The 57,671-nt window shown below is 31.5% G+C and carries 48 protein-coding genes (1 of these 48 running past the window's edge); 33 read left to right on the top strand and 15 right to left on the bottom strand.

Features of this window, described 5'->3' with window-relative positions:
- From ACIQ06_RS06970 to ACIQ06_RS06935, 8 genes are all read left to right on the top strand, one after another.
- Positions 1-353: the final stretch of a DUF6770 family protein gene (locus ACIQ06_RS06970; protein WP_396144843.1), read on the top strand. It extends 1,162 nt beyond the left edge of the window; only the last 353 of its 1,515 coding nucleotides appear in the window; the start codon falls outside the window, past its left edge; the stop codon is at positions 351-353.
- Positions 354-760: 407 nt separating this feature from the next.
- Positions 761-1,537 (top strand): DUF3108 domain-containing protein, encoded by a 777-nt coding sequence (locus ACIQ06_RS06965; RefSeq protein ID WP_396144841.1) that lies wholly within the window; start codon positions 761-763, stop codon positions 1,535-1,537.
- Positions 1,534-2,460 carry a tryptophan 2,3-dioxygenase family protein gene (locus ACIQ06_RS06960; protein WP_396144839.1) on the top strand — a complete coding sequence of 309 codons (927 nt, stop codon included), beginning with the start codon at positions 1,534-1,536 and terminating at the stop codon, positions 2,458-2,460. The genes ACIQ06_RS06965 and ACIQ06_RS06960 overlap by 4 nt, the downstream gene beginning before the upstream one ends.
- 15 nt (positions 2,461-2,475) lie before the next feature.
- Positions 2,476-3,699, top strand: a complete 1,224-nt coding sequence (locus ACIQ06_RS06955) for a M23 family metallopeptidase (protein ID WP_396144837.1) — start codon at positions 2,476-2,478, stop codon at positions 3,697-3,699.
- Between the two features lie 123 nt (positions 3,700-3,822).
- Entirely contained in the window at positions 3,823-5,466 is a 1,644-nt protein-coding gene (gene pgi, locus ACIQ06_RS06950; RefSeq protein ID WP_396144835.1) for a glucose-6-phosphate isomerase, read from the top strand.
- Positions 5,467-5,684: 218 nt separating this feature from the next.
- A complete protein-coding gene (locus ACIQ06_RS06945; protein ID WP_396144832.1) occupies positions 5,685-8,426 on the top strand; it encodes a TonB-dependent receptor in 2,742 nt (913 codons plus the stop codon).
- Positions 8,427-8,530: 104 nt separating this feature from the next.
- Positions 8,531-8,962 carry a hypothetical protein gene (locus tag ACIQ06_RS06940; RefSeq protein ID WP_345095396.1) on the top strand — a complete coding sequence of 144 codons (432 nt, stop codon included), beginning with the start codon at positions 8,531-8,533 and terminating at the stop codon, positions 8,960-8,962.
- A 103-nt stretch (positions 8,963-9,065) separates the two neighbouring features.
- The gene (locus ACIQ06_RS06935) at positions 9,066-9,557 is read left to right on the top strand and encodes a septal ring lytic transglycosylase RlpA family protein (protein WP_396144830.1); all 492 of its coding nucleotides are present in this window, start codon (positions 9,066-9,068) and stop codon (positions 9,555-9,557) included.
- Between the two features lies 1 nt (position 9,558).
- Here ACIQ06_RS06935 and ACIQ06_RS06930 read toward each other — a convergent pair whose 3' ends face one another.
- Positions 9,559-10,026 (bottom strand): CYTH domain-containing protein, encoded by a 468-nt coding sequence (locus ACIQ06_RS06930; RefSeq protein ID WP_396144828.1) that lies wholly within the window; start codon positions 10,024-10,026, stop codon positions 9,559-9,561.
- 83 nt (positions 10,027-10,109) lie between these two features.
- Here ACIQ06_RS06930 and dinB point away from each other — a divergent pair, with 83 nt between their 5' ends.
- Both dinB and ACIQ06_RS06920 read left to right on the top strand, forming a co-directional pair.
- Positions 10,110-11,192 carry a DNA polymerase IV gene (gene dinB / locus ACIQ06_RS06925; RefSeq protein WP_396144826.1) on the top strand — a complete coding sequence of 361 codons (1,083 nt, stop codon included), beginning with the start codon at positions 10,110-10,112 and terminating at the stop codon, positions 11,190-11,192.
- An 83-nt stretch (positions 11,193-11,275) separates the two neighbouring features.
- Positions 11,276-11,791 (top strand): PAS domain-containing protein, encoded by a 516-nt coding sequence (locus ACIQ06_RS06920; protein ID WP_396144824.1) that lies wholly within the window; start codon positions 11,276-11,278, stop codon positions 11,789-11,791.
- A 68-nt stretch (positions 11,792-11,859) separates the two neighbouring features.
- Here ACIQ06_RS06920 and ACIQ06_RS06915 read toward each other — a convergent pair whose 3' ends face one another.
- The 6 genes from ACIQ06_RS06915 to ACIQ06_RS06890 form a co-directional block, all read right to left on the bottom strand.
- The gene (locus tag ACIQ06_RS06915) at positions 11,860-12,615 is read right to left on the bottom strand and encodes a Bax inhibitor-1/YccA family protein (protein WP_396144822.1); all 756 of its coding nucleotides are present in this window, start codon (positions 12,613-12,615) and stop codon (positions 11,860-11,862) included.
- A gap of 111 nt (positions 12,616-12,726) precedes the next feature.
- Positions 12,727-14,157, bottom strand: coding sequence for a pyruvate kinase (pyk, locus tag ACIQ06_RS06910; protein ID WP_396144820.1), 1,431 nt, complete (start codon positions 14,155-14,157; stop codon positions 12,727-12,729).
- 3 nt (positions 14,158-14,160) lie between these two features.
- On the bottom strand, positions 14,161-14,649 hold the full coding sequence (locus ACIQ06_RS06905) for an IPExxxVDY family protein (protein ID WP_344815694.1): 489 nt from the start codon (positions 14,647-14,649) through the stop codon (positions 14,161-14,163).
- Positions 14,650-14,763: 114 nt separating this feature from the next.
- Positions 14,764-15,507, bottom strand: a complete 744-nt coding sequence (rnc, locus tag ACIQ06_RS06900; protein WP_396144818.1) for a ribonuclease III — start codon at positions 15,505-15,507, stop codon at positions 14,764-14,766.
- A gap of 7 nt (positions 15,508-15,514) precedes the next feature.
- Positions 15,515-16,768 carry a beta-ketoacyl-ACP synthase II gene (gene fabF, locus ACIQ06_RS06895; RefSeq protein ID WP_396144816.1) on the bottom strand — a complete coding sequence of 418 codons (1,254 nt, stop codon included), beginning with the start codon at positions 16,766-16,768 and terminating at the stop codon, positions 15,515-15,517.
- A 176-nt stretch (positions 16,769-16,944) separates the two neighbouring features.
- Positions 16,945-17,181, bottom strand: a complete 237-nt coding sequence (locus tag ACIQ06_RS06890; RefSeq protein ID WP_007137004.1) for an acyl carrier protein — start codon at positions 17,179-17,181, stop codon at positions 16,945-16,947.
- A 175-nt stretch (positions 17,182-17,356) separates the two neighbouring features.
- Here ACIQ06_RS06890 and ACIQ06_RS06885 point away from each other — a divergent pair, with 175 nt between their 5' ends.
- The 5 genes from ACIQ06_RS06885 (at position 17,357) to ACIQ06_RS06865 (ending at position 23,241) form a co-directional block, all read left to right on the top strand.
- Positions 17,357-17,920 carry a phosphoribosylglycinamide formyltransferase gene (locus ACIQ06_RS06885; protein ID WP_396144813.1) on the top strand — a complete coding sequence of 188 codons (564 nt, stop codon included), beginning with the start codon at positions 17,357-17,359 and terminating at the stop codon, positions 17,918-17,920.
- A 43-nt stretch (positions 17,921-17,963) separates the two neighbouring features.
- Positions 17,964-18,443 (top strand): ribonuclease HI, encoded by a 480-nt coding sequence (gene rnhA, locus ACIQ06_RS06880; protein ID WP_396144810.1) that lies wholly within the window; start codon positions 17,964-17,966, stop codon positions 18,441-18,443.
- Between the two features lie 55 nt (positions 18,444-18,498).
- Positions 18,499-20,226 (top strand): hypothetical protein, encoded by a 1,728-nt coding sequence (locus ACIQ06_RS06875; protein WP_396144808.1) that lies wholly within the window; start codon positions 18,499-18,501, stop codon positions 20,224-20,226.
- A 122-nt stretch (positions 20,227-20,348) separates the two neighbouring features.
- Positions 20,349-21,272, top strand: coding sequence for a PfkB family carbohydrate kinase (locus tag ACIQ06_RS06870; RefSeq protein WP_396144806.1), 924 nt, complete (start codon positions 20,349-20,351; stop codon positions 21,270-21,272).
- A 70-nt stretch (positions 21,273-21,342) separates the two neighbouring features.
- Entirely contained in the window at positions 21,343-23,241 is a 1,899-nt protein-coding gene (locus tag ACIQ06_RS06865) for an amidophosphoribosyltransferase (protein WP_396144804.1), read from the top strand.
- Between the two features lie 415 nt (positions 23,242-23,656).
- Here ACIQ06_RS06865 and ACIQ06_RS06860 read toward each other — a convergent pair whose 3' ends face one another.
- Positions 23,657-24,262, bottom strand: coding sequence for a superoxide dismutase (locus ACIQ06_RS06860; RefSeq protein WP_396144802.1), 606 nt, complete (start codon positions 24,260-24,262; stop codon positions 23,657-23,659).
- Positions 24,263-24,377: 115 nt separating this feature from the next.
- Here ACIQ06_RS06860 and ACIQ06_RS06855 point away from each other — a divergent pair, with 115 nt between their 5' ends.
- From ACIQ06_RS06855 to ACIQ06_RS06835, 5 genes are all read left to right on the top strand, one after another.
- A complete protein-coding gene (locus tag ACIQ06_RS06855) occupies positions 24,378-24,911 on the top strand; it encodes a GNAT family N-acetyltransferase (RefSeq protein WP_396144800.1) in 534 nt (177 codons plus the stop codon).
- 52 nt (positions 24,912-24,963) lie between these two features.
- A complete protein-coding gene (locus ACIQ06_RS06850) occupies positions 24,964-28,113 on the top strand; it encodes a UvrD-helicase domain-containing protein (RefSeq protein ID WP_396144798.1) in 3,150 nt (1,049 codons plus the stop codon).
- A gap of 35 nt (positions 28,114-28,148) precedes the next feature.
- A complete protein-coding gene (kbl, locus tag ACIQ06_RS06845; protein ID WP_396144796.1) occupies positions 28,149-29,339 on the top strand; it encodes a glycine C-acetyltransferase in 1,191 nt (396 codons plus the stop codon).
- Positions 29,340-29,470: 131 nt separating this feature from the next.
- Positions 29,471-30,886 carry an OmpA family protein gene (locus tag ACIQ06_RS06840; RefSeq protein ID WP_396144794.1) on the top strand — a complete coding sequence of 472 codons (1,416 nt, stop codon included), beginning with the start codon at positions 29,471-29,473 and terminating at the stop codon, positions 30,884-30,886.
- Between the two features lie 63 nt (positions 30,887-30,949).
- Complete coding sequence (locus ACIQ06_RS06835) at positions 30,950-33,706, top strand: PD-(D/E)XK nuclease family protein (RefSeq protein ID WP_396144792.1); 2,757 nt, start codon at positions 30,950-30,952, stop codon at positions 33,704-33,706.
- Between the two features lie 51 nt (positions 33,707-33,757).
- Here the strand turns inward: ACIQ06_RS06835 and ACIQ06_RS06830 are convergent, their stop codons facing one another.
- The 3 genes from ACIQ06_RS06830 to ACIQ06_RS06820 form a co-directional block, all read right to left on the bottom strand.
- Positions 33,758-34,540 (bottom strand): alpha/beta fold hydrolase, encoded by a 783-nt coding sequence (locus tag ACIQ06_RS06830; RefSeq protein WP_396144790.1) that lies wholly within the window; start codon positions 34,538-34,540, stop codon positions 33,758-33,760.
- Positions 34,541-34,737: 197 nt separating this feature from the next.
- The gene (locus ACIQ06_RS06825; protein WP_396144788.1) at positions 34,738-36,030 is read right to left on the bottom strand and encodes an aminopeptidase P family protein; all 1,293 of its coding nucleotides are present in this window, start codon (positions 36,028-36,030) and stop codon (positions 34,738-34,740) included.
- A gap of 180 nt (positions 36,031-36,210) precedes the next feature.
- Positions 36,211-36,807 (bottom strand): Crp/Fnr family transcriptional regulator, encoded by a 597-nt coding sequence (locus tag ACIQ06_RS06820; RefSeq protein ID WP_396144786.1) that lies wholly within the window; start codon positions 36,805-36,807, stop codon positions 36,211-36,213.
- Between the two features lie 77 nt (positions 36,808-36,884).
- Between ACIQ06_RS06820 and ACIQ06_RS06815 the strand changes: the two genes are divergently transcribed.
- The 8 genes from ACIQ06_RS06815 to ACIQ06_RS06780 all read left to right on the top strand — a co-directional run bounded on the left by ACIQ06_RS06815 (position 36,885) and on the right by ACIQ06_RS06780 (position 47,175).
- Positions 36,885-37,736: a ChaN family lipoprotein gene (locus tag ACIQ06_RS06815; protein ID WP_396144784.1), complete on the top strand. Its 852-nt coding sequence runs from the start codon at positions 36,885-36,887 to the stop codon at positions 37,734-37,736.
- A gap of 79 nt (positions 37,737-37,815) precedes the next feature.
- On the top strand, positions 37,816-38,694 hold the full coding sequence (locus tag ACIQ06_RS06810) for a hypothetical protein (protein WP_396144783.1): 879 nt from the start codon (positions 37,816-37,818) through the stop codon (positions 38,692-38,694).
- Positions 38,695-38,855: 161 nt separating this feature from the next.
- Positions 38,856-39,713 (top strand): succinate dehydrogenase cytochrome b subunit, encoded by an 858-nt coding sequence (locus tag ACIQ06_RS06805; protein ID WP_396144781.1) that lies wholly within the window; start codon positions 38,856-38,858, stop codon positions 39,711-39,713.
- 19 nt (positions 39,714-39,732) lie between these two features.
- Positions 39,733-41,742 carry a fumarate reductase/succinate dehydrogenase flavoprotein subunit gene (locus tag ACIQ06_RS06800; RefSeq protein WP_396144779.1) on the top strand — a complete coding sequence of 670 codons (2,010 nt, stop codon included), beginning with the start codon at positions 39,733-39,735 and terminating at the stop codon, positions 41,740-41,742.
- A 7-nt stretch (positions 41,743-41,749) separates the two neighbouring features.
- Positions 41,750-42,511 (top strand): succinate dehydrogenase/fumarate reductase iron-sulfur subunit, encoded by a 762-nt coding sequence (locus ACIQ06_RS06795; protein WP_344815669.1) that lies wholly within the window; start codon positions 41,750-41,752, stop codon positions 42,509-42,511.
- 111 nt (positions 42,512-42,622) lie between these two features.
- Positions 42,623-43,462: an endonuclease/exonuclease/phosphatase family protein gene (locus ACIQ06_RS06790; RefSeq protein WP_396144776.1), complete on the top strand. Its 840-nt coding sequence runs from the start codon at positions 42,623-42,625 to the stop codon at positions 43,460-43,462.
- A 39-nt stretch (positions 43,463-43,501) separates the two neighbouring features.
- Entirely contained in the window at positions 43,502-46,327 is a 2,826-nt protein-coding gene (locus ACIQ06_RS06785; RefSeq protein WP_396144774.1) for a GH92 family glycosyl hydrolase, read from the top strand.
- An 83-nt stretch (positions 46,328-46,410) separates the two neighbouring features.
- Positions 46,411-47,175, top strand: a complete 765-nt coding sequence (locus ACIQ06_RS06780) for a nitrilase family protein (protein WP_396144772.1) — start codon at positions 46,411-46,413, stop codon at positions 47,173-47,175.
- A 62-nt stretch (positions 47,176-47,237) separates the two neighbouring features.
- Here the strand turns inward: ACIQ06_RS06780 and ACIQ06_RS06775 are convergent, their stop codons facing one another.
- A complete protein-coding gene (locus ACIQ06_RS06775; RefSeq protein ID WP_396144770.1) occupies positions 47,238-48,836 on the bottom strand; it encodes an Ig-like domain-containing protein in 1,599 nt (532 codons plus the stop codon).
- Positions 48,837-48,918: 82 nt separating this feature from the next.
- Positions 48,919-49,599: a ComF family protein gene (locus ACIQ06_RS06770; RefSeq protein WP_396144768.1), complete on the bottom strand. Its 681-nt coding sequence runs from the start codon at positions 49,597-49,599 to the stop codon at positions 48,919-48,921.
- Positions 49,600-49,695: 96 nt separating this feature from the next.
- Between ACIQ06_RS06770 and ACIQ06_RS06765 the strand changes: the two genes are divergently transcribed.
- Positions 49,696-51,240: a glycine--tRNA ligase gene (locus ACIQ06_RS06765; protein WP_396144766.1), complete on the top strand. Its 1,545-nt coding sequence runs from the start codon at positions 49,696-49,698 to the stop codon at positions 51,238-51,240.
- A gap of 77 nt (positions 51,241-51,317) precedes the next feature.
- Here the strand turns inward: ACIQ06_RS06765 and ACIQ06_RS06760 are convergent, their stop codons facing one another.
- On the bottom strand, positions 51,318-51,866 hold the full coding sequence (locus ACIQ06_RS06760) for a hypothetical protein (protein WP_396144764.1): 549 nt from the start codon (positions 51,864-51,866) through the stop codon (positions 51,318-51,320).
- A gap of 60 nt (positions 51,867-51,926) precedes the next feature.
- Positions 51,927-52,244, bottom strand: coding sequence for an ArsR/SmtB family transcription factor (locus ACIQ06_RS06755; RefSeq protein ID WP_396144762.1), 318 nt, complete (start codon positions 52,242-52,244; stop codon positions 51,927-51,929).
- 768 nt (positions 52,245-53,012) lie between these two features.
- Between ACIQ06_RS06755 and ACIQ06_RS06750 the strand changes: the two genes are divergently transcribed.
- The 4 genes from ACIQ06_RS06750 (at position 53,013) to ACIQ06_RS06735 (ending at position 57,530) form a co-directional block, all read left to right on the top strand.
- A complete protein-coding gene (locus ACIQ06_RS06750; protein WP_396144760.1) occupies positions 53,013-54,035 on the top strand; it encodes a LytR/AlgR family response regulator transcription factor in 1,023 nt (340 codons plus the stop codon).
- Between the two features lie 389 nt (positions 54,036-54,424).
- Positions 54,425-54,721, top strand: coding sequence for a hypothetical protein (locus ACIQ06_RS06745; protein WP_396144757.1), 297 nt, complete (start codon positions 54,425-54,427; stop codon positions 54,719-54,721).
- Positions 54,722-54,822: 101 nt separating this feature from the next.
- Positions 54,823-56,859, top strand: a complete 2,037-nt coding sequence (locus ACIQ06_RS06740; protein WP_396144755.1) for a tetratricopeptide repeat protein — start codon at positions 54,823-54,825, stop codon at positions 56,857-56,859.
- Positions 56,860-56,861: 2 nt separating this feature from the next.
- Positions 56,862-57,530 carry a response regulator gene (locus ACIQ06_RS06735; RefSeq protein WP_396144753.1) on the top strand — a complete coding sequence of 223 codons (669 nt, stop codon included), beginning with the start codon at positions 56,862-56,864 and terminating at the stop codon, positions 57,528-57,530.
- Positions 57,531-57,671 lie beyond the last annotated feature (141 nt).

Below are 57,671 nucleotides of genomic sequence, written 5' to 3'. Positions count from 1 at the left end.
AAGTTTTAACAGCTGAAAAATTCAGGAATAAGTTTCCCGGAACCGCAGCTCATTCAAGAATGATTAAGGAGTTTGGTGCATTTGATTACATGGATTTTCAAGATTTAGATGATAATGAATTTTTATTTTATTTTAGTGATAATGAAAAAAAATCAAAAAATAGAAATCAAAACACAAAATTTGGTATTGTGTCATACAGCAATGAAGAGTTTGTTAAAAAACAGATAAATTTAAAAACAGATATTAGCACAATATTAGCTTTTCCAGCTAAAAAAGGATTCATGATGTTAATTGAGTTTTTTGATTCTAAAAACAAATCTTCTCAAATTAGATTAGAAAAAGTTAATTTATAAATTCATATATTAATCCAATGAATACCACAACAGGATTTGGAGCAGGTAACTTCAAAGCTCTTTTTGAGTCAATAGAAAGAGAACAAGCTTTAAGAGGAACTCTATAAAAGTTAAAAATTATTAAACAATCATCAAATTACAACGTTATAGTAGTGTTGTTTTTGTCAAATAAATGTTAAAGTTTGTTTTTCATTGAGAATAATTCAAAAACAGTCTTATCTTTGTACTCACAAAACGAAAAGGAGTGGTTTCCTTACTAGTTTTATATAAGTTTTTCATAATTTATAGTTTTTTGGTTGGTTAATAGCATAAAAACTCCGTCAATATTTGACGGAGTTTTTTTGTTTTAATACATTTGGAACAGAAATTGTATTACAGTTATAAAATCAATTAAAAAGTATTTTAAAATGAAAAAGATAATTATACTTGCACTTCTTTTTTTAACTGTGAGTTTTGATTCTCAAAGGCCATCAGCATTTGATGTAGGAGAATGGTTTAAATTTAGAATTCATTATGGATTAGTGACTGCAGGTTACGCTACACTTGAAGTAAAAGAAGCTACAAAAAATAACAAGAAAGTTTTTCATGCAATTGGTCGTGGATATACAACAGGTATGTCAAAATGGTTTTTTAAAGTAGACGATAACTATGAGTCTTATTTTGATAAAGTTACAGGAAAACCCTACCATTATGTAAGAAAAATTGATGAGGGAGGTTATACAAAAAACCAAGAAGGCTTTTTTAATCAAGATAAAAATACTATCTTAGTAAAAGATTATAAAAACGATACTAACAAAACATTTACTACTCCAGAAAATGTTCAAGATATAGTATCTACCTTTTATTATCTTAGAAATCATCCAAATGTTGATAAGTTAAAAGTGGGTGAATCTATAGCAATCGACATGTTTTTTGACGATGAAACAACAAAATTTAAGTTAAAATTCATAGGCAGAGAGGATTTAGATACTAAATTTGGAGTGGTTCCTTGTATGATATTTAGACCATTGGTTCAATCAGGAAGAGTTTTTAAAGAACAAGAAAGTTTAACTGTTTGGATATCAGATGATGACAATAAACTTCCTTTAAGAATTAAAGCCAGTCTAGCTGTTGGTTCTCTTAAAGCGGATTTAGAATCTTTTAAAGGATTAGCAAATCCATTTACAATAAAAGTAAAAAAATGAACACAGAAACAACTCATTTAATTGAGGAATTAGAAAAAAAATTTGATGCAATAAATCAAAAAACAGATACCCATCTAGAAGGTTTACTTTGGTCAAAACCAATTACTTATTGGGATTATATTCAAACAGATGCTTTATTAAATCTACAAACTCAAAGAACCATTTTGCCAGACGAAATGGTTTTTATTATGTATCATCAAGTCAATGAGTTATTGTTCAAAATGATTCTTTGGGAAATAAGACAAGTTTGTCATTGCGAAAAACTTGAAACAAAATTTTTTGCCGAAAGACTTACTAGAATAAGCAGATATTTCGATATGTTAACGACTTCATTTGACATTATGGGAGATGGAATGGAAATTGAACAATACATGAAATTCAGAAACACTTTAACACCGGCAAGTGGTTTTCAATCAGCTCAATATAGATTAATTGAATTTTCCTCAACCGATTTAATTAATTTAATAGATTATCGTTTTAGAGCAACAATTGATAGAAACACACCATATTCTCATGCATTTGAACACTTATATTGGCAAGCTGCTGGAAAAGATTATCATACAGGTGAAAAGTCATATTTAATTCTAGAATTTGAACGAAAATATAAAGACGAGTTTCTGCGTTATATGGAAGAATATAACACGATAAATATTTGGCAAAAATTCAAAGAGTTACCAGAAAATGATCAAAGAAACCCAGATTTGGTTGCAGCTATGCGTCATTATGACAAAACTGTAAACATTACTTGGGTAATGGGACATTTGAATGCGGCCAAAAAATATATTGAAAGTGGGCATGGTTCAGGAGAAGCAACTGGAGGTAGTGATTGGAAAAAATACATGCATCCAAAATACCAAAGAAGAATTTTCTTCCCAGAACTTTGGAGTGAAAGTGAATTGAAAAATTGGGGAGAAGATTGTTAAAATAAAAGACTCATATTGAGAAAAATAGCGTTATTTTTAATTATTTTATTTTCATTATATTCTTGTAAAAATACACAAGAAGAATTTGTTATTGAAGATAGTGAACCCTATAAACCAATAGTTGATTACGGATTTCATTTTGATCAATTTAATGTTCATTTCGACACCATTGATAGACAAGATACTTTTGAGAAAATTTTAAAAAAGCAAAATCTTAACGGAAAAAAAGCTTCCGAAATTTTAAAAATTGTCAAAGATTCATTTCCAACTACAGTAGGATACAAAAGACCTTATGTATGTTTACGCTCAAAAGATAAATATAACAAACTTCAATATTTAATTTATCAACCCAATAGAATAGATTATTATTTAGTTGATTTGACAGATTCTGTTGTTGGGTTTAAAAAATCTAGACCTTTAACTTTTAAAGTAAGAACTGTCGCAGGAGAATTGACAGGACCACTCACAAAAACTTTAAGAGATTTAAAAATTGACCCAACATTATCTGGAAAACTTACCAAAGTTTTTGCGTGGTCTATTGACTTTTTCAAATCTAAAAAAGGAGATAAATTTGCTCTAAGTTTTACAGAAAGATATATAAATGACACTATTTATGATGGTGTAGATAGTTTAAGAGCAGCATTTTTTGAATATAAAGGAGAGAAAATTTATGCCTTTCCATTTATTCAAGAAAGAGGCGGAAAAGTTGATTATTATAATGATCAAGGAAAAGCCTTAAAGAACTTTTTCCTAAAAGCACCATTAAAATTCGTTCACATTACTTCAAAGTTTTCTAAAAACAGATTCCATCCTGTTCAGTTAAAATGGAAACCTCATAAAGGAACCGATTATGCTGCACCAACAGGAACGCCAATTATGACAACAGCTGCTGGAGTTGTAGAACAAGCAGGATATACTGCTGGTAATGGTAATTTTGTAAAAGTAAAACACGACAAAATTTATGCAACTCAATATTTACACATGTCAAGAATTCTTGTAAGAAGAGGACAACGAGTAAAACAAGGAGAAGTAATAGGTAAAGTTGGTAGCACAGGCTTGGCATCTGGACCTCACGTATGTTATCGTTTCTGGAAAAATGGTGTTCAAGTGGATGCATTGAAACTAAAACTTCCAAATTCACAACCAATGGAAAGTAGAAATCTTCCAAGATTCAAAGAACAAATAAGACCACTCAAGAGAGCTTTGGATAGTGTTGCAGAAATAAAGTTTAATAAATAAATTTTTTAACAAACTCTTTTTATCAACTACAACGTTTGCATAGCTCTTTATGTGAACAAATTTATTTTCATATAACTTTATCTATAATGTTTTATTTAATTTTGTATCTCAAAATTAATTATTATGTCTTTACTAAACATTAATCCTACTCATACAAACTCTTGGAAACAACTTGAAAAACATTTTTCTAAAATGGAAAATAATTCCATAAAAGAGATGTTTCAAAATGATGAGAAAAGAGCTGAAAAATTTCACATTCAATGGAATGATTTTCTTGTTGATTATTCAAAAAACAACATCAATCAAGAAACAATAGATTTGTTATTGAACTTAGCTGATGATGTTAATCTAAAGGATGCTATTTCAAAATATTTTGCAGGTGATTTAATTAATCAAACAGAAAATAGAGCTGTTTTGCACACAGCATTGAGAGCTCCAGAAAATGAGGTGATTCTTGTTGATGGAAAAAATGTTATCCCAGAAGTTTTTGAAGTAAAAAATAAAATCAAAAACTTTACTAATCAAATTGTTACTGGAGAGAGAAAAGGGTATACAGGAAAACCATTTACAGATATTGTAAATATAGGAATAGGTGGCTCAGATTTAGGACCAGCAATGGTTGTAGAAGCTTTACAATATTATAAAAATCATTTAAATGTGCATTTTGTTTCTAATGTAGATGGTGATCACGTAAATGAGATAATTAAAAAATTAAATCCAGAAACAACACTTTTTGTAATTGTTTCTAAAACTTTTACAACACAAGAAACATTAACCAATTCAGAAACGATTAGATCTTGGTTTTTAAAATCGGCTAAGCAAGAAGATGTTGCTAAACACTTCGTAGCAGTTTCAACAAATATCCAAAAAGTAACAGAATTTGGAATTGATTCTAACAACATTTTTCCAATGTGGGATTGGGTTGGCGGACGTTTTTCACTATGGAGCGCAGTAGGATTATCCATTTCTCTTGCAGTTGGATTTGATAATTTTGATAGTTTATTAAAAGGAGCTAATAAAATGGATAACCATTTCAGAAACGAATCTTTTGATAAAAATATCCCAGTAGTTTTGGCTCTACTTAGTATTTGGTACAATAACTTTTTTGGCGCTGAAAGCGAAGCATTAATTCCATATACACAATATTTACAAAAACTAGCTCCATACCTGCAACAAGGGATTATGGAAAGTAATGGTAAAAGTATTGGGAGAGATGGTAAACCAGTAAATTATCAAACCGGCACTATTATTTGGGGTGAACCAGGAACCAACTCACAACACGCCTTTTTTCAATTAATTCACCAAGGAACAAAATTAATTCCAACTGATTTTATTGGTTATGTTAAATCTTTATATGGTGATAATGATCATCATGACAAGTTGATGTCTAATTTCTTTGCTCAAACCGAAGCTTTGTTAAATGGAAAAACACCAGAACAAGTAAAAGCTGAATTTGATAAACAAGGAGTTTCAGATGAAAAAGCTGAATTTCTTTTGCCATTCAAAGTTTTTTTGGGTAATAAACCTACCAATACTATTTTAATTCAAAAATTAACACCAGAATCATTAGGTTCATTAATAGCATTATACGAACACAAAATATTTGTTCAAGGAGTTATTTGGAATATTTTTAGTTATGATCAATGGGGAGTTGAACTTGGAAAGCAGTTGGCTAATTCAATTTTAGAGGAAATAAATTCTAAAAAAGTTAACAATCACGATAATTCAACTTCTTTTTTACTCAAATATTTCCTTGATGATAAGTAAAATAAAACAACAAGAATCTCAATTTAAACCTTAATATGTAAAAATATTGAGGTTTTTTTATTTATAATCATAAAAAATTATTTTTTTCATAATTTTTTTGACCAAAAATAAAATTGGCTAAGAAAAACGCAATAAAAAACACTTTGTTAACATTAGCTTAACATATGTAAAGTAATAAAGTTACAATTTTGCACCAATAATTTAAAAACCAAAACAACATGAAAAAAGTTACAACTAATTTATTTTCAGTAATGTTTCTTTTGATGGCAACAGTAATGTTTTCTCAAGGAAAAATTAAAGGAACAATATTAGACAGTGAATTAAATTCAGGATTACCTGGTGTAAATGTGGTAGTTAAAGGTTCTTCAACAGGAGCTTCAACAGACATTGATGGTAAATTTACATTAAATACTACTGCTTCATCTGGGCAAGTAGTTATTTCTTACATCGGTTACAAAACACAAACAGTTAATTTCACAGTTAAAAATGGAGAAACTGTTGATTTAGGATCAATAAAATTAGCTTCTGATGCAAGTCAATTGGAAGAAGTAGTTCTTATTGGAAAAGGGATTATAGATTTAGCTAAAGATAGAAATACACCTATTGCAGTTTCTACAATAAAAGCATCTGAAATTCAGGCAAAAGTTGGTACAATGGACATTACCCAAATGATGGTAAACACTCCTTCAGTATATGTTGCTGGTCAAGCAGGTGGTTTTGGTGATTCAAGAATTAGTGTTCGTGGTTTTCAACAAGATAATACAGCATTTTTATTAAATGGTCAGCCAATTAATGGAATGGAAGACGGAAAAATGTATTGGTCAAATTGGTCTGGAATGGCTGATATTGCTAATGCAATTCAAATACAAAGAGGTTTAGGTTCTTCTAAATTAGCAATATCTTCAGTAGGTGGAACAGTAAATTTTATTACTAAAGCTACTGATTTGAAAGAAGGTGGATTTTCTTCAGTTGGAATTGCAAATGATGATTATTTAAAAACTACACTTGCTTATAATACCGGAATCAGCAAAAAAGGTTGGGGTGCAAGTTTTATGTTGTCTCATTGGCAAGGTGATGGATATAATGACGGAACGAGAGGTGAAGGACAAAACTATTTCATCTCCGTTGGTTACAAAGCAAACGACAAGCATAACTTTAACTTTTTGATTACTGGTGCGCCTCAAGCTCATGACCAAAACTTCTCTAAAAGAATTTCAGATTATTTAGGATTCGGAAGAAAATATAATAACAACTATGGTTATTTAAATGGTCAATATGTTTCAGAAAGAACTAATTTTTACCACAAACCAGTAGCTAACTTCAACTGGGATTATAAAATTTCTGATAAAATGGATCTATCAACAGTTGTTTACGCATCTTGGGGTAGAGGTGGTGGAACTGGAAACTATGGTAGAGGTAAAAAAAGTATAACGCAACTTAATCCATATACTGGAGCAAATCAATCTACTTATATAGATTTTAATACTATATACAATAACAATAGTATTGATGCTGATGGATTAGGAGACCCAAACTCTTCATCAAATTACGTTATAAGAGCTTCTATGAATAATCATAATTGGTATGGAGTAGTTTCTAATTTAAAAACAAAAATAAACGAAAATTTATCTTTAAATTTAGGTTTAGATTTAAGAACTTACAACGGAACTCACTACAGACAAGTTGCAGATTATTTAGGATTAAAAGGATGGAGAGAATCAAGACCATTAAGAGGAGATAACGATCAACCAACAACTAATGTAGTTTTCAATACAGTAACTGAATACTATCCAGCTGAACCATGGACTGCTTCAGTAAATAATATCGGAGAATCTCAAAGAATTGATTACGATTACAGTGAAACTATTTCTTACGGTGGTATTTTCGGACAATTAGAATATACTAAAAATAATTTATCTGCTTTCTTCCAAGGATCTATTTCTAATCAATCTCACCAAAGATTTGATAGATATGATTATTTACCAGAATTTAAAGATTCAGACAAAGTAAACAACATGGGTTACAATGTTAAAGCGGGTGGAAGTTATAAAATTGGTTCAAATCACTCTGTTTATGTTAATGCAGGATACTATAACCGTCAACCATACCATGATAACATTTATTTGAACTTTACAAATGAAGTAAATCCATTAACTTCAAATGAAAAAATTCTTGGTCTTGAAGCAGGTTATAACTACAAATCAAAAAGATTAAATGTTAGCGTAAATGCATATAGAACTTCATGGGAAGATAGAGTTGTTTCTTCATCAAGAACAATTACAGCTCCTGCAGGTCAAACAATTGGAACAACATTTTTACCTTTTGGTGAATTAGTTTATACTTCAAACCAAGGTGTTAAACAATTACACACAGGAGTTGAATTAGACTTTACATACAAACCAGTTGATAAACTTGATTTAAGAGGTTTTGCTTCTATTGGAAATTGGGAGTATAATGGTAAATCAACAACTAGACAAACTGATGACAACCAAAATTTATTATTAGAAACTTTAGTTGATGTTGACGGTGGAAAAGTTGGTGATGCAGCTCAAACTACATGGGGATTAGGAGCTAAATATGAAATTTTCACAAGATTTTCTATCGATGCAGATTGGAGAAATTATGACGATTTATATTCTAATGTTGGTGCGGTTAAAGAAAATTTATTGTTACCTTCTTATGACTTAGTTGACGCAGGAATTTCTTATAAAATGTTAGTAGGTAGCAATAAAAAGGATTCTGTTGTTTTCAGAGTGAACGTTAATAATATTTTTGATGAAATATACTTATCTGAATTAAGTAGCAATGTTAAGGCAACTGATAGAATTAGCCCTACAAGTACAACAGACTTTTCTACTTACGAATCTAAAGGAAGATTATATAAAGGTGTTGCTGATGCAAATCAAGGATACTTTGGTTTTGGTAGAACTTGGAATGTTTCTTTACGTTACAACTTCTAGTTAAACAAGTTTAAAATTAATATTAAAAAACGGCATTCTTAATCAAGAGTGCCGTTTTTTTATTCTTTTTTTTCTATATTTGTTAAAACAAAAAATAAATTTTCATGTATAATTTCATTCAAAAATTTCATTCTGGTTGGGCATATTTAGCACTTTTATTATTAGTACTTGCAGTTGTTAATTCAGTTATTGGAATGACTTCTAAAAAAGAGTTTACTGCTAAAGACCGAAAAATTGCACTCTTTGCATTGATAGCAACTCATATACAATTGGTAGTTGGCTTAATTTTGTATTTTATTTCTGAAGTTGGAATGAAAGCATTTTCTACTGAAGGAGCAATGAAAATTCCAGAATTAAGATTAACGATGTTAGAACATCCATTAACCAATATTATTGCAATTACTTTAATTACTATTGGATGGTCAAAACACAAAAAAGGAGCTACAAATGAATCTAAATTCAAATCCATAACTTTATTTTATGGTTTAGGTTTGGTTTTAATTCTAATAAGAATTCCTTGGAAATTATGGTTATAAAATAAAAAGTAAGTCCTGAAAAGGACTTTTTTTAGCAATGTCAAATTACTACTACTTACAAATTGGTAATTTGGTATTATTTTTGGTTTAAAGTTTTACTATTATGAAAAAAAGCACACCAATACTTTTATTTTTTTTATGTTTCCTAATGTTCTTTTCAAGTTTATCTTTTAAAGCTCAAAACGGAAATTTAAGAGATATTAAAAAGCAGAAAACAGATTCGATAAAAAAAGATAATATTGTATCTGAAACTATTGAGGTTGATACTACAATTGTATATAAAGGTAAATTTAAACCTTATAAAAAGAAAGCTCATGCGTCTTACTATGCTGATAAATTTAATGGCAGAAAAACGGCAAGTGGGAAAAAATACGATAGTACAAAACTAACAGCAGCTCACAAAAAACTTCCTTTCGGAACCTTATTAAAAGTAACTAATGAGTTGAATGGGAAATCTGTAATAGTTGAAGTAACCGACAGAGGACCATTTGTAAGAGGAAGAGAAATTGATTTATCTAAAAGAGCTTTTATGAGTATTGTAAACAACAAAAGATCAGGATCGGTTATTGTAACAATTGAAATACTTCAAAAATAATCTACCAATTTTTAAAAGGATTTTGGCTTAAATAAGAGTTATAATATCTTTCGTCATTGGTCACTTCAGTTCCTAGCCATTTGGGTTTTAAAATTGTTTCGTTTTCGTTTTCTAATTCAATTTCAGCTAAAATTAATCCGTCGTTTTCTCCATGAAATACATCAATTTCTATGATGTGTTTTCCTGATTTTACCTCATATCGGGTTTTTTCAATTACACCTTTTTCGCACAATTTTAAAAGTGATTTTGCTTCTTCAGCAGCTATTTCTTTTTCCCATTCAAAACGAGAAACACCACTTTCACTTCCAATTCCCTTAATGGTAATAAAGCCCTTATTTCCTTTTATTCTGATTCTTACAGTACGTTCTGGGTTTGAACTTAAATACCCTTGAGCGATTTCGTTTTTTGAAGAATATTCGTTTAAAAAATCTAAAGAAGTAACTAAATATTTACGTTCTATTTCAATCATGTGAAGTAAAATTTTCTATAAAAATACAAAACTATAAGGTTTCGATTTCTAAAATCTGAAATAAAAACATCTAAATTTGTAGTATGTCAGAGGAAATTAAATATCGAAAAATAATTCACGTCGATATGGACGCTTTTTATGCTTCTGTTGAACAAATGGATAATCCTGAATTAAAAGGTAAACCACTAGCTGTTGGCGGAAGTGAAGTTAGAGGTGTCGTTTCTGCAGCAAGTTATGAAGCACGAAAATTTGGTGTAAGAAGTGCCATGAGCGGCATTCAAGCCAAGAGAAATTGTCCTGAATTGATTTTTGTCCGACCAAGATTTGACCGATATAAAGAGATTTCCAATAAAATAAGAAAGATTTTTCACGATTACACTGATTTGGTAGAACCACTTTCTTTAGACGAAGCCTATTTGGATGTTACTCAAAATAAAAAAGGAAATCCAAGTGCCACTTTAATTGCTCAAGAAATTAGAAAACGAATTTTTCAAGAAGTTGGATTAACAGCTTCGGCAGGAATTTCTGTAAATAAATTTGTTGCCAAAATTGCAAGTGATTACAACAAACCCAACGGACAAAAAACGGTAAATCCTGATGAAGTTGAAGATTTTTTAGAAAAATTAGACATCAAAAAGTTCTACGGAATCGGAAAAGTAACTACCGAAAAAATGTACCATCACGGAATTTTCACCGGTAAAGATTTGAAATCCAAAACCAAAGAATATTTAGAACAACATTTCGGAAAAAGTGGTGGGTTTTATTATAATATCGTTCGAGGAATTCATAATAGCGAAGTCAAACCGAATAGAGTTTCAAAGTCAGTTGCTGCTGAACACACATTTAATGAAAATCTGACTTCAGAAATCTTCATGCAAGAACGTTTAGAACGCATCGCGGCCGAATTAGAGAAACGATTAAAGAAATATAACATTTCTGGTAAAACAGTCACATTGAAGATTAAATACAGCGATTTTACCACGCAAACAAGAAGTAAAACGTTACCTTATTTTATTTCAGATAAAGGTTTGCTATTTGAAACGGCTAAAGAATTGCTTTATCAAGAACGAATGAAAGATTCGGTTCGATTACTCGGAATCTCACTGAATAATTTGAACACAGAAATAAAGAAAACAGTTGTAGTTCAGTTGCGATTTGAGTTTTAAAATCGTTCAACAAAAGTTAATCTTTGAAGGAAAGTGTTTGTTTTTAAAAAATCATTTTAGATTTGCCTCAAATTGATTAAAAAATGAAACTTTCAAATTACGAAAACGCCATCGCAAAACACTATAATAGTCTGTCTTTAAATAGCTTTCCGCTAACTTGTTGGGATTTCTATTCTAAAAGTTTTGACAAATTTAGACTTACGCTTTCTGATGCCAATTTGTTAAATAGAATTGTAAAAGATAACAAATGGAACACCACTTGGGATTACAAAGAAGAGCTAACAAGCGATACTGTGATTGTAGTTACTGATGCGCAATTGTCAATAGTTTTTGCTTCTAATAATATGGTGGAGATGAATGGTTACACTCCAAATGAAGTGATTGGAAATTCACCAAAAATGTTTCAAGGCAAACTTACAAACGAGAAAATATCTAAAGAAATTAGCGAAGCAGTTAAAGCGAAGAAACCTTTTGAAAAGGTTATTTTAAACTATTGCAAAGACGGAGCTTTGTACAAATGTCACATCAAAGGTTTTCCTGTTTTTGACACTAACGGCAAACTAATCAATTTCATAGCTTTTGAAAAGATAGCAGCTTAGATAATAAAAATAAACATAAAAAAAGCGTTCAAAAATCTTGAACGCTTTTTTTATAGATAAAATATAGATTAATCTCTACTAGATAATTTTGATAATAATCTCAAGAATTCAATATATAACCAAACTAAAGTTACCATTAATCCCATAGCGCCATACCATTCCATATATTTTGGCATTTTTTCTTGTGCGCCTTTTTCTATTTGATCAAAATCTAAAAATAGGTTTAAAGCTGCAATTATAATTACAAAAACACTGATTCCAATACTCATCATAGAATTTCCATAATGAACAGGTTGAAAACTAGTAAACATTGATAATAACCAAGATACTAAATAGTAAACAGCAATAGCCAACGTAGCAGCAATTACTATCGATTTGAATTTTTCATTAACTTTTACAATGTTGTATTTGTATAATGCAAAACAAACTAAAAATGTAACAAATGTTCCACCAACGGCTTGTATTACTAAACCTGGGTAACTTGCTTCAAAAAAAGCAGAAATTCCTCCAATAAATAATCCTTCAAATAAAGCATAAGCTGGTGCTAAATAAGTGGAAAGATGTGGTTTAAAAGATGAAATTAATACTAAAATCAAACCAACAATAGCGCCACCAATAGTTAAAACAATAGGATTATAACCATTGAAAGCTAAATTCCATGTGATAAAAGCTGTGGCAACTAATAACATTAATAAAATAAAACTTTTATTAATTGTTCCTGAAACCGTCATTGTTTCGTTGTAATCTATAACGCTTACGTTATCATTCGCCGCAGAAGTATTAGAGAATGTTTTTGTCTTAAAAAACGGGTTTTTTGATTCCATAATTAATTTAATTTAGTTGTTCAAATATACTTTTTCTTTTGAAATGTAAAAAGGATTATCAAAATATTTAACTATTTCAATAATCCTTTTGATTTATTTTTAAAATAAGATTTATTCTATCTCAGAAATTCTCAAGGTATTTACCATTCCTTTTTCAACAACTGGCATTGCAGCTAGATTGATTAGAATATCACCTTTTTTAACATATCCATTTTCTTTAGCAATGTGGTTAATGTCTTCTACGGTGTCGTCTGTACTTACAAACTTATCATAGAAAAATGCATTTACACCCCAAAGTAAGTTCAATTGTGTTAGAATTCTTCTGTTAGAAGTATAAACCAAAATATGAGCCGATGGACGCCAAGCCGAAATCTGAAAAGCTGTATAACCACTGTTTGTTAAAGTAGAAATTGCTTTTGCTTTAATTTCATTTGCCATATACGCTGCATGATAGCAAATAGATTTGGTAATAAAACGTTTCGTTCTAACTTGCGGTGCCGTTAGTGGTACTTGAATTAGCGGAGAATCTTCTACTGCTTCAATGATTTGTGTCATTTTTTCAATTACTTGTACTGGATAATTTCCAACAGAAGTTTCACCTGATAACATTACAGCATCTGCACCATCCATAACCGAGTTAGCAACGTCGTTAACTTCTGCTCTAGTTGGAGTTAAACTTGTAATCATCGTTTCCATCATTTGTGTTGCCACAATTACAGGAATACGAGCCGTTTTGGCTCTATGAATTAATTTCTTTTGAATCAAAGGAACTTCGTGTGCTGGAATTTCAACTCCCAAATCACCACGAGCCACCATTAAACCATCGCAGAATGCAACGATTTTATCAATATTTTCAACCGCTTCTGGCTTTTCAATTTTAGCTATAATTGGAATTTTATGATCAGAATTTTTAGCAATTAAATCTTGCAATTCTTCTAAATCGGCTGGAGTTCTTACAAACGATAAGGCAATCCAATCCACATCTTGTTCAATAGCAAAAAGTGCATCTTTAATATCTTTTTTAGTAAGTGCCGGAAGTGAAACTTTAGTGTTAGGAAGATTTACTCCTTTTTTAGATTTCAATGGTCCACCTTGTATAACTTTACATTTTACTTCGGTAGTTCCATTAGTTTCTAAAGCTTCAAACATTAATTTTCCATCATCCAAAAGAATCTTTTCACCTGGATTTACATCTCTTGGAAATTCAAGATAGTTCATGTAAACTCTGTCTTTTGTTCCTGGAACGTCTTCTGCTGTTTGAAATGTAATAATATCACCTGGATTTACAACAACATCTTCACTCATAACTCCTACACGAAGTTTTGGACCTTGCAAATCGGCAAGAATTCCTGTTGTGTAACCGTATTCGGCATTTAATTCTCTAATAATATCGATTCGTTCTTTAACATCAGTGTAATCGGCATGAGAAAAGTTAATTCTAAATACATTTACTCCGGCTTCAACCATGTCTCTAATGACTTCTTTTGAACTACAAGCTGGACCTAACGTGGCTACAATTTTAGTCTTTTTTCTTGTTGGCATTTTTTAAAAAATTAAATTATTTTTTGATTTTATATTTTCAGAATCGATAGCATAAACCATTTTTACACTTTCGATACTATTTATTTTTGAAACGATTGTATCAATTTCTATTTCCTTTTCTGCATTTTCTATTTTAAGAAAATAATCTACTTTTTTATATTCTGGCAATAAAAAAGCCGATGCAGAAAATTTATTTTTAAATCCGGAAAACAAATCTTGCTGATTACTATTTTCAACGATTTCAATTTCGTTTTTATTTTGAACCAAATCCCACTTGATGAATTTTTCTTTGTCTTCAAATGTGAACCTTGCAAAAGAAGTTTTTCCCTCTTTTACTTGAGATTCAATATCATTTTTATTTTTACTTAAAAAAATCTCAAGATTCAGATTTAAAAAATAAGCCAATCGATAATCTTCCAATGGTGTATGAATGGCGATAATAAAAAAATCGTCTTCTTCAAATTCCTCAATAGATAGTTTAAGATTACCCATTTTGTGCCAAAATAAGTTGTAAATATAGTGTTTATAGAAATTCAAAACACCAATGAAGTATTAGATTAACGTTATTTTATAAACGAAAACGTTATAGCTTTATGAGAATTTGCATTAAATTTTGTTAATTTTTTCTTGAAATGCAAAATAAGCACGTTTCGAAGCAATTTCTTCTGCTTTCTTTTTAGAAGTTGCTCTTGATTTAGCAATTACTTTATCATCAATACTCAATTTTACCCCAAAATAACGTTGACCATCGTTTCCATTATCGTCAAAAACATCAAAATTGAATTGCTTTTTCTCTTTTTGACACCATTCAATAACCAAACTTTTATAGCTTATTACTTTTCCTTCCAATCGAGCAATATCAACATAAGGAATAATAACTCTTTTCTGAATAAATTCTTCACAATCGGCATAACCTTTATCAAGAAAAATGGCTCCAACTAAAGCTTCAAATATATTGCCATGAATGTTTTCTCCAAAATGGGAAGAAGGAACTTTACTTTCAACATAATCAATGAGATGTAAATCGCGACCAAGCTCGTTCAAATGCTCACGACTCACAATTTTGGAACGCATTTTTGTTAAATAACCTTCGTCACCAAGCGGAGCTTCTTTGTATAAATGTGCTGCAATTACAGAACTTAACATGGAATCTCCAAGAAATTCCAAACGTTCATAATTTAAAGGATTTCCATTGGCATCCAATTTATTGGAAGAACGATGGGTAAATGCTTTTTCGTAGAATTTTATGTTAACTGGCTTGAAACCAACAATTTTTTCGATAGCAACAAAAAAATTCCCGCCTTCTGAAGGACGGGAATTTCGGGTAAATATTTTTTTAAGTAATCGCATGAAAACTTTATTCTTCTAATTTTTTAAATAACACACAAGCATTGTGTCCACCAAAGCCAAAAGTATTACTCATAGCCACTTTGATTTCTCTATTTTGTGGTTTGTTTAAAGTTAAATTCAACGATGGATCAATATTTTCGTCTACAACAGTATGATTAATAGTTGGAGGAACAATACTATGTTTCATTGCCAAAATAACGGCAATTGCTTCAATCGCACCTGCAGCTCCAAGTAAATGACCTGTCATTGATTTAGTTGAATTAATGTTGATGTTTTTAGCATGAGCACCAAAAACATGACTAATTGCTTTCAATTCGGCAACATCACCAAGTGGCGTTGAAGTTCCGTGTGTATTGATGTGATCAACCATTTCTGGAGTCATTCCTGCATCACGCAACGTATTTTCCATAACTGCAATTACACCAATTCCTTCTGGATGTGGAGCAGTTAAGTGATAAGCATCTGATGACATTCCGCCACCGCCAATTTCACAATAAATTTTTGCACCACGCGCTTTTGCATGTTCGTATTCTTCTAAAACAATGGCACCTGAACCTTCACCAAGAACAAAACCATCACGAGTAGCATCAAATGGACGCGAAGCCGTTTCTGGACTTTCATTTCTTGTAGATAAAGCATGCATTGAATTAAATCCTCCCATTCCTGCAATAGTTACAGCCGCTTCAGAACCTCCAGTGATAATTACATCACACATTCCTAAACGAATATAATTGAAAGCATCAATCATCGCATTAGCAGATGATGCACAAGCAGAAACCGTTGTATAATTTGGACCCATATAGCCATTTCTCATAGAAATATGAGCAGGAGCAATATCGGCAATCATTTTTGGTATGAAGAATGGATTAAATTTTGGAGTTCCATCGCCTTTGGCATAGTACATTACTTCTTCTTGAAAAGTTTCTAAACCACCAATTCCTGCACCCCAAATTACTCCAACTCTATGTTTGTTTACGTTGTCATGAGTAATTCCAGCATCTTTGATAGCTTCATCACTTGATGCAATAGCATAGTGAGAAAATTTATCTAATCGACGCGATTCTTTACGATCCATGTAATCTTCAATATTGAAGTTTTTTACTTCGCAAGCAAATTTTGTTTTATGCTTTTCAGTATCGTAATATGTTATTGGAGCAGCACCACTTTTTCCATTAATTAAACCATCCCAATATTCTTGGATGGAATTTCCAATAGGAGTTAATGCTCCAAGACCAGTTACAACAACACGCTTTAATTGCATATAATTTTTTTTAAATGTATTTTAAACAAATAATACCCTGTTTTCTTTATAATTTGAACTTAAAGAGACAAGGGTATTTCAATATAGTGTGATTGAAATTCAATCAAAAATAGTCTAATTTTTTTAAAAATAATAAAAACCCGCACACATTTATAGTGTACGGGTGTTTTATTTTATTATTTTTTTGCTTCTTCGATGTAAGAAATAGCTTGACCTACAGTAGCAATGTTTTCTGCTTGGTCGTCTGGAATTTGGATATCAAATTCTTTTTCGAACTCCATAATAAGCTCAACAGTGTCTAATGAATCAGCTCCTAAATCGTTTGTGAAGCTTGCTTCTGTTACAACTTCATTCTCGTCAACGCCTAATTTGTCTACGATAATCGCTTTAACTCTTGATGCAATGTCTGACATAATCTTTAATTTTAAAATTTAAATTGTTGGCAAAAATAAAAAACTTTATTTTAAATCCACCTTTTAGTTAATAAATGTGAATACGAAATTAATAAAATAATTTTACAAAGACCTCATTTATATTATTTATTATCATTTATTATTCTTTTTTTTGCGTAATAAAAATTACAGGTAAATGAGTAAAATAGTAATATTCGCTTCTGGATCGGGTTCTAACGCCGAGAATATCATATTACATTTCAATAAAAAAAATCTTGTGAACGTATTCGAAGTCTTCACTAACAATCCTAATGCCAAAGTGTTAGAAAGAGCAAAAAACTTAAACGTTCCTTCTCAAGTTTTCAATAGACAAGAGTTAAATGAAGGAATTGTTTTAGAAAAATTAAACAAAATTCAACCCGATTTAATTGTTCTTGCCGGATTTTTATGGAAATTTCCTGAACACATTATAAAAGCATATCCTAATAAAGTAATCAACATTCATCCAGCACTTTTACCTAATTACGGTGGAAAAGGAATGTACGGAATGAATGTACATCAAGTGGTTTTAGAAAACAAAGAAAAAGAAACCGGAATCACTATACATTATGTAAACGAACATTATGATGAAGGTGAATTCATTTTCCAAAAATCTGTAAATATTGAAGATTGCAAATCCGCAGAAGAAATAGCCGATAAAATCCACGTTCTAGAGCATCAATATTTTCCTGAAGTTATAGAGAGATTATTAGAAGTTTAATTAATCCAATAATCTAAGAAGTCTAATAATCCAACAATCTAAAATGCAACACGAAGTCCACATCTACACCGACGGCGCAGCCAAAGGAAATCCCGGAAACGGTGGTTATGGCGTTGTTATGGAACTTGTTGGCACATCACATATAAAAGAATTCTACGAAGGCTTTCGTTTAACAACCAATAATAGAATGGAACTTCTAGCCGTAATTGTAGGTTTAGAAAAACTAAAAAATCCAAATATGAAGGTTTTAGTGATTTCTGATTCTAAATATGTTGTGGATTCTGTTGAGAAAAAATGGGTTTTAGGTTGGGAAAAGAAAGGATTTGCCAACAGAAAAAACGCTGATTTATGGAAACGCTTTCTAAAAGTGTACAGAAAACACCAAGTAGATTTCAAATGGATTAAAGGACACAACAACCATCCACAAAACGAACGCTGTGACGAATTAGCCGTTTACGCATCAGGTTTACCCAATTTATCGATTGATGCTTTTTATGAAAATGAAGATGGGAAGTTGTTGTAATGTTGTACTTTTTTGATAATTTCTGCGTTAATTCAAAAAACCAACTTCTATAATTTTGAAAACCAAAATTCTTATCACTACTTTTTTGTTTACCTTTTGTTTATTTGCACAACAAAAGCCAAAGGAGTTAAAATTCTTCACTCAGAAAGACTTCAACGCTTATAAATTTGAAGAAAACAAATATGACTTAAGAACAAAAAACAGTTTTCTATATCTTAGAAAAGAAAACGACACTGCCTCCTATTATCTCGATCCTTCAGACTATAAAGGAATTATAAATTATGGCGTTGATTTTGCTTCTAGAGATAAAAGGACTTTTAATTTCTTTGAATATTATTATGTTTATTACACTGATGTGCAAATTGAAAAATGTACTTTTTCAATATCAGACAGTATTGCTGAAATTGAAGGACAAATTACTAGCGGATGGAATTCTTTGGACTTCAAAGGAAAACCTCCTGTTGATGCTGTAGAAATTTCAGTTGGAGAATTAAAGAAAAGCACCGCTATTATAAGCTTTGGAAACTTTAACATGGTTGATTTTAGAGTTACTTATCAAGGTATTGAAAGGAAAGAAAGTTTTGTTTTGGACACACTTAATTCGTTGGAGTTTCACAAAATAAATTTCAGAAAAAACTTTCCTAGCTCGACTCCGTTTAAAGTTCGTTTCAAAGTGGATAAAAACTCGGTTTTAAGTATTGGTAAATTGTCTTGCTTTACTCATTTTTATAATATTGGCGAGATGTTTTTTACTCAGAAAAAGAGAAAAGGAATAATCTCACCAAAAAAAGACAAAAATGCTCCGCGATTTGTTAAAATTATTGAAAATAATGTTCAAGTCAATGACCCTAAAAACCAAATCAAAAAAGAAGTTCCACTATATTATCAACTTACTGAAAAAGCCGAAACTTTTATTTTGACAAGACAATATGCCAAAGCAAAAGAAACTTATATGCTTTTAGCAAAAGAATATCCAACTCTTTTTGCGCGAGATATTCATAATGCAATTCGGGTAGCAGTTTTGTCGAGAGATATGAAAAACGCTTTTATTTGGGGCGAAGAACTTGCCAAAAAAGGAATTGAATTACCTTATTTCAATTCAAAAATATTTAATGGTCTGAAAAAAAATCTCGAGTGGAAAAGTTTCACTAAAAAATATGATTCCATTTGCAAATTGTCTCAAAGCAAATGGAACGTCAACTTGAAAAAACAAATCAACGATTTACTTAACGAAGACCAAGCAGATTATGGATTGGAAAACCGAAAAGAATCCGTTGTTCTCTTCGAAACAACTGAACGTATAACTGATAAATTAATCGACTTACTCAAAAAAGAAGGTTATCCATCAGAGGAAAAAATAGGTGTTTTTACTAAAAATGACACTATTCTTATCCAATCACCTGAGTTTGCTGTTACCATCAGACATGCGGTACAACAAAAACCAAAAGGGCTAAATGAACTTAATGAGTTATTGGATAAAAGTTATGAAGCATTAGAGTTTGATCTCAAAAGAAGTGTCACGCACCGAAGTTTTCAAGGAGCTTGTTTCCATATCTACAAAGGCAATCTTTACATTGACAAATCCTGTGATTATAACAGTGATATAATGGTTAAAAAAATGGTTTTTATGTTTAGTAACCCTAATGGTTTTATTATTGACAATGGCGATTATATTGTTTCTGAATATAACCCAGAAGATCCAAAAGAATGGGATGATTATTATGAAAATAGTTTCAGATTGATAGTAAAACTTACTGATGACTGGAAATTCTATGAAAAATAAACTATTTCAATTGGCGTAGAATTTAAATCCTAAATCCTAAATCCTTTTAAACTTTTAAACTATAAACTTTTAAACTTCTAAACTAAAGTTTATCTTTGCACCTTTAATTTGAAAACGTAAAAATGAACAAACTTTTAATAGTAGGAACGGTTGCTTTTGATGCTATCGAAACTCCTTTTGGAAAAACAGATAAAATTCTTGGTGGTGCTGCAACGTTTATCGGACTTTCAGCTTCGCATTTTAATGTAAAATCAGGAATCGTTTCGGTTGTTGGTGAAGATTTTCCACAAGAATATTTAGATTTATTGACCGCAAGAAACATCGATATCTCAGGAATTGAAATCGTAAAAGGCGGAAAAACCTTCTTTTGGAGCGGTCGTTACCACAACGATATGAACTCTAGAGATACTTTAGCAACAGAATTAAATGTTCTTGCCGATTTTAATCCAGTTGTTCCTCAAGATTTTAAAAATGCCGAAGTAGTAATGTTAGGAAACTTACATCCATTAGTTCAATCAGGTGTTTTAAATCAAATGACATCAACACCAAAATTAGTAGTTCTTGACACAATGAATTTTTGGATGGACTGTGCTTTGCCAGAATTATTAGACGTTATCAAACGCGTTGATGTAATTACAATCAATGATGAAGAAGCTCGTCAACTTTCAGGAGAATATTCTTTAGTGAAAGCTGCTGCTAAAATCCATACGATGGGACCAAAATATGTAGTTATTAAAAAAGGAGAACACGGTGCGTTAATTTTCCATAACGAACATATTTTCTTTGCACCAGCATTACCATTAGCAGATGTTTTTGATCCAACAGGTGCAGGAGATACTTTTGCAGGAGGTTTTTCAGGATATATTGCGCAACAAGGCGATGTTTCATTTAATACAATGAAAACTGCGATTATTCAAGGTTCTAACTTAGCATCGTTCTGCGTAGAAAAATTCGGAACAGAAAGAATGGAATCATTGAAAAAAGAAGAAGTGCAAGAAAGATTGAAACAATTCAAAGCTTTAACACATTTTGATATAGAATTATAATAAATTTATGCCTCGAAATTATCGGGGCATTTTTATTTGAAAATACAACACACAACTAAACTACAATACAATGAGTGACGCAATCAAACACGAATGTGGAATTGCACTTTTACGATTAAAAAAACCGTTAGAATTCTACAAAGAAAAATACGGTTCGGCTTTCTATGGAATACAGAAAATGTATCTTCTCATGGAAAAGCAACACAATCGCGGTCAAGACGGTGCCGGATTTGCATCGATTAAACTTGATGTTGAACCAGGCGAACGATACATAAGCCGCGTTCGTTCCAACGATGCACAAGCGATTCAAGATGTTTTTAAACAAATCAATGAACGTGTAAACGAAGAATTGACCTTACATCCAGAATACGCTGATAATGTGGCGCTTCAAAAAGCCAATATTCCATATATCGGAGAATTATTTCTTGGTCATGTGCGTTACGGAACTTTTGGAAAAAACAGTATTGAAAGTGTTCATCCTTTTTTGCGTCAAAATAATTGGATGCACCGAAATCTTATTGTTGCCGGAAATTTCAACATGACGAATGTTAAAGAACTTTTCAATAGTTTGTTAGAATTAGGACAACATCCAAAAGAAATGGCGGATACAGTGACCGTAATGGAAAAAATCGGACATTTTCTAGACGATGAGGTTACCGATTTATACCAAGAATGTAAAAACAACGGATTATCAAAAAGAGAAGCTTCACCAGTAATTGCTGAAAAACTTCCTGTTGCTAAAATATTAAAACGTGCTTCCAAAGGTTGGGATGGTGGCTATGCTATGGCAGGACTTTTTGGTCACGGCGACGCTTTTGTATTTAGAGATCCAGCAGGAATTCGTCCAGCTTATTTCTATGAAGATGATGAAATTGTTGTAGTAGCTTCAGAAAGACCAGTTATTCAAACAGTTTTCAATGTTGCTTTTGACAAAGTACAAGAATTGCAACCTGGAAACGCATTAATAATTAAGAAAAACGGAACAGTTACCGAAGAAGAAATAATTGTTCCAACAGTTAAAAAAGCTTGTTCGTTTGAAAGAATTTATTTTTCAAGAGGAAGCGATGCCGAAATCTATCAAGAACGTAAAGAATTAGGAAAATTAATACTTCCAGCGGTTCTTGAAGCGATTGAAAATGATACGGACAACACGGTTTTCTCTTATATTCCAAATACAGCCGAAACCTCTTTTTATGGAATGGTGGAAGCGGCTAATGATTTCTTGAATCAAAGAAAAAACAAGTTCATTCTTGATAATAGAAAAAAGCTAACCAAAGATTCTTTGGAAGAATTGTTATCTGTAAAAATCAGAACTGAAAAAATTGCTATAAAAGATGCCAAATTAAGAACATTCATAACTGATGATGCCAATCGTGATGATTTGGTTGCACACGTTTATGACGTTACCTATGGAGTTATTAAACCAACCGATAATTTGGTAATTATTGATGATAGTATCGTTCGAGGTACAACTCTTAAAATGAGTATCATCAAAATGATGGATCGATTAAATCCAAAAAGAATAGTTGTTGTTTCATCGGCACCACAAATTAGGTATCCAGATTGCTACGGAATTGATATGGCTAAACTAGAAGGATTAGTAGCTTTTCAAGCGGCAATAGAACTTTTAAAAGAGCGAAATCAATATAAAATTGTTGATAAGGTTTATAAAAAATGCAAAGCTCAAGAAGACTTAAAAGACTCAGAAGTAGTTAATTACGTTACAGAAATATATTCGCCATTTAGCGATATAGAAATATCAAATAAAACAGCTCAATTATTAACTTCAAGTGATATAAAAGCAGAAGTAAAAATCATTTTTCAATCGGTTGACAATTTACATATAGCATGTCCGAAGAATTTAGGTGATTGGTACTTCACTGGTGACTATCCAACACCAGGTGGAAATCGTGTTGTAAATAGAGCATTTATGAACTTTTACGAAGGAAAAGACGCTAGAGCTTATTAAAAATAGTATAAATAGTGTATTTCATCGATTATTATTGTAATTCATCAATAATATTTTGAAACACAATACACCGCCATATATCTTTGGAGGACCATAGCATTAGTAGGTTAAGTTTATGGTAGATTTGGGGCAAAAAGGGTGAAAGAAATTTCACCTTTTTTATTTTCTATAAGTTCCACTTTCAAAAAGGTTTATTTACTCTCATTTGCCTATCATCCCAATATATTAAGCCATTTTAACTGCATTTGTAGGTGTCTTCCTATTATGTTTGTAGTACCATAGAATTAGTAGGTTAAGTTTATGGTAGATTTGGGGCAAAAAGGCGTTCGCTCTCGCGAACGTCTTTTTAAAAATTCACACACAAAAAAAACCGGTTGCACACACAACCGGTTTTTGATTTTTATAAGACTAAGTATTATTTAGCTTCAGCGTATCTTCTAGAAACTTCATCCCAATTAATTACATTAAAGAAAGCTTCAATATAATCTGGACGACGGTTTTGATAATGCAAGTAGTATGCGTGTTCCCAAACATCCATTCCTAAAATTGGAGTTCCGCCACAACCAACGCCAGGCATTAAAGTATTATCTTGGTTTGGAGTTCCGCAAACTTCTAATTTTCCGTCTTTTACACAAAGCCAAGCCCAACCCGAACCAAATTGAGTTGCACCAGCTTTTGCGAAAGCAGCTTTAAATTCGTCGAATGAACCTAAATCTTTTTCAATTGCAGCAGCCAAATCACCTTTTGGATGTCCACCACCATTTGGAGACATAACAGTCCAAAACAAATTGTGATTGTAAAATCCGCCACCATTATTTCTAACAGCTGCTTTAGTCATATCAAGATTTTTAAGAATTTCTTCAATAGATTTTCCTTCTAAGTCAGTACCTGCAATGGCTGCATTTAAGTTAGTTGTGTATGCATTGTGATGTTTTGAATGGTGAATTTCCATTGTTCTTGCATCAATATGTGGCTCTAACGCGTCGTATGCGTAAGGTAATTGTGGTAATTCAAATGCCATGATATTTTTTGTTATAAGTTAATACTAAAATTGATTTCAAATTTATACATTTATCTTTGTAAATGAAAATACTTTTTTTACATAATTACATTGATAAAACCTATAATAGAACTAAATGACATTTGATATTCAGCCCAAACATTTGCAAAACGAATTGATAAAACTAGTTCCGCTTCATGAAAATGATTTTGAAGAATTGTATGAAGTAGCTTCCGATCCTTTAGTTTGGGAACAACATCCTAATAAATTACGATATCAAAAAGACGTTTTTCAAAATTTCTTCGAAGGAGCGATACAATCTAAAGGAGCATTTTTTATTAGAGAAGCAACAACTAACGAACCTATTGGCAGCAGTAGATTTTATGATTACAATCCAGAAACCAATTCTATATTAATAGGTTACACCTTTATAGGAAGAAAATTTTGGGGAAACGGCTACAACAAAGCATTAAAAAAACTTATGATGGACTATGCTTTTCAATATGTAGATACCATTTATTTTCATATAGGAGCTTTTAATATTCGTTCTCAAAAAGCAATGGGAAAAATAGGAGGAATAAAAATTGACGAATTTGAAGTTGAATACTACGGAGAAGATTCTAAATTGAATTATATTTATCAAATAAATAAAAATGAAAAATTCGTGTAATTCTTAGTCAGTAAGAAATTCGTGCTAATTCGTGAAATTCGTGTAAAAAACTATGCAAAAACCAGCTTTCTCCATATACGACGCATCGGCAGGATCGGGTAAAACCTATACTTTGGTAAAAGAATACCTCAAAATCATTCTTTTATCTAAAAAACAAGATGCCTATCGCAACATTCTAGCCATTACTTTTACAAACAAAGCGGTGCACGAAATGAAAAGTCGTGTGGTAGATAGTTTGTCAGAATTCGCAAAAGATAATCCTTCGGAAAAAGCACTGAGTTTAATGCAAGTCATTCATTCAGAAACCGGAATTTCACTTTTTGATATTAAAGAAAAAGCCAAAAGTATTATTAAGAATCTGATTCATAATTACGCTGCTTTTGATATTTCAACCATTGATAAATTCACGCACAAAGTCATTCGAGCCTTTGCGCACGATTTGAATTTACCAATAACGTTCGATGTTTCGCTTGACACCGAAAACCTTTTAACAGAAGCCGTTGATGCCATTATTGCTCAAGCCGGCGAAGATGAAACCTTGACCAATCTTCTTGTAAATTTCACAATGGAAAAAACCGATGACGATAAAAGTTGGGACGTTTCGCGTGAAATTATGGAAACCGGAAAACTAATTTTAAACGAAAATAATCGAGAAGAAATTAGTCATTTCAACAATAAATCGATTGCTGAATTTGTTGAAATCAAGAACAAACTAATAGAATTTTGTAAAGAAATTGAAGCTGAAACCATTGTTCAAGCCACAGAAGCATTGCTTTTGATTGATAAAAATGGAATTGATTTAAAATCGTTTTCAGCAGGACATTTTCCTAATCATTTGAATAAAATTAAAGAAGGTCAGTTCAATCCGAATAATAAAACATATCACGAATTTGAAGATATAAAAATCAACAAAACGGCTAAAGACGGAGCAATCATCGAAAGCATAATTCCCGAATTATTGGCTATTTTAAAATCGATTTACACCAAATTTGAAAAGAAAAATTTCTACGAAGCATTCTTAAAAAACATCACGCCGCTTTCTCTTATGAATACGTTGAGCAATAAACTGCAAGAGATTCAAAAAGAGCAAAATATACTTTCGATTGCTGAATTTAATAAATTGATAAACGAGCAAATTCAAAACCAACCAGCGCCTTTTATTTATGAGCGTTTAGGTGAAAAATACAAGCACTTTTTTATAGACGAATTTCAAGATACTTCCGAAATGCAATGGCAAAATTTGATTCCGTTGATTGATAATGCTCTTTCGAGTGAAGATTTAGATGGAGCTCGCGGTTCGTTGATGATTGTTGGTGATCCAAAACAATCAATTTATCGTTGGCGTGGCGGAAAAGCCGAACAATTTATCGAATTAAGTAAAGATAAAAATCCGTTTGTGAATCCAAGCAAAGAGCTTTTTCCACTTGGAATTAATTGGCGAAGTTATGATCAAGTAATTGATTTTAATAATAAGTTTTTCAAATTTTTAGCATCCAAATTTGCTAATCAAGATTACAAAGATTTGTATGAAAACCATTCTCATCAAGAATTTAATGATAAAAAAGGTGGTTATGTAAATGTGAGTTTTATTCCAAAAATCGATAAAGAAGAAGTTTCCGATGAAGATAGTTTGGATAAAAACGATTTGTATTTGGAAGCGACTTTAAATACCATTTTGAAAGTAAAAGCCAACGGATTCAATTATAAAGACATTGTAATTTTAACTCGAAATAAAAAACCAGGAACTGCTATTGCTAATCATTTAATTGAAAACGGAATTCCGATAGTTTCTTCCGAAAGTTTGTTGCTTGGCGCATCTTCCGAAGTGCAAACTTGTATTTATATATTGCGATATTTAAAAAATTCAAATGATTTAGAATCAAAAGCTAATTTCTTGTATTATTTAGCTAATAATCATCAATCAGAATTGCCAATTCACGATTTTATATCCAAAGGAATGGAATTGAAAAACGAATTGGAATTTCAAAATTGGCTAACCGAAATTGATGTCGATTTTTCATTCCAAAACATTCGCAAAAAAGCACTTTATGAAGCAACTGAAATCATAATTTCAAAAGTGATTCCAATTGAAAAACGAAATGCTTATGTGCAATATTTCTTGGATTTGATTTTGGAACACGATTTGAAAAAGCAATCTGGAATTTCCGATTTTCTTTCTTATTGGGAAAACAATTCGGAGAAACTGAGCATTCCATCGCCTGAAGGAAATGACGCAGTTAGAATTATGACCATTCATAAATCTAAAGGTTTGGAATTTCCAGTGGTGATTTTTCCTTTTGCAGAACAAAATTATTCGCAAAACTTGGGAGATAAAATTTGGATTACAGCCGATGAAGAACAAATTGGTTTACCAAAAGCATTAGTTTCTAAAAACAAAGACGTCGAGAATTTTGGTGAAGAAGCTTCCAAAGTTTATAGTCAGAAAAAAGAAGAAGATTTATTAGACAACATCAACGTTTTGTACGTTGCGTTAACTCGTGCCGAAGAACAATTGTATGTAATTTCAGGATTGGTTTCTGAAAACAGCAAAGGAGAATTGCCTAATAATATGGCGACGTTCTTTATCGAATTTTTAGGAAGTGAATTCAATAAAGAGCAATTGGAATACGAATTTGGTTCGAATGAAAAAATCTCCACAACCAAAGAAGCAGTTTCAAATACGTTAACGATTCCTCAGCTTTCAGAAACATTAAATCCGAAAAACATCAAAATTGCACAACGCGAAAGCATCATGTGGAATACAAAACAACAAAAAGCGATTGAATTCGGAAATATCATTCACGAAATCTTGGCATTTGTAAAAACCATAAACGATATTGATTTGGCAATTACAAAAGCTATTGAAAACGGATTAATAATTTCAAGTCAAAAAGAAGAAGTTTTGGCAACGATTTATGAAATTGTAAATCACAAAGAATTAACAGAATACTTTTCAGAGGAAAATAAAGTAATGAACGAGCAAACCATTATTCAAAAACATGGAAATATCGTAAAACCTGATAGAATGTCGATTTCTAAAGACAAAAAAGTATTTCTTTTAGATTATAAAACTGGACAACATTTGCCAAAACACAAAACCCAACTTGAAAATTATCAAAAATCTATTGAAGATATGGGTTTTAAAGTAGAGAAAAAGTCACTCATATATATAGGAGAAACAATTGAAGTGTTACATTTGTAACCACAAACAATAAACGACAAATAAAGAACTAAAATATGTACGGAAAAATTCAACAACACCTGCAAAACGAACTAAATACTATTGAGCAAAATGGTATTTTCAAAAAAGAAAGAATTATAACCTCTCCACAAGGTGCAGAAATTACAGTTAACGGTGAAACGGTTTTAAACTTTTGTGCCAACAATTATTTAGGATTGTCATCACATCCAGAAGTCGTTCAAGCAGCAAAAGATGCATTAGATTCTCACGGCTTTGGAATGTCGTCTGTGCGTTTCATTTGTGGAACTCAAGATATTCATAAAACATTAGAACAAAAAATTGCCAATTTCTACGGAACAGAAGATACTATTCTTTATGCAGCAGCATTTGATGCAAACGGTGGTGTTTTCGAACCATTATTAGGAGAAGAAGATTGTATTATTTCCGATTCTTTGAATCACGCTTCTATTATTGATGGTGTTCGTTTGTGTAAAGCGGCACGTTACCGTTATGAAAATTCCAATATGGAAGATTTAGAAAGTCAATTGATTAAAGCTACCGAAGCAGGACATCGTTTCAAACTTATCGTAACAGACGGAGTTTTCTCAATGGACGGATTAGTAGCGCCATTAGATAAAATCTGTGATTTAGCCGATAAATACGATGCATTAGTAATGGTTGATGAATGTCACGCTGCAGGTTTCATAGGCGCAACAGGTAAAGGAACGCTTGAAGCCAAAGGCGTAATGGGAAGAGTCGACATCATCACAGGAACACTAGGAAAAGCTCTTGGTGGCGCAATGGGCGGATATACAACAGCCAAAAAAGAAGTTATTGAAATTTTACGTCAGCGTTCTCGTCCGTATTTGTTTTCAAATTCATTGGCACCGGCAATTGTTGGAGCATCTATTAAAGTATTTGAATTATTAGAAAAAGACACATCATTAAGAGATAAACTAGAATGGAACACTAATTATTTCAAAGAAGGTTTGAGAAAAGCAGGAATTGATTTTATTGACGGCGATTCTGCAATTGTACCAGTGATGTTGTATGACGCCAAGCTTTCTCAAATAATGGCAGATGAATTATTGAAGAAAGGAATTTATGTGATTGGTTTCTTTTATCCAGTGGTTCCAAAAGATAAAGCAAGGATTAGAGTGCAACTTTCTGCAGCTCATACTAAAGAACATTTAGACAAAGCAATACAAGCTTTTACAGAAGTTGCGAAGAATTTGAGCGTTATTTAACTAACTTGTTTATTTGCATAAATTTGTAGAATTATTTCATAATTCCCACATTTTAAGCTTTTCATTTTGATAATTCATTTTATCGCATTACTTTTGCACCATTATATGTATATAATCTAACAAAATTAAGTATGAAACATCTTAACAAATTATTTGCTTTATTGATGCTTTTAGGATTAAGTTCTCAAGCACAAGATAGTAACAACAAATGGGCTATTTCGTTTGGAGCAAACGCAGTAGACGGAGCAAGAGTGAGCGCGGCTTCTAAAATAGAAGACCAATTTTCTCAATACTTTGACGCAAAAAGATACTGGAGTATTTTACCATCAGTTTCTACTATTGGTGTGTCAAGATATGTAGGAGATAATTTCTCTTTTGGAGTAACTGGATCTGTAAACAAAATTACAAGACTAGTAGGTGAAAGAACTTACGATCCTGCAACAAACACTAATGATTACACTGTAGTTAATCCTGGTGATTTAATGTATTACGGTGTTGATGGAGTTGTTAAATACAGCTTTATGAACGCAATCAAATCAAAAAAAATTGACCCATCTGTACACGTTGGTGGAGGTTATACTTGGTTAGGTGATGCATCTGCTGGTACAATCAACGGAGGTTTAGGTTTAACTTTCTGGTTCACTGAGCAAGTAGGTTTATCATTTAGTTCAACTTACAAGCATTCATTTGATGATTCAAGAAATCCTTCAATTGATGTTCCAACTCATTTACAACACTTTGGAGGTTTAACTTTCAAATTTGGTGCTAAAGATTCAGACGGAGACGGATTGTATGATAAAGATGATGCTTGTCCAGAGGTTGCTGGTTTAAAAGAATTCAAAGGGTGTCCTGATACAGATGGAGACGGAATCGAAGATTCTAAAGATTCTTGTCCAGAAGTTCCTGGTTTAGCTGATTTCAGCGGTTGTCCTGATACTGACGGTGATGGTGTTCAAGATAAAGATGATGCTTGTATTGATGTAGCTGGTTTAAAATCATTAAATGGTTGTCCAGATGCTGATGGTGACGGTATTGCTGATAAAGATGACGCTTGTAAAGACGTTAAAGGTCCTAAAGAAAACAAAGGTTGTCCATGGCCAGATAGAGATGGTGACAAAGTTTTAGATAAAGATGACAAATGTCCAGATCTTGCTGGTACTGTAGCTAATCAAGGTTGTCCTGAAGTTTCTGACGAAGCTATCAAAAGATTAAATGATTATGCTAAAACTATCTTGTTTGATACTAACAAAGCTACTTTCCAACAAAGAACTTACCCAGTATTAGAAGCTATTACTGCTATCTTGAAAGAATACCCAAGTGCTAACTTCTCAATCGAAGGACACACTGATTCTGATGGTAAAGATGCTGCTAACTTAACTTTGTCTGAAAACAGAGCTGCAGCAGTTAAAAATTACTTAATCGAAAAAGGTATCTCTGCTTCAAGATTATCATCTAAAGGTTTCGGTGAGTCAATGCCAATTGATTCTAACAAAACTAAAGCTGGTAAAGCTAACAACAGAAGAGTTGAAGTGAAATTAGTAAAATAATTTCTTCCAAAATATTTTCAAGAAACGCCTCGATTTTCGAGGCGTTTTTTTTATATTTATAAAATGAATAACAACTCATTTTTAAATAAACTTTCCAAGATAATTGTTACCGACTATTCTGATAACTTTTCAGATTTAATAGTCATTCTGCCTAACAGAAGAGCTAAAGTTTTTCTTATTGATGAACTCAAAAAAGAAACGACTCAAACCATATTTTCTCCTGAAATTATAAGTATTGAAGACTTTGTTCAAGACATTGCTGGAATTCGTTCTATTGATAGTGTTGAATTGTTATTCGAATTTTACAATGTTTATTTATCTGTTACCGAGAAAGATCAAGAATCTTTTGAAACCTTTGCCAATTGGGCTAAAACCTTACTTCAAGACTTCAACGAAATAGATAGATATCTTCTTGAACCTGACAAGATTTTAAAATATCTAGAAAACATAAAAGAAGTAGAGCATTGGGCTGTTGATATCGATAAACGAACCGACTTAATTGATAAATATTTAATTTTCTGGAAAAAACTTCCATTATACTATCATTCGCTTTATAATTATTTATTGAATAAAGGAATTGGTTATCAAGGTTTAATTTATAGAGAAGCCGTTGATAATTTGAATCATTTTTCAGAAACTATAAAAGATAAAAAATTCCTTTTCGCTGGATTCAATGCTCTAAACCACGCAGAAGAAAAAATAATTCAACATCTTTTAGCGATTGATAAAGCCAAAATCTATTGGGATATTGATGAAACCTTTTTGAATGATCCATTTCACGATACAGGACTTTTTCAGCGTAGATTCAAATCAACTTGGCCTTATTATAAAACCAATCCGTATGAATGGATTACAAGTGATTTTAAGCAAGAAAAGAACATTCAAGTCATTGGTACTCCAAAAGCTATTGGTCAAGCCAAAATAGTTGGCGAAATCATTGAAAAATACAGCAATAAAAACGAAAGTAAACTTCAAAATGTTGCCGTAGTTCTCGGTGAAGAATCACTTTTGGTTCCCATTTTATATTCGCTTCCATCTAATGTTGATGCTTTAAATATTACGATGGGTTATTCAAGTAAAAATAATCCTGCTCAATTGTTGATTGCCAAACTATTTAAAGCGCATACTAACGCAATTTCAAGAAACGCATCGAGTTATGTGTTTTATTACAAAGATGTTTTGGATATTCTAACGCATCCGCTGATTGAACCTTACATCAATGCTAAAGAGTTGGTAAACAGAATCAATCAAAACAATTATACTTTCATAGTTCATAAACGAATCCTAGAATTACAAGAAAATCAAAATGAATTATTTCAATTGATTTTTCAAAAATGGGACACATCTTCTGTTGCTATTTTGGAAAATTTGAGTCAGATTTTGCTTAAAATCAAATCCAATTTAAGTTCAGACAACGAAGAAGAAAAGATTACGAATGCCTTTGTTTATTCTATTTTCAAAGTGATAAACAAAATGATTTCTTATTTTTCATCCAATTCAAATATTGATTCTGTAGAAACTTTATTTGCTATTTACAAACAGGTAATTGATGTTGCCGAAGTCTCTTTTGAAGGTGAACCTTTGAACGGATTGCAAATTATGGGAGTTCTTGAAAGTCGTGTGCTCGATTTTGAAACCGTAATAATCACATCGGTTAACGAAGGCAAATTTCCAGCTGGAAAAAGTATGAATTCGTTCATTCCGTATGATGTTAAAAAGGAGTACGGTTTACCAACTTTCAAAGAAAAAGATGCGATTTATACCTACCATTTCTATCACTTATTACAACGTGCTAAAAATATTTATTTGTTATATAATTCCGATAGTGAAGGTTTGGATGCTGGAGAACGTAGTCGTTTTATAACACAATTGGAAGTCGAAAAACAACCAAATCACAACTTGACATTTCAAACGTATAACGCCAATGTTCCTGAAATAGCACACCAACCATTAGTCATTCCAAAATCGGAAAAAGTGTTGATGCGATTGAAAGAAATCGCCGATAAAGGATTTTCACCTTCAGCATTGACAACGTATATTCGAAATCCGATTCAGTTTTATTTTCAAAGAATTCTGCGTATTTCTGAAACTGATGAAGTAGAAGAAAATATCGCAGTAAATACTCTTGGAACAATAATTCACGGAACTTTAGAAGAATTGTATAAACCTTTTATCGGTAAAATTTTAATTGAAAATGATATTAAAATTTGCATCAAAAACATCGATGATGAAGTGTTGAAACAATTCAAATTAGTATACAAAGAAGGCGAAATCAAAAAAGGAAGAAATCTTCTAGCTTTTGAAGTTGCCAAACGAAATGTATTGAATTTTCTAAAATTAGAATTAGAAGCCATTCAAAGCGGCGATGAAATTCAGATTATTGCTTTAGAAAAACATCTAGAACGCGTTTTAGAACATCCGAAATTACCATTTAAAGTAAAAATTGCTGGAAATGTAGACAGAATCGAAAATCGTAACGGCAAAATCAGAATCATCGACTATAAAACTGGAAATGTTACCAAACTAAGTGTTACTTTAAAATCGTGGAATGGATTAACAGAAGACATCAAAAACGACAAAATAATCCAAATTCTTGCTTATGCTTTCATGTATGAAAAAGATGCCAAAGGATTAGAAATCGAAGCCGGAATTATATCATTCAAAAACTTGAAAAATGGATTTTTACCTTTTGGATTTAAAGAAAGCAAAGAAACATTAGAAGTAATTTCACCCGAAATAATGGAAAGTTATATTGAAGAAATTGTGGTTTTATTAAATGCAATTTTGAGTAGTGATGTGGCTTTTGAAGAGAAAGTTTAAAACTTAACAACAAAACTTAGTGACCTTAGTGCATTCTTCGTGTCTTTGCGGTTAAACTCTTTTTAAAAACTCACCCAAAACCACCAACAATTCTTCCTTATTTTCAATATGACTCATGTGTCCGTCAGGGAAAGTGTGTAGTTTTACGTTGGTTCCTTCAATTTGATCAACGTTTTCATCATAATTTAAAACAGGATCTTCTTTTCCTAAAATCAATAACATTGGATAATTGGCAAAATGCAAAATCACTTCTCTATCTTTTCTAATTTTCATGCCTTCTTGACAAGCAACAATGCCTTGAAGTGGCGTTTTTAGAGCTTCCAACTTTACATATTCAATTTCATCCAATAGAATTTCACGATTTTTTTCACTGAATAAATTCGCAACACTCATTCTGATGCAAGCCACATAATTCTTTTTTACAGCAATAATGGCTCGGTCACGATTGGCTTTTCGTTCGTCGCTATCAGCTCTTGAAGTGGAGTTTAAAAGCACCAAACCTTTCATAGCATCTGGATACAATTCGGCGAAAGCCAAAGCAATATAACCGCCCATAGAATGACCCACCAAAACCGCTTTTCTAATTTTCAATTCATGCAAAACGTGATGCACCATATCGGCTTGATCTTCCATTGAGTGCACATAACCCAAACATTCGGTTTGTCCGTGACCCAATAAATCAATAGCAATAACGCGGTGTTTCTTTGAAAACTCAGGCACAAAAGCATTCCACATTTCTTTATTTTCATAAAAACCATGCAGTAAAACTACAGCCGTACCTTTTCCTTGGTCGGTGAAAGAGATTTTTGTGTTTTTGTAAATAGTGGTTTTCATGGTGTAAAAGTAGAATTTTTTAAACTCGAATTCAATTGTAATGAAAAGTTTAATTTGCAATTGTTTTGTCATTTCGACGAAGGAGAAATCACACAAAGTAATCACGAGTGAGATTCCTACGGAATGACAACTAGGAACATAAAAAAACGGCTCACTTTCGCAAACCGTTTTAACTGAAAACTGTCAACCGACAACTGTTAACTATTCATTATCGATTCAATCTCATCCACTTCAATAGGAATGTTTCTCATCAAGTTGAATGCTTCACCTTTCTCTTGAATTACCATATCGTCTTCAATACGAATTCCGAAACCTTCTGCTGGAATGTATATTCCTGGTTCAACCGTGAACACCATATTAGCTTGCATTGGTTCGTGTAGTAATCCGTAATCGTGTGTGTCTAATCCCATGTGGTGCGACGTTCCGTGCATAAAGTATTTTTTATACGCTGGCCAATCTGGATTTTCATTTTGAACATCAGCTTTGTCAATCAATCCCAAACCTAAAAGTTCTGAAGTCATTATTTTACCAACTTCTACATGATATTGTTTCCATAAAGTTCCTGGAACCAACATTTTTGTAGCTTCATTTTTTACACGTAAAACCGCGTTATACACTTCTTTTTGTCTATCAGAAAAACGTCCCGAAACCGGAACCATTCTCGTCATATCACTTGAATAATTTGCGTATTCTGCACCAACGTCAAGCAAAATCAAATCACCTTCGTTACATTGTTGGTTGTTTTCAATGTAATGCAACACATTAGCATTGTTTCCAGAAGCGATAATTGGCGTATAAGCAAAACCTTTCGAACGATTTCTTAGAAATTCATGCGCAAATTCGGCTTCGATTTCGTATTCCATTACGTTTGGTTTTACGAAATTCAAAACTCTACGAAATCCTTTTTCAGTGATATTACAAGCCTCTTGAATTAAGTCTAATTCTTCGCTTTCCTTCACCGAACGTATACGTTGCAAGATAGGATTTGATTTCTCCACTTTATGCGCTGGATAATTTTCTTTCCACCATTTGATAAAACGTGCTTCACGGGTTTCCGTTTCAATTACGGCACGATAATGTTCGTTGGTGTTGATGTAAATGGTGTCGGCGTAAGTCATAACTTCTTTCAAAGTTTTATGAAAATCTTGCAACCAAATCACGGTTTTAATTCCAGCCACTTCAAACGCTCTTTGTTTAGTAAGCTTTTCGCCTTCCCAAATAGCAATGTGTTCGTTAGTTTCTTTTAAGAATAAAATTTCACGCAAATGCTCATAAGGCGCATCAGGAAAAAGCAACAAAATACTTTCTTCTTGATCAACACCCGATAGATAAAAAATATCACGATGTTGTGCAAAAGGCAAAGTAGAATCGGCAGAAACTGGATAAATATCGTTTGAATTAAAAACGGCAACACTGTTAGGTTTCATTTGCGCCGTGAATTTCGCTCTGTTTTTAATAAACAAATCACGGTCTATTTGATGGTATTTCATTTTTAGATTTTTAGATTTTTGGATTGTTAGACAATTCGATAATTTTATTTACCAAAATTACGCAAACTATCTTTTTAATGTGTAGCCAAATGGCGTTATTTTTGTTTAGCCACAGATTCACAGATTAAAATTTATTTTTAAGTGATGGAAATAGAAAAAATCTGTGAATCAGTGGCGATTCTACAAGATGTTTTTACGAATACGACTCATGTGACGCGATGAAATTCCTAAAAATGATGATAAATAATGCAACGGAACTTCTTGAAGTAATTTGGGTTCGGTTGCTAGCAGTTTTTTATAACGTTCTTCTGGAGTTAATGTCAGCAAATCAATCCGATAATCATCGATTAAGCAAATTTGTTTTTCAATAACATTGTAATAAAATTGATGAAATGCTTTATTGTTTTCGATTAAATCTTTGAAAGTTTTTAAATCTACAATCCATAATTTACAATCGGCAATTGCTTTTATGTTTTTTCGCGAAGGTTTTCCAAATAAAAAACTACTTAACGAAGAAGTAACCGAATTTCTTAATGCTAAATATGTTGTTTTTTCTTCATCCAAAATTTCGATGGAATGTTGTAAAATGCCACTTTCTACAAAACAAAAATGATTACAAACTTCATTTTCTTTTACAAAGAATTCATTTTTCTTAAGATGTAAAATTTGAAATGTTTCTCTAGCTTTAACAATAGGTTCTTGCATAGAGTTATCTTTTACATCAATAAATTGACATAAATAATCAAGAAAAGCATCGTTTGATTTTAAAACTGGCATTTGTAAAAGTTTCAACAAAAATATCCAAATAGTTTTCAACTCAGATTAAAATCTATATTTTTATAAAAAATTTCATAATGAGAACTAAATTTTTGTCACTACTGCTTCTTTTCACAATTGTTCTTCACGCACAAGACAAAAAATCGTATCAACTATTTGATAAAAACGGAAAGAAAGTCTCTTACGATAAATTGCTAAAAGCATCTTTAAAAACACAAGTTGTTCTTTTTGGAGAATATCATAATAATTCTGTTTCACATTGGTTGCAACTTGAATTGACTAAAGATGTTGCGGCAAAAATACCTGTGGTTCTTGGTGCAGAAATGATAGAAGCCGATAATCAAACCCAATTAAACCAATATTTGAAAGGTGAAATCGATCAAAAGAAGTTGGACTCTACAGCTCGACTTTGGAAAAATTATCCTACAGATTATAAACCTTTAGTTGATTTTGCAAAAGAAAATAACTTTGATTTTATAGCTACTAATATTCCTAGACGTTATGCTTCTATGGTTTCTAAAAAAGGTTTTGAAGCTTTAGAAACTCTTACGTCTGAAGAAAAGACATGGATTGCTCCTCAACCAATTCCTTATGACGCATCACTTCCTGGTTATGTTGAAATGATGAAAATGATGGGTGACCATACAAGTCCGAATATGCCAAAAGCTCAAGCTAGTAAAGATGCAACAATGGCTTATTTTATAAATAAAAATTTGAAAGCCAACAGTGTTTTCATTCACTATAATGGGACTTTTCATTCTGATAATTTTGATGGGATTAATTGGTATTTAAAAACTTACAATCCAAGCATAGAAATTGTAACAATATCCACTGTTGAACAAAAAGACATATCAAAACTTGAAAAAGAAAATTACAATAAAGCTGATTTTATTCTCGTTATTGATGAAGATGTAACAAAAACGTATTAAATTCGTTTAATATTTACGTGCTTTATATTTATTTGTTATTTGAAAAATAAATTTGAAGCTAGAAAACTTAAAACCAAGTATGAAAAAAATAGTTTTATTACTAACAATTTTAACCTTAAGCATTTCTTTCTTTTCTTGTGAAGATTTAGATGACAATCAGGTAGAACCTATGTTGATTATTAAATTTAAGTTTGATCCAAATCAAGCTCGATTGAATAATTTAGGTCAGCCTTCATTTGTTCCTTTTGGTAATGGTGCGCAGTCACCTGTTTTTAACAAAATTTCTTCACATTATATTGAATTTGCCAAAGATGCAAACACGCAATTAGGCGATGGAAGTATTGTTTATCATGGTCAAGAAACAGCAATTGGAGGTGCTAATGCAATAGATTTTAGTAAAGCTAAAATTGTAGCTGAAGGAGAAGCTTTTTTAGAAATCCCTCTTAAAGATTTAGCAATTGGAAGTTATGAATGGTTGAGAGTTTCGTTATCCTATCAGAATTACCAAATAAAAATTCGTAAACCAGGTTCGAGTCTTGAGTATGATGGAACTTTAGAGAGTTTTGTAGGATTCAATACTTATATAGGAACTCATAGCATTGGTAATACTTTTTTCCAAGTTGATGCCAATAAGCCACAAGGATATTGGGCCTTTGCACTAAATGATTTTCCATATTCTGCATCAGGTCAGGCTCCAGCAGGAGCAACGACAGTTCCAAATCCAATTGCTGCAACATCATCAATTCCTTTAACTTCATGTGTTGTCACAGGAAAATTTAATACTCCATTAGAAATTACAGGATTAGAAAAGAAGAATGTTGTAATAACAGTTTCATTATCTACCAACAAAAGTTTTGAATGGATTGATACTAATGGTAACGGAAAATTTGATCCATCTCAAGGTGAGAATGTTGTTGATATGGGATTAAGAGGATTGATTCCGTCTTACACAAAGTAGTTTTGTTTAAGAAAAAACATCTTTTTTGTCAATATAACACTTTGAAAATCAACAAGTGTTAAACTCACTTTAAATTGATTATAAATTACGACGAAAAGGTTGTAGTTAATGTCAAATAGCTGTATTTTTGTTTGATTTTTTAAAATAAATTATACAATCTTATGGCAAAATCTGCACTTTTAAAGTCATCTATCGCAAAAAAATACTGGATGGCTCTTACGGGTTTATTTTTATGCTTGTTTTTGGCAGGACATTTAGCCGGAAATCTACAATTGATTTTTGGAGACGCATTACAATTCAATAAGTATGCGTTATTTATGACTTCAAATCCAGCAGTTAAGTTACTTTCTTATGTAACCTACATTTCAATTTTATTTCATGCAGTTGATGGTTTTATGTTAACCTATCAAAATGTTAAAGCAAGACCAGTTGGTTACGCAAAATCCAATCCAGGAGCGAATAGCTCATTTTCTTCTAGAAATATGGCAATCTTGGGAACTTTGATTTTGGTTTTTATTGTTACACACATGGTTAATTTTTGGGCAAAAATGCATTTTGATAAAAACATGCCTTTGCAAACAATTACTGTTGAAGCAATGGGACAAAAACAAGACCTATACTTAACAACTAATGAAGGATACTTGCCTGTGCAACAAGTTGCGAAATCTTATGATGAGGCGACAAAATCTGGTCTTCAAACTTACATTGAAAACAGAACAGAATTTTACAATACTCAGGCAAAAGTAAAAGTTGGAGAAGGTTATAAGGATCTTCACAAAATTACAGTAGCATTTTTTAAAGATGCAAAATACGGTTTAATTGCAACAATTCTTTATGTGATTGCAATGGCTGTTTTAGCTTTTCACTTGTTACATGGTTTTCAAAGCGCTTTCCAATCGTTAGGACTTAATAATCCAAATTGGACACCTAAAATCAAGTTTTTCGGAACTGCTTTTGCAATTGTTGTTCCGTTGTTGTTTGCAATTATTCCAGTTTACATTCACTTTTTCTTAAAATAATCAACATCAGATATATATTATGAAGTTAGATTCTAAAATACCAGAAGGGCATATTTCACAAAAATGGACTGATTATAAAGATCATTTAAAATTAGTTGCCCCAAATAATAGACCAAAAATTGACATTATTGTTGTAGGAACTGGTTTAGCAGGAGCTTCGGCTGCCGCTTCACTTGGTGAAATGGGTTATAATGTTAAAGCTTTTTGTTTTCAAGATTCACCTCGTCGTGCGCACTCAATTGCAGCTCAAGGAGGAATAAACGCTGCTAAAAATTACCAAAATGACGGAGATAGTATTTTTAGATTATTCTATGATACTATTAAAGGTGGTGATTACAGAGCTCGTGAGGCAAACGTTCACCGTTTAGCAGAAGTTTCAGGAAATATTATCGACCAATGTGTGGCTCAAGGAGTTCCTTTTGCACGTGATTATGGTGGATTATTAGATAACCGTTCGTTTGGTGGTACTCAAGTTCAAAGAACTTTTTATGCTGCTGGACAAACGGGACAACAATTATTATTAGGAGCATACTCTGCTTTATCAAGACAAATTGGACTTGGACGTGTAAAAATGTTCAACCGTCACGAAATGTTAGATTTAGTAAAAGTAGACGGAAAAGCCCGTGGAATTATAGCACGTAACTTGGTAACAGGTGAATTAGAAAGACATTCAGCTCATGCAGTTGTTATTGCATCTGGAGGTTATGGAAATGTTTATTTCCTTTCTACAAATGCCATGGGAAGTAACGTTACAGCTGGTTGGAAAATTCACAAACAAGGAGCATTATTTGCTAATCCATGTTTTGTACAAATTCACCCAACATGTATTCCAGTTCACGGAACCAATCAGGCGAAATTAACTTTGATGTCAGAATCATTACGTAATTCAGGTCGTATTTGGGTTCCTAAGAAAAAAGAAGATGCGGAAGCAATTCGTGCAGGAAAATTAAAACCAACACAATTATCAGAAGAAGATAGAGACTATTTCTTAGAAAGAAAATATCCTGCTTTTGGTAATTTAGTGCCACGTGATGTGGCTTCAAGAGCAGCAAAAGAAGTTTGTGACGAAGGAAAAGGAATTGAAGCAAACGACACTAATGAAGGAGTTTACTTAGATTTTTCTACTGAAATTCAAAATAAAGGAAAACAAGCAGCTTACGCGCAAGGAAATCATAATCCAACTCCTGAGGAAGTTACTTCTTTAGGAAAACAATGGTTGAAAGAGAAATATGGTAACTTGTTTACTATGTATCAAAAAATTACGGATGAAAATCCATATGAAACCCCAATGAAAATTTATCCAGCAGTTCACTACACAATGGGTGGTGTTTGGGTTGATTATAACTTGCAATCTACAATTCCTGGTTGTTTCGTTGCTGGTGAAGCAAATTTCTCTGACCATGGTGCTAACAGACTAGGAGCTTCAGCTTTAATGCAAGGTTTAGCCGATGGTTATTTCGTTCTTCCTTATACAGTTTCTAACTATCTAGCAGACGAAATTAGAACTGGTAAAATTTCAACAGATACTCAAGAATTTGCTGATGCAGAAAATAGAGTTAAAGATTCTATTGATAAATTCTTAAATAACAAAGGTTCTAAATCGGTGGATCATTTTCACAAACGTTTAGGATTAATTATGTGGAATAAAGTTGGTATGGGTAGAAATGAAGCAGGTTTAAAAGAGGCTATTGCTGAAATTACTGCTTTAAAAGAAGAATTTTACAGAGATGTAAATGTTCCTGGAAACGCAGATGAACTAAATCCACAATTAGAAAAAGCATTACGTGTTGCAGATTTTATTGATTTAGGTCAATTAATGGCAATGGATGCTTTACAAAGAAACGAATCTTGTGGTGGTCATTTCCGTGAAGAATATCAAGATGCAGAAGGAGAAACACTTCGTGATGATGAAAACTTCTCATTTGTTGGTGCTTGGGAATACAAAGGTGATGATATCACTAAAGAAGAGCTTCACAAAGAAGAATTGAAATACGAGTTTATTAAAATAGCCGCAAGAAATTACAAATAATAGAGTTATGAGCGCAGCAAAAAATATAAATATTACCCTAAAAATTTGGCGTCAGAAAAACTCCAAAGCTAAAGGGAATTTAGAAACATATAAATTAAATGATGTTTCTACAGCAAGTTCGTTTTTGGAAATGTTAGACCAATTGAATGAGCAATTAATCAATGATAAAATTGAGCCAATTGCATTTGATCACGATTGTCGTGAAGGAATTTGCGGAATGTGTTCTTTATATATCAACGGTCGTGCACACGGTCCAGATACAGGAATTACAACTTGTCAATTGCACATGAGAATGTTCAATGATGGTGACACAATTTTTGTTGAACCATGGAGAAGTAGAGCGTTTCCAGTAATTAAAGATTTAGTTGTTGATAGAAGTGCTTTTGATAGAATTCAACAAGCTGGTGGTTTCGTTTCTGTAAATACATCAGGAAATACAATTGATGCGAATGCAACTCCTATTAATAAAAACGATGCAGATAAAGCTTTTGAAGCAGCTGCCTGTATTGGTTGTGGTGCTTGTGTAGCAACTTGTAAAAATGGTTCAGCAATGTTATTTGTTGGAGCAAAAGTTTCTCAATATGCATTATTACCTCAAGGAAAAGTTGAAGCTACAAATCGTGTATTAAACATGGTGCGTCAAATGGACGAAGAAGGTTTCGGAAACTGTACTAATACAGGAGCATGTGAAGTAGAATGTCCAAAAGGAATTTCTCTAGAAAACATCGCTCGTATGAACAGAGAATATTTAAAAGCAAGTGTTAAGTAATTAACTACTTATCAAAATAGTTTAAAAAACGCATTCATTTATTTGGATGCGTTTTTTTATTTAATAAAATTCAAATCAATTATCTTTACGGAACAAATTTTTGAAATTAATATGAAAAAATTTCTTTTTTTATCAACTGTAATTTTACTTTTTAGTAATTTGTCAATGGCACAAAATCTGAAACTAATGACTTATAATATTCGTTTAGATGTGGCAAGCGATGGTGAAAATGCTTGGTCTAATAGAAAAGACTATTTCTGCTCGCAACTAGCATTTTATGATCCAGATGTTTTCGGAATTCAAGAAGCCTTACCCAATCAAGTTATTGATATCGCAACTGCCTTACCCAAATATAATTATGTAGGAGTAGGTAGAGATGGCAATGGGAAAGGCGAGTCATCCAATATATTTTACAAAAAAGATAAATTTGAATTGTTGCAAGAAAGTACATTTTGGTTGTCGGAAACTCCAGAAGTTATTTCTAAAGGTTGGGATGCTGCTCTGAATAGAGTTTGCACTTATGCCTTGTTGAAAGACAAAAAAACAAAGCAAATATTTTGGGTTTTCAACACACATTTTGATCATATAGGAGAATTAGCCCGAACAAATTCCATACAATTAATCCTTTCAAAAATTAAGTGTTTTAATACTAAAAATTATCCTGTCTTTCTTATGGGTGATTTCAACTCTGAACCATCTGAAGAACGAATAATAAATCTTAAAAAAGAAATGTTTGATAGTCACGATGTTTCTATGGAAAAACCATTTGGTCCATCAGGTACTTTCAATGCTTTTAAACATAATGAAGCGGTAACAAAAAGAATTGATTACATCTTTTTATCAAAAAATAACAATCTTAAAGTTATAAAATTTGCCGTTTTGAGTGACTCAAAAGATTTGAAATATCCATCAGATCATTTGCCAGTTTATGCCGAAATAAGTTTTAATTAAAAGCATTTTTTTATCTTTGGAAAACTAACAAACAACATAATGAGAAACTTTTTTTTGCCACTACTTCTTTTTATTTCAATAGTTTCATTCGGACAAAATTATCACAAATACGTCAATCCAATGATTGGAACTGGAGGTCATGGTCATACTTATCCTGGAGCAACTGTTCCGTTTGGAATGGTGCAACTTTCACCAGATACCAGAATTGATGGAAGTTGGGATGGATGTTCAGGATATCACTATGATGATTCAGTAATTTATGGGTTTTCTCACACACATTTAAACGGAACAGGTTGCACCGATTATGGCGATATTATGCTAATGCCAACAATGGGTGAGCACAATTTTATTCCAAATGAATATGGTTCTAAGTTTTCCCATTCTAATGAAAAAGCTACTGCCGGATTCTATTCAGTGAAGTTAGATAAACATAATATTGATGTTCGTTTAACCTCTTCTACACGTGTCGGATTTCATGAATACACCTTTAATAACGCTGGACAAGCTAATATAATTCTAGATTTAAACCATAGAGATAAATTGCTATATGGCGATGTGAAAATTATTGACAAAAAAACGATTCAAATTCTAAGAAGAAGCGAAGCTTGGGCAAAAGATCAATACGTTTATGCTCAAATTGAATTTTCTGTACCGTTGGAAATTTCAAATTCTCATGCAGATGAGAAAATTAGCCCAACATTTTTCGCTGGTACGGAACTAAAATTGGCATTTTCGAAACAAGTTAAAAAAGGTGAAAAAATTTCAGTAAAAGTTTCACTTTCACCAACAAGTTACGAAGGAGCAAAATTGAATATGTCTGAAATAAAAGGTTGGGATTTTAATAAAGTTAAACAAGAAGCCGAGCAACTTTGGGACAAACAATTATCGAAAATAGAAATTACAGAAACAGATAAAGATAAGTTGTCCATTTTCTACACCGCTTTATATCACACAATGGTTCAGCCCAATATTGCGCAGGATATTGATGGGAAATACCGCGGTAGAGATAATAAAGTACACAGTGGTGAAGGATTTGATTATTACTCGGTTTTCTCTCTTTGGGACACGTTTCGTGGCGCACATCCATTATATACATTAATCGAAAAGAAACGCACTGCCGATTTCATAAATACTTTTTTAAAACAATACGAACAAGGCGGAAGATTACCAGTTTGGGAATTAGCGTCCAATGAAACCGATTGTATGATTGGTTATCATTCGGTTTCGGTTATGGCTGATGCAATGGCAAAAGGAATTACAGGTTTTGACTACGAAAAAGCATTTGAAGCCGCAAAGCATTCGGCGATGCTAGATCATTTAGGATTAGATGCTTATAAAAAACAAGGTTTTATTTCAATGGATGATGAACACGAAAGCGTTTCTAAAACCTTAGAATATGCTTACGATGATTGGTGTATTGCTCAAATGGCTCAAATTTTAAATAAAAAAGAAGACTACGAGTATTTCATGAAACGTTCACAAAGTTGGAAGAACATTTTCGATTGGAATACCGGTTTCATGCGACCAAAGAAAAATGGAGGTTGGGATAAACCATTTGATGCAAGAGAAATCAATAATAATTTTACCGAAGGAAATTCTTGGCAATATTCGTTTTTTGTACCACAAGATATTCCGGGAATGATTGAAGCGTATGGTGGAAATGATAAATTTGAAGCCAAACTAGACGAAATGTTCAACTCTGAAAGTAAAACTACAGGAAGAGATCAAGTTGACGTAACTGGATTAATCGGACAATATGCACACGGAAACGAACCAAGTCATCACATGGCATATTTGTACAATTACATTGGAAAACCAGAAAAAACTACAGAGAAAGTACATTACATTTTAAATAATTTTTACAAAAACACACCTGACGGATTAATAGGAAACGAAGATTGCGGACAAATGAGTGCGTGGTATGTTTTGAGTTCAATGGGGATTTATTCGGTTACGCCAGGACAAATTGAATGGTCAATAGTTAAACCTTTCTTTGAAAATATTAAAATTACTACTGATAAAGGATTAAAAACATTGAATAATAAAACCCCGAAAAGTTATTTTAAATTTTTGGATACTAAATTTGAAAAGTATGCAATTACAGATGATTTTGATGTTGCAAATGCAGTTAAAGAAGAAGATTTAATTAAAGACATTATTCCTGTTCCAGTAATTCAAGCAGAAAGTAAATCGTTTAAAGATAAAATGATTGTTTCTTTTGATTCATTTGATAACGAAGTAGAATACTTTTATAGTATTAATAATAAGAAATTCGAAATGTTTTCAAATGAGTTAATTTTGAATGAAACTTCAACTATTAAATTTTATTTAGCTAATGGATTTGGAAAAGTTAGCGACACCATTTCAGCAACCTTCTTCAAAAAACCAAACAATTACACTATTGATATAAAATCTACATATAATCCTCAATATCATGCTGGTGGAAAGGATGGTTTATTAGATGGAATTAATGGAACAACAAATTGGAGAAAAGGAGATTGGCAAGGATATCAAACTCAAGATTTTGAAGCCATTGTTGATTTGCAAAATGTAAAAGAAGTATCCAATTTTAGTGCAACCTTTCTACAGGACCAACGTTCTTGGATTTTAATGCCAACTAAAGTAGAATATTATAGTTCGACAGACAATGTCAATTTTACATTAATATCAACTGTTGCCAATGACGTTGATCCAAAAAAAGACGAAAACGCTATTAAAGATTTTAGTTTTACAACTTCAAAACCTATCAATGCAAGATATATAAAAGTAAAAGCCTACAATTACGGAAAACTACCAGAATGGCATTTGGGTTATCCTTACAATGGAGATGCGTTTATTTTTATAGATGAAATAACAATTAAATAAAATCTGCGAGAATCCGTGTTTTCACGAAGTGAATCCGTTTCATCCGCGTTCTAATAAAAGATACTGAAACAAGTTCAGCATATATGAAAATAGCCTTAATCCAAACCGAATTATCCTGGGAAAATCCCAATGAAAACAAAGCTTTACTTCAAGAAAAGATAAATGCTATTTCGCAATATGTGGATTTAATTGTTTTGCCCGAAATGTTTACATCAGGTTTTACAATGAATCCGAAAAACGTAGCTCAAACCATGCAAGGTGAAGCTATTTCATGGCTAAAAGAAACAGCAAAAGATAAAAATTGTGCCATCACAGGAAGTTTAGTAATCGAAGAAAACGGCAACTATTTCAATCGATTGGTTTTTGTGTTTCCATCAGGAGAAATTCAAACTTATGATAAACGCCATCTGTTTACATTAGCAGGAGAAGACAAAGTTTACACATCTGGAAAGGATAAATTAATTGTAGAATATAAAGGATTCAAAATCTGTCCGCTTATTTGTTATGATTTACGTTTCCCAGTTTTTGCCAGAAATGTAGAAAATTATGATGTGTTGATTTATGTAGCCAATTGGCCAAAACCTCGAGTAAACGCTTGGGATATTTTGCTAAAAGCACGCGCAGTAGAAAACATGAGTTATGTAATTGGAGTCAATCGTGTTGGTATGGATGCTAATAATCTCGAATACATCGGACATTCGCAAGCCGTTGATTTTCTTGGAAATTATATTCAAGAACCTCAAGAAATAGAAGGCGTTTTTATAGTCGAATTAGATAAAAACGAAATGATAGAAACTAGAAAAAAATTAAATTTTCTAAATGACAGAGATGAATTTAAGTTGGTTTAATTTTCCAAAAAACTAAGTTTGAATATAAACTCGAAGCTTGCAACCCGAAACTCGCAGACTAACTATTTCCCAACATCAACTGGTTGTTCCACATCCCAGTTAGCTCTCACATCAACTTCTTTTGGAAAGTAAATTACTTCCTCACTTTGGCGTTGTTCTAGAAAGCTTCCTGGTGTCCATCGCTTATTTTTATCATCGTCATAGATTACACGAATGGTATATTTTGCAGGATCAATTAAGTCAAAATTCAATAACGTTTCCTTTTCAGAATATTGACTAACAATAACTTTTCCGTCTTTATCAGTTAATTCTACAATAACAGGAAAACGTTTTACATTCTCGAGTTTTATACGAAGATTTCCATAATCAGATAAGTTGTTGGTAGAAAAATCAAAAGATAAGCTATCATTTTTTCTATCATAATAATCCGTTAATGCTTCCGGCAAAACTTTTAAATTGTATTTTTCTAAAGGTTCTTTATTAAAGATAAACTTTAACTCTTGCTTTTGTTCATCATACTCATTAGTAAATTTTACTTCTGTAGAATCTTTATTAATAAGTTTCATTTTCGTTACGTCCCATTTTGTCAATGGAACATTCGATTTTATTGCAAAATCATCTCTAAAGCTGATGGTTCCTTGTTGTTCTGAACTAAATCCTAAAGTATCTCTTTTTTGTTCTTTAACTTTTAAAGAAAAGGTCTTTTGAAATTTATTCTTTGAAACATCAATACTCAATGAATCGCCTTTTATAGCTTTAAACCATACTTGAAGTGAATCTTTCTTAGGTAATTGTGTAACCACAAAAGGAATGGTTTCAGAGTTCTTTTTAAGCGCTATTTTTATATCTTTAGGATTTCCTTCATATCCAACGGTAAATCTTGAACCAGAAGCCTGTGATGCGTTTACAGCTTTAAAAATTGGTTCCTCTTTAAAAAGTTCTAATTCGTAAATAGTATCATTCGGAATAGTAATAAATTCCTTTTGAAATCCTATTTTTTCAGTTTTAGGATCAAATTTATTGTTTCCGTTTACATCTTTCAAAGCAATCAAACGGTATTTTCCTTCTTTAATATTCTCAAATTTAACCAATTGCAAACTGTCCAAAGTGTTAGTAATATATCTTGGCACTTGTTTGTAAATTATGGAATCATTATATTTATCATTGGCATCATAAAGCATTATGGAAACATAATTATCTACTTTTCTCTCAATAGCATCTTTTACTTTTGCACCCAAATTCAATGAATCTATATAACTTCCAGTAGAAAAAACATATTTGAATTGTTGGTAAGGATTTCCTTCGTTGTTATCTTGAATACTTTTTCCGAAATTAAAACTGTAAGTAGTGTTTGGAAGAAGTGTGTCTTTAATTCTGATAGTAATAACTTTACTTGCGTTGTAAGGTAAAATCTCTGGTTGACGCTTCATTGGTGGCGAAATGATAAGCTGCTTATTAATGTCTTTCAACTTAATGTATTCGTTAAAACTGATTTTTATTTCCTTTCCAGTGAAATTTGTAGAGAAATTTTTAGGTAAACTATTGACCATTTTTGGAGCAATAGTATCTTTCATACCGCCAGTGATAGAGCCTCTTTTAGCACATCCAATCACTAGAAAAACTAGTAATAGTAAAACATATTTAAAAACACCTTTTTGCATCAATTCTTTAATTTCTTACCGCAAAATAACAATTATATTTAGTGGAAACGAAATCTTTTTATTTATAATTAACTAAAAATCACTACTGCGTCATTGCCATACAAACAATACTGATTTTTGAACCCGGAATTTTTAGCAGTTCTCTACCACAAGCTTCAAGCGTTGAACCAGTTGTAATTACATCGTCAATTAATAAAAAATGTTTATTGTGATGGGATTCGTTATAATTAATCCCGAAGATGTTTTCTACAACTTCAGCTCTTCCAAAAATTGATTTAGTAGTTTGAGTTTTTGAATAAACATTTCTTACCAAAATAGTTTCATCATAAGATTTGTTCCAGCTTTTTGAAAGAGCTTCGCCAAAAGTAGTTACTTGATTATAACCACGTTCTTTAAATCTTTTTTTATGTAACGGAATTGGAATTATGAAATCAACATCTTTTAGTTCTTCAACATTTTTCAACTCTTCTGCATACCAATATCCAATAGCTTCACCAATTTCTTGATGACCTTTGTATTTCAGTTTGTGAATCATTTCTTGAACAATTCCTTTTTTGTGAAAATACATCAAGCTTGAAGCAAATTCTATAGGAATTCGACCATAAAATTTCGAAAAAACGTCATTGTTCTTGCTTAAATGTTGATTTGTAAGCGGAATATCATGTCGGCATGAAGTACAAATTACAATTTCATCTTTCAATAAAAACGAATTACAACCTGCACAAGCTTTAGGAAAAAAGAGATTTATGATGCTTTGAATCATTAAATTGGGCTAATATTTTTATAAAAATATAAAAATCAACGATTCATTGGTTATTTATATTAAATTTTAATTTCACTTTTATATTTTTGCACCATTATGGCAAAACAAGAAGATTTATTTAAAAATGTGGTTTCGCACGCAAAAGAATACGGATTTATTTTTCCGTCAAGCGAAATTTACGATGGTTTAAGTGCAGTTTACGATTATGCACAAAATGGTGTTGAATTAAAGAAAAACATCCGCGAATATTGGTGGAAAGCAATGGTGCAAATGCACGAAAACATTGTTGGACTTGACGCGGCAATCTTGATGCATCCAACAACTTGGAAAGCTTCAGGACACGTTGATGCTTTTAACGATCCATTAATTGACAACAAAGATTCTAAAAAAAGATACAGAGCAGACGTTTTAATTGAGGATTATGCCGAAAAATTAAATCTGAAAGCTAAAAAAGAAATCGAAAAAGCGCGCGAACGTTTTGGCGAATCTTTTGACGAAGAACAATATAAAACAACAAACCCACGTGTAATGGAATATCTTTCAAAAGAGAGAGAAATTCTTGAACGAATGGGTAAATCGTTAGGAAATGGCGATTTAGAAGACGTAAAAGCATTAATTGAAGAATTAGAAATTGCTGACCCAGAAACAGGTTCAAGAAATTGGACAGATGTAAAGCAATTCAACCTAATGTTTGGAACAAAATTAGGTGCTTCTGCTGAAAATGCAATGGATTTGTACCTTCGTCCAGAAACAGCGCAAGGAATTTTTGTTAATTTCTTAAATGTTCAAAAAACTGGTAGAATGAAAATTCCTTTTGGAATTGCTCAAACAGGTAAAGCCTTTAGAAATGAGATTGTTGCTAGACAGTTTATTTTCCGTATGCGTGAATTCGAACAAATGGAAATGCAATTTTTTGTAAAACCAGGCGAAGAGATGAAATGGTATGAATACTGGAAAACTAACCGTTTAAAATGGCATTTATCTTTAGGATTGGGTGAGAAAAATTATCGATTCCACGATCATGAAAAATTGGCGCATTATGCTAATGCTGCTGCTGATATCGAATTCAACTTCCCATTCGGATTTAAAGAATTAGAAGGAATTCATTCAAGAACCGATTTCGATTTGAAAGCTCACGAACAATTTTCTGGTAAAAAACTACAATATTTTGATAACGAAACTAATTCTAATTACGTTCCTTATGTAGTAGAAACATCAGTTGGTTTGGATAGAATGTTTTTATCGGTTTTTGCAACTTCATTAAAAGAAGAAACTCTTGAAGATGGTTCAACTAGAACTGTTTTGAGTTTGCCAAGTGTTTTAGCACCAACAAAAGCGGCTGTTTTGCCATTAGTTAAAAAAGATGGACTTCCAGAAGTCGCTCAAAGTATCATAGACGATTTAAAATGGGATTTCAACGTAGCATACGATGAAAAAGACGCTGTAGGAAGACGTTATAGACGTCAAGATGCACTTGGAACACCATTTTGTATCACAGTTGATCATCAAACATTAGAAGATAAAACAGTAACCATTCGTCACAGAGATTCAATGAAGCAAGATAGAGTTGCGATTTCTGAATTAAGAGGAATTATCAACGAAGAAGTTTCTATGAGAAATTGGTTAATGAAAACAATATAAAGTACGAAGTTTGAAATACGAAGTATAAAAAAGGCGAAAAGTGTAACTTTTCGCCTTTTTTACTATAATCTCATTTGTTAAAATCTATAGCCAATATTTAAGTCACCTCTAAATGATGCATCGGGTGCAACGTCTGAATTTCCTAATGTTCTTCCTGCACCAACTAAAATTTCAAATACAAATCCAGAATTATTTATCCATTTTTTTCCTAAAGCTATACCTAGAGAAGCAGCACTGTATTTTGTTGGTTCTACATCATCGGTATATTTATTAAATGTTCCTGAACTGTATTTTCCAAAACCTTCAACAAAAAAACCTTTAGCGCCATATTCTTTAGATTCTTGAAAATAAAATCTTGCAAAAGGTGTTAATGAAAAATCTTCAGGATAATCATTTCCTTTTGCATCAAAATTTACCAAAATTGAACTTCCAAAGGTGAAGTCTTTACTTTGAATATATTCATAAGTTCCTTCAAAAATGGTTCCACCTAACATTTTTAAAGCACCAAATTTTAATTCATGTTTTTTATCACCAAAATTTTTCTTTGTAAATGTTTGGTTGGTTGTGTTTTCTTGGGAAAAACCAAGTGAAAAGCCAAGTAAGCTAAAGATTATAATTTTTTTCATTGCGTTTTTTAATCAAAAATAATGATATCAATGACGTAACCAATTATTTTAACAATAAATTTAATCTTCTTTAGGTAGGTTGATTTCACTTAAAACAAAATCTCTAACTTTTTCCCAAGTTTTAATGTTTAGTGAGTAATATATATTGTTTCCTTTATTTTTTCCTTTGATTAATTTTACTCTTTTTAATTCTGAAAGGTGTTTTGAAACTGTTGATTGCGCCAAAGGCAAAACTTCAATAATATCTCCACAGCAAGATGTTGGATTATCCATTAAAAACTGAATAACTTTCAATCTAGCTGGATTTCCTAATGCTTTTAAAACATCGGCCATTTCATTGATTTTAAAGGAAAATCCGAAGGTTTTAGTGATTCCCATATCGCTATATATAATTAAAATAGTTTGTTTTTATAATCTTTTAATTCACAAATAAATTATCTTCATCATTTATAATTGAATTACAATTTTTAGATAATTTGTTTCCAAATTTAGAAAAGATTCTTTTACTGTAAATTCATTTATAGATATTTTTTATCCATAGATTATTGTTTTTACTTTTATCAATCTGTAATTGATAGTATTACAGCTCTATTTTATATTTTGATATAGATATAATACGATAAATAGAACACTTGATTTTTGTCAAATTTTTTTGAAGGTTGTTAACAACATCAACATAATTATTATTAGAAACGATTTTTTTAGCTTTTTTACTTTTTCTGACGATTTTACTTACAATTCAATGATGAGAATTATTTCTTTGTTTGACTTTTATTTTATATTATTTTTTGAATAAACACATATAAATAATTAAAATACAGTGTATTATAATTATTTATTAAATTATATTATAGCTATATGTAGATACAATATGATTTTTATTTTTTCTCCCCCATTTTTATAAAAAAGTAAGAAAAAACCTTAATAATATTGCGTTTAATCGACTTTTCCTACCTTTCAACTAAAAAGGGTATATTGTTAAAAAGTCGTAGTTCACATCTGTTTGAATATTCTACAAAACTTCTAATTTAGTAACGTTGTAAAATGTGTGATTTATAGCAAAAAATAGTCCCCAAAACTATCCTTTATTTAACATGAGTTGTGTGAACTCATTAACCTAATGCTTTACCCCAAAAAGTAAAGCAATTGAAGAATTTTACATTCGTAATTATTGATGACAACCCCAAAAATAGGTTGAAGACCAAAGCCACGGCTGAAAGTTTTCAAAACCTTACCTTTTTGGCAATGGCTGATAATTATGAAGATGGAATAGATATTGTTTTAGAATACCATCCAGACGTAATTTTTCTTGAAATTGATCCTCAAGACGAGGAATCTAAGTTGTCATTGGCTTTTATCAATGAATTACACCGCTATTTATCAGTAATTCCTAAAATAATTGTTACTACTACAAATGATGCACTTTGTTTACAGTCTTATAAATATGGTGTTTTTGATTATTTAATCAATCCTATAGAAACTAAGGAGCTTCGTAAAAGTATATTCCGTTTAGATAAAGAATCGTCAATTAGTACTTCTTCTACTATATCTAGTAAGGTTAGTGCACCTTCAATAATAGTTCCAGACATTGCTAAGGTTGAATCAACTGTAATTGAGTCAGAAATCACTCCAATTGAGTTGGTTACTTTTGAAGTTCAAGAAGAAGTTGTAGAAACTAATGAATCACATATTCCTAGTGAAGAAATCAATGATGTTGAAGAAACTGAATTAATCGATGATAAAATTGATATAAGCGAAGAAGTAGCTTCTGAACCAAAAGAAAATAACACAACGTTTGAAATTAAAGGAGGAAAAGATAAACCCTTAATTATTTGTGTTAAGTCTTACGGTGATTACCGTTATATAGACGCTAAAGACATTTGCTATCTACAAGCAGACAACAACTCTACTGACATTCATTTAAATACAGGAGAAATGATTACTGCTTTTAAAACACTAAAGCATTTTGAAGGTGTTCTTAGTTATCCTTTCGTTAGAATTCACAATAGTTATATACTTAATATTGACTATGTTTCTAGAATTCACACTGGAAATGCTGTTTGCCACATTAAAAATACAACTACAAAACTTCCGTTTTCTAAATCTTATAAAGAAAACATTGATGCAATTATAGCTTCAATAGCATCTGGAAATTACTTAGAAATCTAAGTATTCATTTCTTGATAAAACAGCACTTCATTTTGCTGTTTCTTATTAAAAATTAATCATAGACAAACTGCGCTTTTTCTCGTTAAAGTGATATTTGTATTTTTAAAACAATCAAAACAAATTGTAAACAACTGAAAAACAATGTTTTAATCTTGTTTTTTTCTTTTTTTAAAACCACGTAAAACTACGTGGTTTTAAAAAATGTCATTCACCCAAATTTGAGCATCATTCACTATCAAATGATGTCATTCTACATCATACACGTGAAAACGTATTTATCGAAACCTAATGCTGTAGTAGTTTTACGACGTCAAAAGCCCCAAACAAGTTTTAAACGACTGGCTTTGCGAACAACAATTAAAGTCTAACAAAAACATAAAATTACAATCATGAAAAAATCATTAGTAATATTCGGATTATTCTCTTTAATGATGGTATTAACATCTTTTACATCTCCAATTGGAGGAAGAAGCACACAAACTGACTTAGCTATTGGAGGAAGAAGTACACAAACTGACTTAGCTATTGGAGGAAGAAGTACACAAACAGATTTCGCAATTGGAGGAAGAAGCACACAAACTGATTTCGCAATTGGAGGAAGAAGCACACAAACTGATTTCGCAATTGGAGGTAGAAGCACACAAACTGATTTTGCAATCGGCGGAAGAAGTACACAATGTGATTAATTCTTTTAAACATATACAGATACAAAGAAAACTACCAATTACGATTGGTAGTTTTTTTTTTGGATAATGTTTACTACTTTTGAAAAAAATCAATTCAAAAATTGGTAAAAAAAATTAAAATATTAGTATTTTCTCTTTTGTTTATTAGCTGTAATAAAAGCAATGATATATCTGAAAAAACTTCATCAGATAGTTTGTCATATTATATGAATGTTGTTAACAGTAATAATCTATCAGATCAAAAAAAAATAATAGCTTTAGACAAAAGTTATTTATTTATTAATAATTTAAAGAATACTAAAAAAAACAGAGATACTTTGTTTAGTATAATGTTAAATTATTACAATCTAAAACAATGGAAGAAATATACAAAAACTGCAGATAAATTATTTAAGTATTCATTATCAAATAATGATTCAATAAATTTAGCTAAATTTTATCGATACCGAGGCAGTTATTATAAGAGGGAAGAACTATTCGATAGTTCTTTTTATTATTATTTAAAAGCTGAAAAAATTTATTTAAAAAAAAATGATAATGATAATTATGGGGTTGTTTTACTGAATAAGGGTATTGTTCAATATTTTGTAGGAGATTATTTAGGGTCAGAATTGTCGTTGTCAAAAGCGTATTATATTTTTAAAGAATCAAATGATAAAAACAAACTTTATGGAACTTTAAACCAGTTAGGTCTTGTTTATAACGAACTTAAGGAATATGAAAGAGCAGCAGACTCTCATTTAAAAGCTCTCGAAATTGTTAAAAATTATGATTTACAGAGCGAAGAAAATCAAGAGGCTGTGTGTTATAACAATTTAGGATATCTTTTCTTAAAGCAAAAGAAGTATAATGAAGCTATAAAAAATTTCGAGAAGGCTTTAAATGATAAAAACATAATTATTGAAGACCCTGAATTGTATTCAAATCTAATTGATAATCTTGCATATTGTAGATTAAAAATTAATTATTTTAGTCAACTACCTGGGTTATTTATAGAAGCATTGAATATTAGAAAGAAATCTAATAGTTATACAGAAATTGTTGGAAGTTACATTCACTTATCAGAATATTATCAAAAAGTAAATGACATCAATTCTGCTATAAAATACTCAAATGAAGCATTAAGAGTTGCTCGTGAATCTAAAATTCCTGTCAACATTGTCCTAGCATTAAAACAAGCTTCTATTGTTGATGATAAAAATGCTTCTGCCTACACTGATGATTATATTCGGATAAGTGATAGTCTTCAAATTATTGAAAGAAACTCCAAAGATCGTTTTGCTCGTATTGCACTTGAAACTGATGAACTTCGTAAAGAAAAAGATGGTTTAGTTGAGCAAAACAGAGATATTCTTAACTACTTTATGGGAACTATGGCTTTCGTTGGGGTTCTGTTTTTTATGAGAGCACAAAGAGCACGACGAAGAGAACTTGCTCTTACCCAAGCTCAGCAACGTGCTAATGAAGAATTATATAAATTAATCATATCACAACAAAATAAACTTGACGAAGGCAAAGTCTTTGAAAAAAATAGAATTGCCAAAGAACTTCATGATGGTGTTCTAGGAAGAATGTTTGGTTTGCGACTCAATCTTGATGGCTTAAACAAAAGAACAGACGAGGAAGCAGTTCAAGAAAGACTAAGGTATTTAGAAGAATTAAAAACTATTGAGCAAGATCTTCGGGAAATTTCTCATGAGTTGAGTAGGGAAAAATTTGTTTTAATTAATAACTTTGTGGCTATTGTTAATGGATTGCTTGAAGAGCAAACTAAAGTAAATCCAGCAAAATTAACAGCAACTATTGGCGAAAATATTGATTGGGATAAGCTTTCAAATACTACAAAAATTAATTTGTATCGAATTCTACAAGAGAGTTTGCAAAACATAAATAAGTATGCCAATGCAAATATTATAAAAGTTGACTTTAAAAAAGATAAAAAAGGAAATTTAATTCTTAATATTGTAGACGATGGCGAAGGCTATGATGTAAAAATGAAAAGTAAAGGAATTGGAATGAAAAATATGGTTGACAGAACCCACGAAAGTGACGGAACCATTGAAATAAAATCTGAAAAAGATAAAGGAACTCAAGTATTAGTTGTAGTTCCGCTTGAACATAAAACTATAAAAGTATAACAATGCCCCAAAATATTAATGTATTAATCGTTGACGATCATCCTTTTATTATTCAAGGATATAAAAATGTGATCAAATTATTTCCTGACAAAAACATTGAATTCACATTTTATGAAGCAATTGATTGTAAAACAGGATATGAAGCTGTAATTAATCCAGCGGCAAAATATGATTTAGCCTTTCTTGATGTGAGTATGCCTACCTACGAAGAAAAAAACATCAACACAGGTGAAGACATTGCAAAGTTGCTAATTAGCGAGATGCCAGAATGTAAAATTGCTCTCTTAACAATGCACTCTGAAAGTCTAAAGGTGCAATCCATTATTGATGAAATCAATCCTCTTGGTTTAGTTATAAAAAATGATTTGGGTTTTGAAAGTATGATTTTAGCTCTACAAACAATACTTAGAGGAGAAAAATATTATAGTGATTCGGTTATTAAATTTTTGAATAATCAACAAAAAGAAAAAGTGTATGTTGATGTTATAGACAAACAAATCTTACACTACTTAAATAAAGGTGTAAAATATGACGATATTCCACTTTACATAACAATTTCATCGAGTTCTGTGAAAACTAGAAAAGAAAACATGAAAGAGCTACTTGGAATTAAAGGATGTAATGATTCAGAATTAGCAGCAGTTGCCAAAGACCGAGGCATGTTATTATAAAAAAAAAAGCGATACAATTACGGAGGGCACTGAAAAACATCGTTTATTTTGATTAGCACCGTTTTTTAGAGAATAAAAAAACGCTTATAGTAGGATTTTATACATCCGTTATAAGCGTTTTACTTTTTGCAACTGTTTTTT

The sequence above is a fragment of the Flavobacterium sp. genome (assembly GCF_044341265.1).
Lineage (GTDB): Bacteria > Bacteroidota > Bacteroidia > Flavobacteriales > Flavobacteriaceae > Flavobacterium.
The sequence above is the reverse complement of the archived record's forward strand: the minus strand, read 5'-3'. Positions and strand labels throughout refer to the sequence as shown.

What these genes read in the sequence shown, in the direction of transcription:
- ACIQ06_RS06965 (WP_396144841.1), top strand. Translation starts at nt 761, where the DNA reads ATGAAAAAGATAATTATACTTGCACTTCTTTTTTTAACTGTGAGTTTT.
- ACIQ06_RS06960 (WP_396144839.1), top strand. Translation starts at nt 1,534, where the DNA reads ATGAACACAGAAACAACTCATTTAATTGAGGAATTAGAAAAAAAATTT.
- pgi (WP_396144835.1), top strand. Translation starts at nt 3,823, where the DNA reads ATGTCTTTACTAAACATTAATCCTACTCATACAAACTCTTGGAAACAA.
- ACIQ06_RS06945 (WP_396144832.1), top strand. Translation starts at nt 5,685, where the DNA reads ATGAAAAAAGTTACAACTAATTTATTTTCAGTAATGTTTCTTTTGATG.
- ACIQ06_RS06940 (WP_345095396.1), top strand. Translation starts at nt 8,531, where the DNA reads ATGTATAATTTCATTCAAAAATTTCATTCTGGTTGGGCATATTTAGCA.
- ACIQ06_RS06935 (WP_396144830.1), top strand. Translation starts at nt 9,066, where the DNA reads ATGAAAAAAAGCACACCAATACTTTTATTTTTTTTATGTTTCCTAATG.
- ACIQ06_RS06930 (WP_396144828.1), bottom strand. Translation starts at nt 10,026, where the DNA reads ATGATTGAAATAGAACGTAAATATTTAGTTACTTCTTTAGATTTTTTA.
- dinB (WP_396144826.1), top strand. Translation starts at nt 10,110, where the DNA reads ATGTCAGAGGAAATTAAATATCGAAAAATAATTCACGTCGATATGGAC.
- ACIQ06_RS06920 (WP_396144824.1), top strand. Translation starts at nt 11,276, where the DNA reads ATGAAACTTTCAAATTACGAAAACGCCATCGCAAAACACTATAATAGT.
- ACIQ06_RS06915 (WP_396144822.1), bottom strand. Translation starts at nt 12,615, where the DNA reads ATGGAATCAAAAAACCCGTTTTTTAAGACAAAAACATTCTCTAATACT.
- pyk (WP_396144820.1), bottom strand. Translation starts at nt 14,157, where the DNA reads ATGCCAACAAGAAAAAAGACTAAAATTGTAGCCACGTTAGGTCCAGCT.
- ACIQ06_RS06905 (WP_344815694.1), bottom strand. Translation starts at nt 14,649, where the DNA reads ATGGGTAATCTTAAACTATCTATTGAGGAATTTGAAGAAGACGATTTT.
- rnc (WP_396144818.1), bottom strand. Translation starts at nt 15,507, where the DNA reads ATGCGATTACTTAAAAAAATATTTACCCGAAATTCCCGTCCTTCAGAA.
- fabF (WP_396144816.1), bottom strand. Translation starts at nt 16,768, where the DNA reads ATGCAATTAAAGCGTGTTGTTGTAACTGGTCTTGGAGCATTAACTCCT.
- ACIQ06_RS06890 (WP_007137004.1), bottom strand. Translation starts at nt 17,181, where the DNA reads ATGTCAGACATTGCATCAAGAGTTAAAGCGATTATCGTAGACAAATTA.
- ACIQ06_RS06885 (WP_396144813.1), top strand. Translation starts at nt 17,357, where the DNA reads ATGAGTAAAATAGTAATATTCGCTTCTGGATCGGGTTCTAACGCCGAG.
- rnhA (WP_396144810.1), top strand. Translation starts at nt 17,964, where the DNA reads ATGCAACACGAAGTCCACATCTACACCGACGGCGCAGCCAAAGGAAAT.
- ACIQ06_RS06870 (WP_396144806.1), top strand. Translation starts at nt 20,349, where the DNA reads ATGAACAAACTTTTAATAGTAGGAACGGTTGCTTTTGATGCTATCGAA.
- ACIQ06_RS06865 (WP_396144804.1), top strand. Translation starts at nt 21,343, where the DNA reads ATGAGTGACGCAATCAAACACGAATGTGGAATTGCACTTTTACGATTA.
- ACIQ06_RS06860 (WP_396144802.1), bottom strand. Translation starts at nt 24,262, where the DNA reads ATGGCATTTGAATTACCACAATTACCTTACGCATACGACGCGTTAGAG.
- ACIQ06_RS06855 (WP_396144800.1), top strand. Translation starts at nt 24,378, where the DNA reads ATGACATTTGATATTCAGCCCAAACATTTGCAAAACGAATTGATAAAA.
- ACIQ06_RS06850 (WP_396144798.1), top strand. Translation starts at nt 24,964, where the DNA reads ATGCAAAAACCAGCTTTCTCCATATACGACGCATCGGCAGGATCGGGT.
- kbl (WP_396144796.1), top strand. Translation starts at nt 28,149, where the DNA reads ATGTACGGAAAAATTCAACAACACCTGCAAAACGAACTAAATACTATT.
- ACIQ06_RS06840 (WP_396144794.1), top strand. Translation starts at nt 29,471, where the DNA reads ATGAAACATCTTAACAAATTATTTGCTTTATTGATGCTTTTAGGATTA.
- ACIQ06_RS06835 (WP_396144792.1), top strand. Translation starts at nt 30,950, where the DNA reads ATGAATAACAACTCATTTTTAAATAAACTTTCCAAGATAATTGTTACC.
- ACIQ06_RS06830 (WP_396144790.1), bottom strand. Translation starts at nt 34,540, where the DNA reads ATGAAAACCACTATTTACAAAAACACAAAAATCTCTTTCACCGACCAA.
- ACIQ06_RS06825 (WP_396144788.1), bottom strand. Translation starts at nt 36,030, where the DNA reads ATGAAATACCATCAAATAGACCGTGATTTGTTTATTAAAAACAGAGCG.
- ACIQ06_RS06820 (WP_396144786.1), bottom strand. Translation starts at nt 36,807, where the DNA reads ATGCCAGTTTTAAAATCAAACGATGCTTTTCTTGATTATTTATGTCAA.
- ACIQ06_RS06815 (WP_396144784.1), top strand. Translation starts at nt 36,885, where the DNA reads ATGAGAACTAAATTTTTGTCACTACTGCTTCTTTTCACAATTGTTCTT.
- ACIQ06_RS06810 (WP_396144783.1), top strand. Translation starts at nt 37,816, where the DNA reads ATGAAAAAAATAGTTTTATTACTAACAATTTTAACCTTAAGCATTTCT.
- ACIQ06_RS06805 (WP_396144781.1), top strand. Translation starts at nt 38,856, where the DNA reads ATGGCAAAATCTGCACTTTTAAAGTCATCTATCGCAAAAAAATACTGG.
- ACIQ06_RS06800 (WP_396144779.1), top strand. Translation starts at nt 39,733, where the DNA reads ATGAAGTTAGATTCTAAAATACCAGAAGGGCATATTTCACAAAAATGG.
- ACIQ06_RS06795 (WP_344815669.1), top strand. Translation starts at nt 41,750, where the DNA reads ATGAGCGCAGCAAAAAATATAAATATTACCCTAAAAATTTGGCGTCAG.
- ACIQ06_RS06790 (WP_396144776.1), top strand. Translation starts at nt 42,623, where the DNA reads ATGAAAAAATTTCTTTTTTTATCAACTGTAATTTTACTTTTTAGTAAT.
- ACIQ06_RS06785 (WP_396144774.1), top strand. Translation starts at nt 43,502, where the DNA reads ATGAGAAACTTTTTTTTGCCACTACTTCTTTTTATTTCAATAGTTTCA.
- ACIQ06_RS06780 (WP_396144772.1), top strand. Translation starts at nt 46,411, where the DNA reads ATGAAAATAGCCTTAATCCAAACCGAATTATCCTGGGAAAATCCCAAT.
- ACIQ06_RS06775 (WP_396144770.1), bottom strand. Translation starts at nt 48,836, where the DNA reads ATGCAAAAAGGTGTTTTTAAATATGTTTTACTATTACTAGTTTTTCTA.
- ACIQ06_RS06770 (WP_396144768.1), bottom strand. Translation starts at nt 49,599, where the DNA reads ATGATTCAAAGCATCATAAATCTCTTTTTTCCTAAAGCTTGTGCAGGT.
- ACIQ06_RS06765 (WP_396144766.1), top strand. Translation starts at nt 49,696, where the DNA reads ATGGCAAAACAAGAAGATTTATTTAAAAATGTGGTTTCGCACGCAAAA.
- ACIQ06_RS06760 (WP_396144764.1), bottom strand. Translation starts at nt 51,866, where the DNA reads ATGAAAAAAATTATAATCTTTAGCTTACTTGGCTTTTCACTTGGTTTT.
- ACIQ06_RS06755 (WP_396144762.1), bottom strand. Translation starts at nt 52,244, where the DNA reads ATGGGAATCACTAAAACCTTCGGATTTTCCTTTAAAATCAATGAAATG.
- ACIQ06_RS06745 (WP_396144757.1), top strand. Translation starts at nt 54,425, where the DNA reads ATGAAAAAATCATTAGTAATATTCGGATTATTCTCTTTAATGATGGTA.
- ACIQ06_RS06735 (WP_396144753.1), top strand. Translation starts at nt 56,862, where the DNA reads ATGCCCCAAAATATTAATGTATTAATCGTTGACGATCATCCTTTTATT.